The 57671-nt window shown below is 54.4% G+C and carries 49 protein-coding genes and 1 tRNA gene (1 of these 50 running past the window's edge); 24 read left to right on the top strand and 26 right to left on the bottom strand.

Annotation, left to right across the window (positions count from 1 at the left end; all coding sequences use genetic code 11):
* Positions 1–367 carry the 3' portion of a hypothetical protein gene (locus tag V2P20_RS18420; protein WP_331820900.1) on the top strand. Its footprint begins 59 nt before the window's first position, so 367 of the gene's 426 nt are visible here — the last part of the coding sequence; its start codon lies beyond the left edge, outside the window; its stop codon occupies positions 365–367.
* A gap of 860 nt (positions 368–1227) precedes the next feature.
* Here the strand turns inward: V2P20_RS18420 and ribA are convergent.
* Entirely contained in the window at positions 1228–1845 is a 618-nt protein-coding gene (ribA, locus tag V2P20_RS18415) for a GTP cyclohydrolase II (RefSeq protein ID WP_268119187.1), read from the bottom strand.
* Positions 1846–2129: 284 nt separating this feature from the next.
* Between ribA and V2P20_RS18410 the strand changes: the two genes are divergently transcribed.
* Positions 2130–2660 carry a gamma-glutamylcyclotransferase family protein gene (locus V2P20_RS18410; RefSeq protein WP_331820894.1) on the top strand — a complete coding sequence of 177 codons (531 nt, stop codon included), beginning with the start codon at positions 2130–2132 and terminating at the stop codon, positions 2658–2660.
* A gap of 18 nt (positions 2661–2678) precedes the next feature.
* Here V2P20_RS18410 and V2P20_RS18405 read toward each other — a convergent pair whose 3' ends face one another.
* The 10 genes from V2P20_RS18405 to can all read right to left on the bottom strand — a co-directional run bounded on the left by V2P20_RS18405 (position 2679) and on the right by can (position 17530).
* Positions 2679–3296, bottom strand: coding sequence for a methyltransferase domain-containing protein (locus V2P20_RS18405; protein WP_331820893.1), 618 nt, complete (start codon positions 3294–3296; stop codon positions 2679–2681).
* Between the two features lie 43 nt (positions 3297–3339).
* Complete coding sequence (locus tag V2P20_RS18400; RefSeq protein ID WP_331820891.1) at positions 3340–4917, bottom strand: NADH-quinone oxidoreductase subunit M; 1578 nt, start codon at positions 4915–4917, stop codon at positions 3340–3342.
* A gap of 1 nt (position 4918) precedes the next feature.
* A complete protein-coding gene (locus V2P20_RS18395; protein ID WP_331820889.1) occupies positions 4919–6505 on the bottom strand; it encodes an NADH-quinone oxidoreductase subunit M in 1587 nt (528 codons plus the stop codon).
* A 7-nt stretch (positions 6506–6512) separates the two neighbouring features.
* A complete protein-coding gene (locus V2P20_RS18390; RefSeq protein WP_331820887.1) occupies positions 6513–8075 on the bottom strand; it encodes a proton-conducting transporter membrane subunit in 1563 nt (520 codons plus the stop codon).
* 4 nt (positions 8076–8079) lie between these two features.
* The gene (locus tag V2P20_RS18385; protein ID WP_331820886.1) at positions 8080–11364 is read right to left on the bottom strand and encodes a DUF2309 domain-containing protein; all 3285 of its coding nucleotides are present in this window, start codon (positions 11362–11364) and stop codon (positions 8080–8082) included.
* 22 nt (positions 11365–11386) lie between these two features.
* Complete coding sequence (locus tag V2P20_RS18380) at positions 11387–12853, bottom strand: NADH-quinone oxidoreductase subunit M (RefSeq protein ID WP_331820885.1); 1467 nt, start codon at positions 12851–12853, stop codon at positions 11387–11389.
* 215 nt (positions 12854–13068) lie between these two features.
* Positions 13069–13470 carry a hypothetical protein gene (locus V2P20_RS18375; protein ID WP_331820884.1) on the bottom strand — a complete coding sequence of 134 codons (402 nt, stop codon included), beginning with the start codon at positions 13468–13470 and terminating at the stop codon, positions 13069–13071.
* A gap of 370 nt (positions 13471–13840) precedes the next feature.
* Complete coding sequence (locus V2P20_RS18370) at positions 13841–15529, bottom strand: SulP family inorganic anion transporter (protein ID WP_331820883.1); 1689 nt, start codon at positions 15527–15529, stop codon at positions 13841–13843.
* A 133-nt stretch (positions 15530–15662) separates the two neighbouring features.
* The gene (locus tag V2P20_RS18365; protein ID WP_331820882.1) at positions 15663–16532 is read right to left on the bottom strand and encodes a universal stress protein; all 870 of its coding nucleotides are present in this window, start codon (positions 16530–16532) and stop codon (positions 15663–15665) included.
* A gap of 311 nt (positions 16533–16843) precedes the next feature.
* Positions 16844–17530: a carbonate dehydratase gene (gene can / locus V2P20_RS18360; RefSeq protein ID WP_331820881.1), complete on the bottom strand. Its 687-nt coding sequence runs from the start codon at positions 17528–17530 to the stop codon at positions 16844–16846.
* A 155-nt stretch (positions 17531–17685) separates the two neighbouring features.
* Here can and V2P20_RS18355 point away from each other — a divergent pair, with 155 nt between their 5' ends.
* The 3 genes from V2P20_RS18355 to V2P20_RS18345 all read left to right on the top strand — a co-directional run bounded on the left by V2P20_RS18355 (position 17686) and on the right by V2P20_RS18345 (position 20261).
* Positions 17686–18357 (top strand): response regulator, encoded by a 672-nt coding sequence (locus V2P20_RS18355; protein WP_331820879.1) that lies wholly within the window; start codon positions 17686–17688, stop codon positions 18355–18357.
* The gene (locus tag V2P20_RS18350; RefSeq protein WP_331820878.1) at positions 18350–19723 is read left to right on the top strand and encodes a sensor histidine kinase N-terminal domain-containing protein; all 1374 of its coding nucleotides are present in this window, start codon (positions 18350–18352) and stop codon (positions 19721–19723) included. Before V2P20_RS18355 ends, V2P20_RS18350 begins: the two co-directional genes overlap by 8 nt.
* Before the next feature lie 133 nt (positions 19724–19856).
* Positions 19857–20261 carry a hypothetical protein gene (locus tag V2P20_RS18345; RefSeq protein WP_331820876.1) on the top strand — a complete coding sequence of 135 codons (405 nt, stop codon included), beginning with the start codon at positions 19857–19859 and terminating at the stop codon, positions 20259–20261.
* 22 nt (positions 20262–20283) lie between these two features.
* Here V2P20_RS18345 and V2P20_RS18340 read toward each other — a convergent pair whose 3' ends face one another.
* The 3 genes from V2P20_RS18340 to V2P20_RS18330 form a co-directional block, all read right to left on the bottom strand.
* Positions 20284–21570: an oligosaccharide flippase family protein gene (locus V2P20_RS18340; protein WP_331820874.1), complete on the bottom strand. Its 1287-nt coding sequence runs from the start codon at positions 21568–21570 to the stop codon at positions 20284–20286.
* A 97-nt stretch (positions 21571–21667) separates the two neighbouring features.
* Positions 21668–23191, bottom strand: a complete 1524-nt coding sequence (locus V2P20_RS18335) for a hypothetical protein (RefSeq protein ID WP_331820872.1) — start codon at positions 23189–23191, stop codon at positions 21668–21670.
* A gap of 199 nt (positions 23192–23390) precedes the next feature.
* On the bottom strand, positions 23391–24857 hold the full coding sequence (locus tag V2P20_RS18330; protein WP_331820870.1) for a porin: 1467 nt from the start codon (positions 24855–24857) through the stop codon (positions 23391–23393).
* Positions 24858–25232: 375 nt separating this feature from the next.
* Between V2P20_RS18330 and V2P20_RS18325 the strand changes: the two genes are divergently transcribed.
* From V2P20_RS18325 to zwf, 5 genes are all read left to right on the top strand, one after another.
* On the top strand, positions 25233–26615 hold the full coding sequence (locus tag V2P20_RS18325) for a hypothetical protein (protein ID WP_331820868.1): 1383 nt from the start codon (positions 25233–25235) through the stop codon (positions 26613–26615).
* Between the two features lie 118 nt (positions 26616–26733).
* Entirely contained in the window at positions 26734–27288 is a 555-nt protein-coding gene (locus V2P20_RS18320) for an FMN-binding protein (RefSeq protein ID WP_331820866.1), read from the top strand.
* Entirely contained in the window at positions 27288–27800 is a 513-nt protein-coding gene (locus V2P20_RS18315) for a hypothetical protein (protein WP_331820864.1), read from the top strand. The genes V2P20_RS18320 and V2P20_RS18315 overlap by 1 nt, the downstream gene beginning before the upstream one ends.
* Positions 27801–27916: 116 nt before the next feature.
* Positions 27917–29362, top strand: coding sequence for a decarboxylating NADP(+)-dependent phosphogluconate dehydrogenase (gene gnd, locus V2P20_RS18310; RefSeq protein WP_331820862.1), 1446 nt, complete (start codon positions 27917–27919; stop codon positions 29360–29362).
* Between the two features lie 8 nt (positions 29363–29370).
* Complete coding sequence (gene zwf / locus V2P20_RS18305) at positions 29371–30855, top strand: glucose-6-phosphate dehydrogenase (protein ID WP_331820860.1); 1485 nt, start codon at positions 29371–29373, stop codon at positions 30853–30855.
* Between the two features lie 129 nt (positions 30856–30984).
* On the opposite strand, the gene V2P20_RS18300 is transcribed toward zwf, so the two are convergent.
* The 4 genes from V2P20_RS18300 to V2P20_RS18285 form a co-directional block, all read right to left on the bottom strand.
* Positions 30985–31428: a DUF4383 domain-containing protein gene (locus V2P20_RS18300; RefSeq protein ID WP_228779042.1), complete on the bottom strand. Its 444-nt coding sequence runs from the start codon at positions 31426–31428 to the stop codon at positions 30985–30987.
* A gap of 252 nt (positions 31429–31680) precedes the next feature.
* On the bottom strand, positions 31681–32355 hold the full coding sequence (mtnC, locus tag V2P20_RS18295; protein ID WP_331820858.1) for an acireductone synthase: 675 nt from the start codon (positions 32353–32355) through the stop codon (positions 31681–31683).
* On the bottom strand, positions 32352–32909 hold the full coding sequence (locus tag V2P20_RS18290) for a cupin (RefSeq protein WP_331820856.1): 558 nt from the start codon (positions 32907–32909) through the stop codon (positions 32352–32354). The genes mtnC and V2P20_RS18290 overlap by 4 nt, the downstream gene beginning before the upstream one ends.
* A complete protein-coding gene (locus tag V2P20_RS18285; RefSeq protein ID WP_331820854.1) occupies positions 32906–33526 on the bottom strand; it encodes a methylthioribulose 1-phosphate dehydratase in 621 nt (206 codons plus the stop codon). Before V2P20_RS18285 ends, V2P20_RS18290 begins: the two co-directional genes overlap by 4 nt.
* A 271-nt stretch (positions 33527–33797) precedes the next feature.
* Between V2P20_RS18285 and V2P20_RS18280 the strand changes: the two genes are divergently transcribed.
* From V2P20_RS18280 to V2P20_RS18265, 4 genes are all read left to right on the top strand, one after another.
* Positions 33798–35027 (top strand): NADP-dependent isocitrate dehydrogenase, encoded by a 1230-nt coding sequence (locus tag V2P20_RS18280; RefSeq protein ID WP_331820852.1) that lies wholly within the window; start codon positions 33798–33800, stop codon positions 35025–35027.
* Between the two features lie 103 nt (positions 35028–35130).
* Positions 35131–36270: an efflux RND transporter periplasmic adaptor subunit gene (locus tag V2P20_RS18275; RefSeq protein WP_331820850.1), complete on the top strand. Its 1140-nt coding sequence runs from the start codon at positions 35131–35133 to the stop codon at positions 36268–36270.
* Positions 36267–36929 (top strand): ABC transporter ATP-binding protein, encoded by a 663-nt coding sequence (locus V2P20_RS18270; RefSeq protein WP_331820848.1) that lies wholly within the window; start codon positions 36267–36269, stop codon positions 36927–36929. The genes V2P20_RS18275 and V2P20_RS18270 overlap by 4 nt, the downstream gene beginning before the upstream one ends.
* A 347-nt stretch (positions 36930–37276) precedes the next feature.
* Entirely contained in the window at positions 37277–37594 is a 318-nt protein-coding gene (locus tag V2P20_RS18265) for a hypothetical protein (protein WP_331820846.1), read from the top strand.
* A 441-nt stretch (positions 37595–38035) separates the two neighbouring features.
* Here V2P20_RS18265 and V2P20_RS18260 read toward each other — a convergent pair whose 3' ends face one another.
* Genes V2P20_RS18260 through V2P20_RS18245 form a run of 4 tightly spaced genes read right to left on the bottom strand, consistent with a single transcriptional unit; the run spans position 38036 to position 42933 of the window.
* On the bottom strand, positions 38036–40243 hold the full coding sequence (locus V2P20_RS18260; RefSeq protein WP_331820844.1) for a hypothetical protein: 2208 nt from the start codon (positions 40241–40243) through the stop codon (positions 38036–38038).
* Positions 40244–40268: 25 nt separating this feature from the next.
* Positions 40269–41585: a hypothetical protein gene (locus tag V2P20_RS18255; RefSeq protein ID WP_331820842.1), complete on the bottom strand. Its 1317-nt coding sequence runs from the start codon at positions 41583–41585 to the stop codon at positions 40269–40271.
* An 18-nt stretch (positions 41586–41603) separates the two neighbouring features.
* Entirely contained in the window at positions 41604–42386 is a 783-nt protein-coding gene (locus V2P20_RS18250) for a prepilin-type N-terminal cleavage/methylation domain-containing protein (RefSeq protein ID WP_331820840.1), read from the bottom strand.
* A 16-nt stretch (positions 42387–42402) separates the two neighbouring features.
* Positions 42403–42933 (bottom strand): hypothetical protein, encoded by a 531-nt coding sequence (locus V2P20_RS18245; RefSeq protein ID WP_331821040.1) that lies wholly within the window; start codon positions 42931–42933, stop codon positions 42403–42405.
* On the opposite strand from V2P20_RS18245, the gene V2P20_RS18240 reads away from it, so the two are divergent.
* The 3 genes from V2P20_RS18240 to V2P20_RS18230 are packed head-to-tail and all read left to right on the top strand — an operon-like array spanning position 42914 to position 44072.
* Positions 42914–43138 (top strand): hypothetical protein, encoded by a 225-nt coding sequence (locus tag V2P20_RS18240; RefSeq protein WP_331821044.1) that lies wholly within the window; start codon positions 42914–42916, stop codon positions 43136–43138. The genes V2P20_RS18245 and V2P20_RS18240 overlap by 20 nt on opposite strands.
* A gap of 11 nt (positions 43139–43149) precedes the next feature.
* On the top strand, positions 43150–43560 hold the full coding sequence (locus V2P20_RS18235; protein ID WP_331820838.1) for a type IV pilin protein: 411 nt from the start codon (positions 43150–43152) through the stop codon (positions 43558–43560).
* 26 nt (positions 43561–43586) lie between these two features.
* Positions 43587–44072 (top strand): YchJ family protein, encoded by a 486-nt coding sequence (locus V2P20_RS18230; RefSeq protein ID WP_331820836.1) that lies wholly within the window; start codon positions 43587–43589, stop codon positions 44070–44072.
* Between the two features lie 214 nt (positions 44073–44286).
* On the opposite strand, the gene V2P20_RS18225 is transcribed toward V2P20_RS18230, so the two are convergent.
* On the bottom strand, positions 44287–45144 hold the full coding sequence (locus V2P20_RS18225; protein WP_331820834.1) for an NAD(P)-dependent oxidoreductase: 858 nt from the start codon (positions 45142–45144) through the stop codon (positions 44287–44289).
* A 236-nt stretch (positions 45145–45380) separates the two neighbouring features.
* On the bottom strand, positions 45381–47219 hold the full coding sequence (speA, locus tag V2P20_RS18220) for a biosynthetic arginine decarboxylase (protein WP_331821038.1): 1839 nt from the start codon (positions 47217–47219) through the stop codon (positions 45381–45383).
* 81 nt (positions 47220–47300) lie between these two features.
* Here speA and speE point away from each other — a divergent pair, with 81 nt between their 5' ends.
* The 7 genes from speE (at position 47301) to V2P20_RS18185 (ending at position 53546) form a co-directional block, all read left to right on the top strand.
* Positions 47301–48152 (top strand): polyamine aminopropyltransferase, encoded by an 852-nt coding sequence (gene speE / locus V2P20_RS18215; protein ID WP_331820832.1) that lies wholly within the window; start codon positions 47301–47303, stop codon positions 48150–48152.
* Between the two features lie 8 nt (positions 48153–48160).
* On the top strand, positions 48161–48754 hold the full coding sequence (locus tag V2P20_RS18210) for a helix-turn-helix domain-containing protein (RefSeq protein ID WP_331820830.1): 594 nt from the start codon (positions 48161–48163) through the stop codon (positions 48752–48754).
* 59 nt (positions 48755–48813) lie between these two features.
* Positions 48814–49074, top strand: a complete 261-nt coding sequence (locus tag V2P20_RS18205) for an accessory factor UbiK family protein (protein WP_331820828.1) — start codon at positions 48814–48816, stop codon at positions 49072–49074.
* 57 nt (positions 49075–49131) lie between these two features.
* Positions 49132–50640 (top strand): YifB family Mg chelatase-like AAA ATPase, encoded by a 1509-nt coding sequence (locus V2P20_RS18200; RefSeq protein ID WP_331820826.1) that lies wholly within the window; start codon positions 49132–49134, stop codon positions 50638–50640.
* 119 nt (positions 50641–50759) lie between these two features.
* Entirely contained in the window at positions 50760–51329 is a 570-nt protein-coding gene (locus tag V2P20_RS18195) for a TIGR02281 family clan AA aspartic protease (RefSeq protein ID WP_331820824.1), read from the top strand.
* Positions 51330–51384: 55 nt separating this feature from the next.
* Positions 51385–53436, top strand: coding sequence for a DNA helicase Rep (gene rep / locus V2P20_RS18190; RefSeq protein WP_331821036.1), 2052 nt, complete (start codon positions 51385–51387; stop codon positions 53434–53436).
* Positions 53437–53469: 33 nt separating this feature from the next.
* Positions 53470–53546, top strand: a tRNA-Arg gene (locus tag V2P20_RS18185).
* A gap of 145 nt (positions 53547–53691) precedes the next feature.
* On the opposite strand, the gene V2P20_RS18180 is transcribed toward V2P20_RS18185, so the two are convergent.
* Together V2P20_RS18180 and V2P20_RS18175 are read right to left on the bottom strand one after the other, a co-directional pair.
* Positions 53692–55650 carry a CHAT domain-containing protein gene (locus V2P20_RS18180; RefSeq protein WP_331820822.1) on the bottom strand — a complete coding sequence of 653 codons (1959 nt, stop codon included), beginning with the start codon at positions 55648–55650 and terminating at the stop codon, positions 53692–53694.
* A gap of 1 nt (position 55651) precedes the next feature.
* Positions 55652–57154 carry a metallophosphoesterase gene (locus V2P20_RS18175; RefSeq protein WP_331820820.1) on the bottom strand — a complete coding sequence of 501 codons (1503 nt, stop codon included), beginning with the start codon at positions 57152–57154 and terminating at the stop codon, positions 55652–55654.
* Positions 57155–57671: the final 517 nt, after the last annotated feature.

Here is a 57671-nt window from a genome sequence, read left to right as displayed (position 1 = left end):
GGTTTTGAATAAGGTTAATCCACTTGATGCACTTAATGTAATTGCCGGTCACGTTTCCGAATGGCAAAAAGTAAAAGAGCAAGAAAAAACCAAGCGCCATGCGATTTCCGCTCAACGAGATATTTTAGTTCAAAAGATCCAAGCCGACCGTGATCTGTTTCTCGAAGCCTTGAGGGAAAACTATAAGGAACGAGCTGTTGTTTATTCCAAATCGTTCGATATGCTGGATAAGGCTATAGAATCAGGGCAAATTGAAATAGCTCAATTAGCAATGACAGGAATCCTTGAACAGATTAAAAATAATCCGTTGCCGTCTTTTGGTGAATTTAAGCAATCATTTTTGAGTAATCAACCTTTGGACTTTTAGCATCTAGAGTAACGCCCCTTACAAAACTTTAACCTTACTCCGTGCTGCCAACAGTAAAAACTCGCATAATTTTCTGATAAATAAAGGATAATAAGTTTTTTTATTTTCACCCGAACCGATGAAGCCGCGCTTCAAACTGAAAAGCCCAAACAAAAACTGAAAAAAGACTAAAAAGTGCTGATTAATCAACCCGAGCAAGCTCTGCCTATTCTCTAACTCCATCTGACAAACGGGGTAAAGGAAAACTGATTCAACTTTCGATTTATGCAACACGATCTAATCGCCAAAATACACGGTTAACAGTACAGAAGGATCATCATGCCTATCAAACCTAAACCGTTTGTCTATATATGTCCTTCCTGTGGATGGAGAAAAATCGTTTCCCCAAAAAGTGATGCTCTGATACCGAGGGAACACTATGACTGTTGCCCAACGTGCGGTGACTTTTCTCTCAAAATGGAAGAACTTAATAGCTTTGCATCATTCGGAATCCAATTTTTTGGTAAATTGTTTAAATAGAGGCGGGGTTAAATCAGTTGTGTATTATGTGCTGGATTTCCTGGTCTAAATGAATCAGTGCCCAGGGTGGTTTAATTCGTTAGTTGGCTTGCCCTCTTGGCTCTCAACAACAGATATTTAGAACCCCTAAATTTCCTCAAAACATGGAGTTAAACAAGCAGATTCTGGAGTAAACCGGCCATTCATGAATGTACATCGATCGTCCATTATTGGCACATAGCAACTATTCATTTCTATTTTTAAATAACGCCAGTATAAGCCTGAAATTGATTTCACTTATGTCAGATCAAATCTCAGACTTTTTCAAATTGATTAACTAACATTAATATCCAGTAGATCATTTACTTCTTATCATCATGTTTCGACATAGACAGCATATGAGCCATTTTTTTGACCTTGGTTTTTAAATACTCCAGATTGTCATCATGCGCTGCGGCTTCAATCGGAATGCGGCCGGCAACGTTAATGCCAAGCTTCTTTAACTCGTTAATTTTTTTCGGGTTATTAGTGATCAGTTCAATCGACTTTACCTTCAGATCATTCAGCATGAGCGCTGCGATGCTGTATTCCCGCTCATCGGCAAGATGCCCCAGGTGTATATTGGCATCGACCGTATCCATGCCCTGATCCTGCAGGTTATAGGCTTGCAGTTTTTTCAGCAGGCCGATGCCTCGGCCTTCCTGCCGAAGATAAATCAGGATGCCGAAACCGGCTTCGTCGATCAGTTGCAGCGCCATATCGAGCTGTTCGCCGCAATCGCAGCGGCGTGAGCCCAAAACATCGCCGGTAAAGCACTCGGAATGAATGCGAACGGGCACGTTTTCCTTGTCGGCAACACTGCCTTTAACGAAGGCGACATGCTCTTTTTTATCGATATTATTGCTGTAATAATGCAGGATAAACTCGCCGTGTCGGGTCGGAATACGGGTTTGTACCAAGTTGTCTAGTTTTAATTTCACGTATATAGCTAATTTTGATAACAATTTATATTTTACCCAATTCAACTGCGATTGAGCTAAAAAGTTTTGCCGGCTATCATGTCTTGCCCTGTTTTTCAGCGCTTTAAAAAGCGTCTCTACCCGGCTTCATCTGCACAACCGAGGTTGCAGCCCTGCCTTAGCAATTAGAATATTATAAATCTCTAAAGTTTATTTTTTAATTTATCCGTACCACGCCAACACCCTTTTCCTGAGCTTATTTCTTTTACCAACCTTAATAATATCGATCTGATCAGCTTCGCAACATGTCCAAAATTTATAAAATATTTGCCTACGGCAGTTTAATCAACCAACAGTCATTGACCCGAACCGTGCCCGAGGCGCGCAATATCATGCCCATGAAGACGCGCGGCTTGAAGCGGGTTTTCAATCTGGCGTCGACTTACCGCTATGATGAGCAACATCAGGCCGCCGTTTGTGTTCTGAATGCCGAAGATGCCGAGCCGGAGCAGGTCATGAACGGCACGTGCTTCGAAATGGATGAACAATCACTGGATCGTTTGCTGGAGCGGGAAAAAGGCTATGATTTCTGCCGGATCACAGCCTGCCATTATTATGATGAGGCGGATATCTTTGATGCTTATTATTTCAAAGCCCGCGACTTCGAGCCTTACCGCTATTTATCGGCATCAAAGGCTCAGGCCCATTATCTGAACTTGTGCCTTAGCGGCTGCGCGGTTTTCGGTCAGCCCTTTGTCGACGACTTTATCGGCAGCACATCGTTCTGGGATATCGATGAGGAGGGGCAAAAGTCCATATGGCAGGGGCATTTCTGAAAGGCTTAGGCCCTGCCATCACTTTCGCGCTTCAATCAACTTGATAATATCGCTGCTGTGCTCATCGACACGCACAGAACTAAACGGGCAGGCTTGCACATTTTTCACAGTCTGCCTGTTGATATTGGCACCGACCAGAGTCACTACGATCGGGTTAAGCAGATTCATGGCGCCTGCGATCACGGGGTTTGAACTCAATACATGCTCCAGCAGCAACACCTGCCCGCCCGGCTTGCAGACACGGTAAAGTTCCTTCAAGCCCTTTATCGGCGCTGGCACCGAGCAAAAAACGAAGGAGGCGATAACGGTATCAAAGCTGTTATCGGCAAAGTACAAGGACTGGACGTCCATCAAGTCCAGTTCGACGCTGACCTGCTTCCTGCCGCGTTTACGCTTAGCCTCACTCAGCATTTTTTCGCTGAAATCGATGCCGGTTATGCGGGCGTCCTTCGGATAGTAATCAAAGTTCTTGCCCGTGCCGACGCCGACTTCCAGAATATGGTGTCCATCCATCCTATCCCATAGCCTTTTGCGCCAGCTTTTGAAAAACAGGCCTTCCATGACCGCCTCCATGCCGTCAAAAAATGGAGCAATCCGGTCATAGCGTTTTCTGATATCGGCACTGTTCGGCTTCATGATAAGCTCATTTAAAATAAATTAAAGATTGTAACCGATATTGCTATTTCACGGCCCCAGACAAAAGTGCGGTTTTATGCGGATCCTGGTCCTGCAGAACATAATCGTCGACGATCTCAAGCGACGAGCTGGTCAACCGGCTCAGCCAGGCCTCCGCAGTCAGCTTATTAGTGTTCAATATCAGATTGGGGAAGAAGCCGAACAGCAGCACCAACACGGCCGGCACACATAACAAGGCCAGTTCGCGCTTTCGCAGGTCCTGCAACTGCCTGACGCTGGTATGTACGACGGGGCCGTAAAACGCGCGGCGTATAAAGGACAACATATAGGATGCGCCCAGGACCGCGCCTATCAAGGCGGCAATGCCCAGGCTCGGATGCGCATTCAATGCTCCGATAATCAACAACAGTTCCGCCGGGAAACCGCTGGCGCCCGGCACGCCGATGCTGGCAATGGCAAACAAGAAGAAAAAGGCCGTCAACCGCGGCATGACTTTTGCCAGACCGCCCAGATGAATGACTTCAGTGCTGCCCAGGCGGTGCTGGATAAAACCCGCTATCAGCATCAGGCAACTGGCAATCAGGGTAAAATTGAGCAATTGAAAAACCGCGCCTTGAAGCCCCTGCATGTTCAGCGTTGCAATGCCGACGATCACGAGGCCGACATGGCTGATGCTGGCATAGGCCAGTAAACGGCGCAGGTTGGTTTGCTGCAAGGCGATCATGGCGCCGTAAACCAGCGTAATGGCGCCCAGAATACCCAGCACCCAGGTGTATTCAACCGCTGCGACAGGCGCCAGCGGCATGGTATAGCGCAACAGGCCGAAGGCGCCCAGTTTGAGCCCGGTCAGCAAGGCCGTCGTATGCGCGGGCGCCTCCATGGCTGTCGTCGGCAGCCAGGTATGAAAAGGCACTAACGGCGCCTTGACGGCAAAACCCGCCAACAATAACAGAAAAATGATCGTCTGCCATTTTCCCGGAATCGGGGTATCCAGCAGAACAGGCAAACTGAAAGTCAAATTCTCGGGCACGCTGCCGTGCATCTGAGTCGCATGGTTAACGGCCAGCATGATGATGGCGAATAACAGCGGCACGCCGCCGAAGAGCATGAACAGCGTGTATTTCATTGCCGCGCCGCGGCGCTGAGGCCCTATGCCCCATAAGCCGATCAGGAAGAAAATGGGCGGCAGCGTCAGTTCCCAGAACAAAAAGAACAGCACCATGTCCAGCGCCACAAAGACCCCCATGGTGATGCCTTCCAACGCCAGCAATAAGGCGAAATGGAACCGCGGCAGATATTGTACCGAATGCCACGATGCGACTATCGCCATCAGCGTCAGCAGCGCCGACATCGGTAAAAACAACACGGAAATACCATCGATGCCAACCAGGTACTCAATATTAAGTGTCGGGAGCCAGGCATGCCGCTCAATCAACTGAAAGCCGCCATCCTCCGCATTAAACAGAGAAACGACGATAAGCGTTGCGGCGAGTTCAAGCACTGCAGCCGTTAAGGCGATTTTCTTGGCCAGGTTGCTATCGCTGGCGGCACTGGTAGCCAGCGCGCCCACCAAAGGCAGCGCCATCACCAGACTTAATAAGGGAAAACCGGTTTCACTCATATTACTTACTCTTTAATATTGGCATGGCCGCTTTTTCGATCGGTTCAGCCGCCGCTTCAACCGTGCGATGTTGTTCATTATGCATGGGATAGGCCTGGCTTATAACAACCGCCTCATCGTCTATAAAATTCAGAATAGGCGTCGTATCAAAACCGGTGCCGATCAGCAATGCACAGATCGTGATGGTAATAACGCGCTCTTTCATGACCGGGTGATGGATACTGCGATAAGGCTGCACGGAGCGTTTGGTACTGGTCATGAACATGCGCTGGAACGTCCAGAGCAGGAAAGCCGCAGCCAGCACGTTACCGCTCAGGATGGCGACAGCCACCAGCCAGCCGCGTTCCTGAATCGTGCCTTCAATGAGCAGATGCGCCGCATCGAAGCCAGGCGTACCGGGCATGACCATCGTGCTCAAAGCGGCAATCAGAAACAGCAGCGCGATCGTGGCATTGGTATCGAATAACCCGCCTAAACGCGGAATAAAAGCCGTGCGCGTCCGCTCATAAATCAAACCGACGCTGAACAGCATGCCGGCCGTCGCCAGACCGTAAGCCAGCGACAACAGGATAGTGCCTTCCAGCCCCTGCTCGTTAAAGCAGAACATGCCGATCACCAGCATGCCGGTATGGCTGATAACGGCAAAAGCCAGCAAGCGGCGGATATTGATTTGCATGAGCGCCAGCAAGGCGCCGTAGAAAATGCTGATCAATCCCAGCGTAACGACAAAATCGGACCATTCTTCGGCAACGCCCGGGATGATCGGCAGGATAAAGCGGATGACCGCATAAATCCCCAGCTTTAACCCGACCAGGAAAATGGCGACGCTCGCCACGGTGCCCTGTTCGGCCAGTGCCGGCAGCCAACCGTGAAACGGAAACAGCGGCATGCGAATGGCAAAACCGTAGAACAGCAGAATAAAAATCAGGATCTCATCATGTAAATAGGCATTATTCTGCTTGATCGTGAGCCAGTCGAAAGTCAGCGGGTGTTCCGAATCGATCAGGCCAAAGCCCAGCAGCAAAAAGCCGGCCAGCGTCATCAGCAGGCCGCAGCCCCAATACTGCAACAGGCTGGCGACAACCCATGACCGTTTATGCCCGGTGCCGGCATGCATCGTCAATAACGACACCGGCAGCAGTTCCATCAGGCTCCACAGCCAGAACTGCATCGCATTCAGCGCCGAAAAGGCGCCTATCAACACGGTTTCATAACCGAGCAGATAGGCGATGAACTGCCGGTCAATAATATGGCGGTTAATGATGCAATAGATCAGCGTCAGCAGCGTCAAGACCGTCGTCATCGGAATGAACAACACGTTCATGCCGTCAATGCCGACACTATAGCTGAGGCCGAATAAGTGCGCCTGCTCAGCCAGTTGAACCCCGGCCCTGCCCGCATCATAAAGCGTCAGCAGATAAATGCTCAGCAGCAGATTCAGTGCTGTGCCGGCAAAGCCAAAGCGCAACGCGATAGTCGTCGAGCGCGAAAGCGCAGCCGCAGCCATGGCCGCCAGCGGCACGAAAGTCAGCGCGCTCAATACCGGGAATGCCGCCGATTCCGACCAGAAAGTTACATTGATATCCATCGGCTCCTCAAAATGCAATCAGCAAGGTTATAAAGATAAACAACGCCAGATAGCGCGGACTGAATAGCAGCAGCTCAACCTTATTGGCGGCAAAGCCCAGCTGGCGGCCATAACTGATCGCGTTTTTGCCGATACCGCGCAGCACAAAGCTGTCTTCGAACCAGTGGGTGACGGCGGCGGCCCACTCGGTGAGCTTGCCGGCCAGGCCGCTGCCCTGCGCAAACGTGTCGCCGTCATTATCGAGCCGGGCGCCGATTTTCTGCTCTTCCAGTTGCGCCAGTGCCGATATCACGCGGATGGCCGGCGCCGAGACGCCAAATGTACGGTCGACAATATGATCATCAAAATAGGTCAAATCGTGCGCCAGGCGGCGTATCGGCTTCACCAGCGTCCAGTCGGTAATCTGATCCAGCCAGAAGCGCTGCAATGAGGCGACATAAGCCCAGCGCAAGCCGGCAACGGCCGGCGCGACCGGCCTGATCGGATTGCCATGGACATGGTGCGGCAATGATGGCGACGTCAGGAACTGGTAGCCGCGCATCACGGCATGCGCGCACAAATGCCAGCCGGCCAGCTGCCACAAGCCCAGGCCGCATTCCAAAAACATCAGGCCCAACTGCCCTGTCGCGGCAAAAGCCAGCGAGCTCTTGACGTCGGTTTGCGTCAGGCCGACGACAAAACCATAAACCGCCGTCAGCAGTCCCACCAAAGCGAGCATCGCCATCGCCAGCGGCGCCTGTTCAAAGACCGGCTGCAGCAGAAGCAACAAATAGACGCCGGCATGTACCATGACGGCTCCGTAAAACACGGCGCTGGACGGCGTAGGCCCTTCCATCGCACGCGCCAGCCAGGGCGCAAACGGCAGCTGCGCCGACTTTGCAAAGGCGGCTGTCGCGAAGCACAGGGCAATCGAGGTGGCCTGCCCAGTTGATAGCTGGGCCGGCAAGGCCGTCAGCTTGGCCCAGTTGACGCTGTCAGTCCAGGCATAGCAAAGGCTGATGCCCAGTATGAAGGCGGCGTCGCCGATACGGTTGGTCACGAACACCCGCGTCGCATTATGGGCCGCAACGGGGCGCTCATAAAAATAGGCAATCAATAAATAAGAGCAGAGCCCGGCAATCTCCCAGCCGATAAACGTGCCGACCGCGTTGCCCGACAGAACCAGCAGCAGCATGGCGGAGGAAAACAGGCTCAGGGCAAAGAAAAACCGGTGGAAGCCCGCTTCCTTATGCATATAGTTGACGGAAAAGCGCGTGACGATAAACAACAGTACGGAAAACAGCGCCGCCAGCACGACGCTGAAGCCGGTAGTGATAAAATTGACGCGGATGTTCAGCGTATCGCTGCTCAGCCATTGGCCGACACTGAACGCGCCGGCGTTTTTGCCCAGCAGGTCGCCGGCCAGCAGCGCCAACGCCAGCAGGGTCGACAGGATAATGGCCCAGCTTGCGATATCGACCGTCGTCGTTTCGCCGTCCTCGCCGTCCAGCCAGCCGAACAGATGTCCGACGCCAATCACTGCCGCGGCAATAAACGGCAGCAAAGGAATCAAAATAACGATTACATCCACGCGCTTAAACTCCCCACAATTCAGGCTGTTTGATCAAAATGGGCGATACCGGTTCGGTCCGGCCCCGATAGCAGTCCGGCGAACTGGCGCAAACCGGCAGTTCCCGGGCTTCGGCCTGCCACGGCACAAACCCTTTGCCGCGCTCGAAAATGAAAATATCGCCGCTGTCCGGATCTTTCGCACTCAGATGTACCCAGCCGCCGCCTATCAGTTCGCGCAGACTGTCCTGACGCGCATAGATCTGCTCCAGGACCTTGGTCTTCGCTTCCACCACAATCTGCAGGCGCATCGGCTCGTGAATTTCCACCATCTGTTTCGGCAGGCCGGTGCGCAGGTCGCTGGCCGCGCCTTCCATGACTCCGAACATGCCCGTCACGTTATGCGGTATCTTCGTGCCGCAGCCGAAACGTTCGTTATCGATCGTGGAAAAATAATATTCCAGGTTGATGCCGGCGCCGACCGGGCCCGCGGTCAGCAGGATCGACTCGAGAATAGCGCCTTCCGGGTCCTGCGTCGGATCATAGGAAATCAGGAACACGCGCCGGTCCAGGAACAGTCCCTGGGTCAGGGCGCGCCGGCCTATCACGGCCGCCGCATTGGTAGCATGGCCGAACTCAGGGCGAACCTGGGTTAAATCCTGCGACCGCAGGGTCACATGCTGAAAAGCCTGCACAGGCGAAGCCGAACGATCTGCCGAGAAAAACCGCCGGCAACGCTCATGCGCAGACAACTCTTGTGCACGACTGATGCACGTTCTGAAACGTTCGAATTCTTTGCGCAGCGATGCCGGTATCGCATCCAGATCGAACCAGGTAATCGCATCGTTGCAGGTATCGTGCTGCATGCCGATGAACCAGCAGTCATCCGGAATGACAATATTTCGCTCTGCCAGCAGCGCACGCACTTCAGGCCGATTGGCCATGGCCGCGAACGCGCGCGCGTTCGGCCCGCCCTGCCGGCCGCCGCAGGCGCCGCAATCATGTGCGGCTTCGTGCGGATTGTTCTGGCTGGTCGAGCCATGCCCAGCCAGTGCGACGATCGGCGCAAAGCCGCCGGTCAGACCTAAAGCGCGCAGCAGCGCTGCGACACGCTCGGCCTGCTCGCTGTCCGTAAAGCCCAGCTTGGGCTGCTCGGCCGAGGCAGACGTCGCCGTATCGGTCGATGTGAGCAGCAGTTCGGTGGCCACAGGCGGCGCAATGTTCCGGCGCTGCCAGTCGATGATCGCCTTGTGATAGCCAGGCATCAGCGTTTTTCCGAGCATCCCGATCAAAGTGAACGGCGCCAGCAGATCAACGGCAACATGCGAAATCACCAGATTGCGGCGCAGGCACTGATACAGCAGATAACTTAAACGATGGTACAGGCGGAGCCCTTTCTGATGCGCCGACAGCGTCTCCTCGTGACCTGGCTTGACGACCTCGTTGACTTCGTGCGCCGGCGTCACGACGACTGGGCACAGCGGCGTCACATGCGTGGCGTCGAGCCCTTTGTAATTCATCGGAATGCCGAAAAAGCCGGCCACGCCCAAAGTCTCGATAGCCGGATTCAGCTCTTCCAAGTGACGGCGGAAGCTTTCCTCGCGCTCGTCCATGCACATGATGAACTGCGCTTCCGGCCGCATAGCGCGCCGGATCCAGCGGCCGCGATTATGGTTGGCGCGCAGGGACTGGAACAGTTCGTTGCGGTAATGGCGCTCATATGCATTCAGCCAGACCTTGCCGCGTGCCGCTGCATCAAACTCATCCAGCACGGAAAGCATCAGTTTCAGATCATTCTTTTTCAGCATCCGTATATCGGCCGCCTTGAGCCCCAGGTGCTGGCATAAACGGAACAAACGCCAGCCGCTGCAATAAATGGTATGGTTGCGCTCTGCCTGCTGCTCGGCCAGAGGGCTGCTGCGCCAGATCCCGATCATGTCGGCCAGCTGCTGCCAGTTGGCGCGCTCATGGCGTTCCGAGCCGGCCAGAAACATCAAAGACTCGGCCTGATCAGTCAGGTACTCCGGCAAGTCGCCCTGGTATAACTGGCTGCGCACGATAAATTCCGACAGATTCTTGCTGAAATAGGACTTGATGCTGCTCAGCTTGGCCTCGATCAGCCAGGTTTCACGGCATATCTGGTTCAGCCAGAGCCTGTCCAGCGTCAGCCGGATCGCCAGGTAGTCGGCCAGTTTAGGCTTGGCGTCATTCTCGGCATGGTAGTGCGGATGATGCTGGCGCCAGTTGATCAGCCCTGACCAGCCGGGAATTTCCAGCGCCAGCCGGCGCAGGTAACCCTCCCAGTCCGCTTGCGGAATTTCCAGATGCGTCAGCTGCAGGATGATCGCATCGACGGCATCCTCGGGCAATTCGGCCATAATCTGCTGCCAGTCGGGCAACTCATGCAGGAACGGATTGGCGTCATAGGCGGCCGTTGCGCGCCAGGCGCCATAAAGTCCCAGCTGGCTGCGTTCGGGAATAGGCCACGGCGCCAGCCCTTCATCCATGCCCGAAGCACAGATGCGGATCAGCTGCGGGCGCACGGAATCGAGGATGTCGATGCCGGTCAAGGTCAGAATAAAGCCGCGCAGGCTCATGCTGTCGCCCAGCTTTGCCAGCAGGTCATCGAGCGCCTGGCGGCCCAGCTGCTGCATGTGCTGATGCAGCGTTGCATGATTGCCGCCTTTACCTTTGCTGATATAGCGGGCCTGCGCCAGCCAATCCTCGGCCTGCTCCATGGACAATTCCAGCAAGTCCTCGGGATGCAGGCTGGCCTGTTCCATATCGAACTTGGCCAGAATGCTTTCCCACAACGGCCTGACATCGCTTGCCGACAGCCGGCTGCGTGCCGGCTCGGGCACATCGGCCTGAACGGCCTCCAAAGCGGCCATTTCCTCGATCTGCCAGTTCAGCTGGCTGACCGTAATGGACGGCAGATCAAACAGCAGCGCGATACGGTAGATATCCTTGCGCCTGATGGTATTATCATCCGTATGGCAGATGATCTGCTCGGCCTGCAGCTGGTAATCGGCATCCAGCGCCGCCATGATATCGCTGTCGTCTATGCGTCCTGCCCTGTAATGGGCCCGGCTGTGCGCTTCGGGCAGATAGCCGTGAGTGCCGGTCAGGGTTTCGAAGGCGGCCAGCGCCTCTTCAAACGGCAGGTGCTGAAAACCGTGCAGGGTGTTGTGATGCACGAAATCGAGAATAGGCGCCTGTCCGGGCAGCACATGATCCAGGTGATCCAGTGCCTTCGTGATTTGCGCGCGCAACTGGTCTATATCGCGGGATTTTAATGGTGAAATTTGCATGGTTTAAAACTCGCTCTGTACCCTAGTGGCTATGAATGATCTGGCTATTCATTTCAAAAAGGGTTGCCGACGACAGATTGATGAGCGGCTCCGGCATCAATCCGAAGGCCACGATACAGACTACCAGCAGGCCGGCGGCGACTAATTCTGTAGAACGCAGGTCTTCGATCTGCTGCATCTGGGGTCTCACCGGTCCGGTAAACAGCATGCCGATAGTGCGCATCGCATAAGCGGCGCTGATCAGTATGCTCAAACTGAAGAACACCATTAATGCGCCCCATTGCTGAAAGCCGCCGATTATAGCATGCAGTTCGGCGACAAAACCGACCGAGCCGGGCAACCCCATCGCCGCCAGCAAGGTCAAGGTCGTAAACAATGCAAAACGCGGCATGACCTGGACCAGAGAACTGTAGTCCTGAATGTTGCGGGTATGCGTGCGTTCATAGAGCAGACCCACCAGCAGAAACAGGGCTCCGGCGATCAGGCCGTGCGCGGTCATCTGCAGGACCGCGCCGAGAAACCCTGCTTCATTCAGCGTGGCAATGCCCAATAAAACGACCCCCATATGGCTGACCGATGAATAAGCGACCATCGCTTTCAGATCGCGTTGCCGCCAGGCCAGCAAGCCGCCGTACAGCATGCCGAACACGGCCAGGAAAACCAGCAGCGGTTGCAGGGTCTGCGTGGCTGTCGGCAGCATGACCGCCGCCCGCAGCAAGCCATAAGCGCCCATTTTCAGCAGAATGCCGGACAGCAGGATACTGACCGGGCTCGGCGCTTCGACGTGCGCCAGCGGCAGCCAGCCGTGCAGCGGAAAAATTGGCATCTTGACGCCGAAGCCGATCAGGAAGCCGAGCAGGACCCAAACCTGCTGATCTTTCGGCATATTTTCCGATACATGCACCATCGCGCTCATCAAGGAGACGTGCTCCGGCACATACTCATAAACCGCGATCAGGCTGATCAGCATGAAAATCGAACCGCCCATCGTGTACAGCACAAAATTCAGGCTGGCCGCATGGCGGCGCTTGCCGCCCCAGCGGTCGATCAGGAAAAACAGCGGGATCAGGGTCACTTCCCAGAAGATATAGAAGACCGCCCAGTCCTGAGCCAGAAACACGCCCAGCATGCCGAACTCAAGCAGCAGCATGCAGATGTAATAGCCTTTGACGCGGCGGGTAATGCTGAAAGAGGCCAGCAGAGCGATCGACGTCAGCAAGGTCGCCAGCACCAGCATCGGCATGGAGAGCCCATCCAGCCCCAGTGCATAGGCGCTGCCCAGCTTAGGATTGAGCGGAAAGTACTCGTAAAATTGCAGACCGGCATCATGCCCGTCATATTGGGCAGCCAGCCAGCAGCTCAGCAACAAAACGAAAGTTGCGAACAAATTACCGAGACCACGGATGATCTGAGTGTTCTGGCCCGGCGTTAATGCTAGCACTAACGCGCCCACGGCCGGTGTCCAGAGCAGTATGCTAAGAATCCCCATGTTTGCTATTTATCCTGTGGAGTGTCGGATACTCGATGTAGCCTGTGTTACAAATGGTCAGTTTTATCGTCAAGTCGTCTGTATCTGAAAATACTATGCCGTTTTCTTTGCCGAAGCCTGCGGACGGCTTGATGCAATAAAGCCTTCAGTGAAACTTATATCTGTATGATGAATATCGGATCGAAATACCATGGATACCATTATCTTCTTGCCCCTCAAGTAAACACCCAAAAGCATATGCCGGCAAAACCGGCCGAGCAGACTGTTATCAGTTTTGCTTTCTCAACGAGAGAACCTTCCTGCCAGTAACGGCTTATAGCCGCTATATAAGTCGCCTTCCTGCCCTGCAGATAGCTGAAGAACCGCGGCGCCGCGCGCCATAAGCGATAGAGTGCGAACGCGATCCCTGCCAGAATCAGATAGAACACGACAATCTGACTCTGCCGGCGCGTGGCATGAAAAACATGCTCGATCAACTCTTCGAGCCCAAGCTCGAACCATTCGAACGCGATATGGAGAAACACAAGCAACGAGTGCAACAGCACATCATAAGTACTGATCAAGACCCCGATCAGAGCCGCCTGCACGATAATTTTCTGATGAGCTTTCACCATCATGCCTCATCCTCAGGATTTCGTAAACATCGGAGTAACTCCGCATTTTTTCGGCCTCGAAGTCCTCCTGTCCAAAAGACCGGAAGCAGTCTGACAGAGGCTCGCGCCGCCTTTACCATCCTTCCTGAACCCTATTCGCAACCTGAATATCCCCTTCCGAAAAAGGTGGCTGGGTCTTTACGCATGACGCGTCCGAATATGAGTTCGATTGTATTTGCACGACCTTTCAGGGACCTTTCAGCGCTTAAGCCTTATTTAATCTCGCTTGCGGCAGGCCAGGGCCGGAAACAACCAATGGCCGTGCATCCCGTCCATAGAAGACAGCCTTTGCTTGACCTGCGGCAGGACTGGAAACAGCCTGCCGCAGAATCGGTCAACTTGCCGCTTTTGAATCGATCACGGCTTGCATGCGCCCTTTCTTCAAAACCGGGGCGGCTTTCAAGTCAGGCTTGGCCTGGCTTTTTCCTTTGCCTTTCGAATCCTTGCTCAGCACTGCATCCGGCTTAGGCTCGGCCTGAATTTTTCCCTTGCCTTCCAGATCCAAGGCCTCGACCTTGATGTTATTGTCCTGGGCACTGAGCATAAAGTCGTGAATGGTTTCGAGAATATCGTGATCGATAAACTGCGTTTTCGAGCCGTCAATCAGCACCGTACTGTTTTCCTCGATCTGATTGAAGTATTGTCTAAGCCGGGCACGATTTAAAAAAGTGACGTCTTTGTTCAGGCTGAGAACATAACGATCATCGATTTTAGTCAGCGAAATGGCGGCATGGTAATTGGCCCGAACCACATAGTAAAGGCCGACCGCAATACCCACTCCGATGCCTTTTAACAAGTCCGTCGCCAGAATCGCCACAATCGTTACCACGAACGGCACCAATTGGCTCCAGCCCTTATGGAAAAACTCGACGAAGATTTTCGGCTTGGCCAGTTTATAACCGGTTTGCAGCAATATCGCCGCCAGACAGGACAACGGAATATTGTTGAGAAAGCGCGCGAAAAACATCACGCTGAGCAGCAGAAACAAGCCATGCGTGAAGCTCGACACTTTGGTCTGTCCGCCGGCATTGATGTTGGCAGCACTACGCACGATGACAGCCGTGATAGGTATACCGCCAATCAAGCCGCTGACCATATTGCCGATGCCCTGAGCCTTCAATTCCCGATTGGTCGGCGCCACGCGTTTGAGCGGGTCCATTTTATCGGCCGCTTCGAGGCTCAGCAGGGTTTCAAGACTGGCGATGATCGCAATCGTCAAAGCCACCGTATAAACTTCGGGCTTAGCCAGAAAACTGAAATCGGGGAAGGTGAACAGATTAAGAAAATCTTCCGGTCTTTCCGTGACGGGCAGCGAGACCAGATGCTTGCTGGCGATCGCCCATTCCGGCGCCATGCGCAAGGCCATCATATTGTAAATGATGCCCCAGGCAACGACCAGCAGCGCACCGGGGATCAGCCGGAATAAGGCCACCCGCTTGACAAAGCTGCTCTCCCATATCGCCAGGATCAGCAGCGACACGAAGCTGACGACGGCGGCGCCGGGCGAAATCGCCTTTAACGCGCCCATCATGGATTGGGCAGTCTCCCGGACAGTTTCGCCGATATACACTTCGTCGAGTTCAAAACTGGCGTCATAACCTATGGCGTGGGGAATCTGCTTCATGATCAGAATCAAACCGATCGCCGCCAGCATGCCTTCGATGACTGCCGAGGGAAAATAAGCGCCGATCGCGCCGGCCCGAAGAAAGCCCAGTATGAGCTGAAGCAAGCCCGCCAGCACGACGGCGACCAGAAAGCCCTGAAAACTGCCCAAATGATCGATGGCATTGAACACGATCACGGTCAGGCCCGCGGCCGGTCCGGAAACGCTGAGTTGGGAACCGCTCGCCCAGGCGATGACCAGCCCGCCGACCATGCCCGCGATCAGCCCGGAAAACAATGGCGCGCCGGATGCCAGCGCCACGCCCAGACAAAGCGGCAAGGCGACCAGAAACACGACCAGCCCGGCCGGTATATCGTGATGCAGATGCTTTAAATAATAACTGAGATGCTTGTGAATCATATGCCCGCTCCTATGCTGGAGTTGTATTTAGTTTTATATCGAACCTGGTCTGCACTTTATATTGAATCCTGGCCTGAACCCGCTGGACTTATCCAAATCAGCCGTCCGCTGTAATTGTCAATCTTGTAGATCATCAAGGCTTTATCACCATGAAGGTCGTGTGGACAGCCCGGATCAGGGTTGCCGTTGTGCTGCCGATGGGCTGATGGTCAAGACCGGTCCGCCCTATCGCCGCCATAACGACCAGGTTGTAATGCTGCCCGATGATATGTTCGCGAATCGCGTTGTGAGCCGAGTCGGCGCCATGGGCGACAAAGCATTTCGAATTGCCGGCAAGATCCGGCAGATGCCGTTCGGCGATTTCATGCAATTTTTCCAACCGCTCCTGTTTCTGCTGCTCGAATTGTTCAGGACTGTGCAAGTCGCCGCACAAGGCATGGAACAAATGCACTTCGGCGCCGGAAGCCTGCGCGATATCCTGCGCGTAAGGCAGCGCCGCCAGGGAATTCGAAGAAAAATCGGTAGGGACAAGAATTTTACGGAAGGGCGTAAAGCCGGATTCGTCCTCTACGATGACAATGGGCCGGTGGCCGAAACGGAGCACTTTTTCGGCGACCGAGCCCATTAACATGCGCATGAAGCCGGTTCTGCCGTGGCTGCTCATGACGATCATGTCAAACCGGCCGGATGCCTCGACGATAGCCTGAGCCGGTTTGCGGTCCTGTGCGGCGACACTGTCATCCAGAATGCCGTTGTCCACCGACTCCAAGGCAAACTGCCGGAGTTTGGCCTTTATGGCCTGCTCGATAGTAGCCGGATCGCCATCGGCGTGAAAACTGTCGACGTCATAGTGAAAACCGTCCATGTTCGAATACAGATCATAGGCATGAAATGGTGAGATCCGGCCTTTATAGATACGCGCCAATTCCTGAGCGACGGGCAGCGCTTTACGGCTAAAATCTGAAAAATCGACGGGGACAAGAATTTTTAGTCCTTTGTTCATGTATGAACTCCAAAACTATGGTTGGAAAATTAAAAAATCGGCTTCAGCAGTCTCGCGCCTGCAGATAAATTTTTTCTCTCGCATATATCACTCGCCCACAAGCAAAAAAAGTGCTGCCAACGCCTTATGATTCATCAGCATATCGGCCAGACCAATATTCCTGGGCCGCTTGTGCAGAGTAAGCGGCCGTTGGCAGCATGAGGGGGCAATGATCGAGGAGAACGATTTTTCTATAGCGCAAATAATGCTGCCGCTTAAGCGGGTCGCTGGCAGTATATCCAGGTTCAGACTTGCAAAGCCCAAGCCGTCAATCATCTTCGGCTGGAAACAAATTTCATTGCCGGTAACGCCATGTCCGCCTCGTGATAATCGTATTTAAAAATCGGATCAATTTCGGTATCGGGATAAAGCGTAACCAGCGGCTTCAGCAAGCCATCGTCCAGGCCATAGACCCATCCGTGCAAGGTGGGCCGGTTTTCTTCATGCCAGGCTTGCTGGATGATCGAGGTATGGGCCAGCGTCTGCACCTGTTCCTGAATATTCAGCTCAACCAACCGGTTCACTCGCGCTTCTTCGGTCGGCAATGCATCGATTTCAGCCCTGTTGAGGCGATAAACATCCTTGATATGCATGAGCCATTTATTGGTAAGGACCAGTTGAGAACTTTGTCTGCCCAGGGCGGCCTTGATGCCGCCGCAGCCATAATGCCCGCAAACGATGATATGTTTGACTTTCAGCACGGTGACCGCATATTGCAGCACGCTCAGGCAGTTGAAATCGGTTGAAATCATCTGGTTGGCGATGTTGCGATGAATAAACATCTCGCCAGGCTGCGCATTGACGATAATTTCCGCCGGCACCCGACTATCGGAACAGCCGATCCAGAGAAACTCCGGTTTCTGCGTTTTAGCCAACTGGGCAAAGAACTCCGGGTCATGCGCTTTCTTTTCTTGAGCCCAGGCTTTATTTTCGCTTAATAATTTTTCAAATGATTTCATAGCGATTCCCTTAAATATTGACCATGAGAGCGTAATCAATAATTAATGTTATGCTTTCAGCTTTATAGGAAAGGCAATCAGCGCCTTAACAATTTCGATTCGAAATTATTTTATGCGCATAACCTTTCAAGAACCTTTCACATAAATTTGAATGTATGAAAATTTTATTGATTGAAGATGATGCAGTTTTGGCGGATGGATTAATGCATACGTTAAGCGCCAATGGCTATTCGGTCACCTGCGCCACTACAGGTGGCTACGCCGAGCAACTGTTATTGTCGCAAGGCTTCGATTTAATCGTACTGGATCTGGGGCTGCCGGATGTGGATGGGCTGCAATTGCTGCGCAGATTCAGATTGCGCAAGATACCTTTACCGATTTTGATCCTGACCGCTCGAGACGGCATCAATGACAGAATCGAAGGCATCGAACAGGGCGCTGACGACTACATGACCAAACCGTTTGAACTGCGGGAATTTGAAGCGCGCGTTCGCGCTCTGATACGGCGCTGCTATGGCGGCTTTCGCAACGATATTGTTATCGGCAGGCTGGCGCTGGACACGCAAAACCACCAGGTACTGGCCGACGGCCAATCGATGCAACTGTCGGCTCGTGAATACGGCGTCCTGGAAATATTGCTGATACAGGCCGGCAAAGTCGTCAGTAAAGACCGTATCGCCCAGCGCCTGTCGGCTGACGGGGAGGCGCTCGCCGACAATGCCATCGAAGTCTATATCCATCGCGTCAGAAAACGCATAGAGCCGTACGATGCCGTGATCCGGACAGTGCGCGGGCTGGGCTACTTGCTGGAGACGGCCGATGACTAAAGTCAGAAGCCTCAAAACTGAAATTCTATTCCGGCTGATCATCCCGCTCATTTGCTTTGTCGCGCTCGAGAGCGTGCTTTCCTACTTTGTTACGCTGCACTATGTCAATGAAACCTACGACCGCTGGCTGCTGGACTCGGCCCGGTCATTGACTCAGGAAATCAAGGTCAAAGACGGCAAAATAAGGGTGGAACTGCCGCCCGCCGCGCTGGAAATTTTCAAATGGGACGAGTTCGATAAAACCTTTTTCAAGATCATATCCTCCGAACAAGGCATGATCGTCGGGGACAGTTTCGTGCCGGAATCGTTCGATCCCAACACGGACTGGTCGCATCCGGTCTTTTTTGAGGACGAAGTTCGCGGAGAGCCGGTGCGGGTCGTATCCATGCTGATCATTCGCGATGAGACGCCGGAGAAAATTTTTGTCCATGTCGCCGAAACGGTGAATAAGCGGCGGTACATGATGATCGATATTTTGCTCGCCGACCTGGTTCCGCAGCTTATCCTGACATTGTTTACCGGCATTTATCTGCTGAGAGGATTAAAGCGAGGCCTGAAGCCTTTGCATACGCTGGCCGATGAAATCGCCCAACGCTCGCCGCGTGATCTGAGCCCTATCGCTGAAACGCACGTTTTTCTCGAAGTCCGCACCCTGACCGATACCATCAATGACTTGCTGGCCCGCTTGTCGGCAGCTATCGCCGCCCAGCAGCGGTTCGTCGCCAATGCCGCCCACCAATTGCGCACGCCGTTGGCCGGCCTGAAGCTGCAGGCTGAGCGCGCACTGCGCGAACAGGATCTACCGGCCATGAAGCCGGCGCTGCAGCAAATGCAAAATTCCGCCGACCGCGCATCTCATACGATTACGCAATTGCTGGTGCTGGCGAAATCGGGCCCCATCGACGGCATGAATGAACTAAAACCGGTCAATCTGGATGCTCTGGTCAAGGAAACCTGCATGGACTGGGCGCCCAAAGCGCTGCAGCGAGAGATAGAACTCAGCTTCGAAGGCCCGAAACAGCCCGTATACGTGCGCGGCGATGAGATATTGCTGCGGGAATTGCTGGGCAATCTGCTCGATAATGCTATTGTGTATGGCAAAGAACACGGCAATATTATCGTCAAGCTGAAACGCTTTCCCACGCCCAGCCTGATTGTCGAGGATGATGGCCCCGGTATTCCCGACCTTGAGCGGGATAAAATTTTCGAACGCTTTTACCGCATACCGGGCAGTTCAGGCAACGGCTGCGGATTGGGTTTAGCGATCGTCAAGGAAATTGCCGATCTGCACAAAGCCCGGCTCGAGCTTAGCCGTATCAGCGCCGCAGGGGGTACGCGCGTTACTGTTTCATTTGGCAATCTTTAATACGAACCCAAAACGATGAAGTCAGAACAGTCGGCTTGACGTATAATATCGAGGCCAAACTAAAAGCAGTTTCCATTACCCATTTATTTTTCTATAGAACAATAACTTGATGTGACAAGCACAGGGATTACAGATGATTTCATACCATAAACTAAAAATCATCTTACTTTGGATCATACTGGGCACTGTTGTTTTAATCCCCGACACAGTGTTCGGCTTACTGCTTGAAGGCTCCCATGCCTTCTTCGAGGTGCTTGAAGAGGGGTTCGATCTGGTGGTCGAGCATATCTTTCATACCAGCACCCATGAAACACAGATCATCGTATTTTATTTGCTGTTTTCGCTGATCTGCTATGGCCTTTACAAGCTGTGGCGTCTCACACAACGTTGGTACAACGCATTCAGGATCACCTGGTCGCAGCAAAAAGCCAATGCCTGGCTTTATTGGCAAGAATCCTCTCTGCTGAAAAAGATCGAAATAGTGGCGATTGGCCTGGCCGCCGTCAGCTTTCTGATCTTCTGGCACACGATGATGTAAACCTGTCCGGGCCGCAAGAAGCTTATCCGTTCAGCCGGCGGAAATGCAGCTTTGCCACGATGCGCAAACTGACGAATAACAGCATGACCGCAGCCATATAGGCCGCTGCCACACCGAGGGAGCCAAGTTGAGCTCCCAGCACGAAGCTCAATGTCACCATTACTATCATTGCAACCAGAGTCAGGCTTAATACAATACGATGCAAGCCCATAAACTGCAGATAATAAGGCACATCGGCAAACAGGGCGCTGAAGCAGGCGCCGGAAGCAATAAGCAGCATAGGATGATAACCGGCGCTGAACTGCTCGCCGAACAAATCCAGTATTGATCGTCCTGCGAAGATCAGAATGGCCAGCAAGGCGAGAATCAGGCTGCCGACCGCTAAAGTTCTCTGCTTCATGAGAGCCTGTATCGTCCGTTTGTCGCCCCGGCCTATCAGCACGACCATCATGGGCAGATAATAACGATTGGTTGAAGTCCCTATCAGGGAAATAAAACCGCCGGTCTGGGCGGCCACGGCATAGATGCCAACCTCCAGGCCGGAAGGAAAGAGTATTTCCAGAATGATGACGCCGCCGCTGGTCATAACGGTCAGCATCAGACTGCTCATAACCAGCGGCAAAGAGCCCCTAAGCCATTTTCTGCCTTGCATGAGCGGCACTATTTTCTTAATGCCTGCCGGCATCAACAGCTTGGCTATGGTCCACATAACAGCCAGTGTCATGGTCCAGGCACCGCCGAAACAAAGCACGGCAGCTAAAGCGGATACGTTGACAGGGCTGATTGACAAGCCAATCAGCAGCACAAGATAAATCGCCGGCAGAAACAGCCTGTAGACCGCGACGCTGAGCAACTGCGCGCCATGCGCGGCAATGACTTCAACCAGAAACAGCGTCACGGCAATGACCGGCAGAAACGCCGCGAAGCTGGCAATAACGATGCGTGTTGCGTCCTGGTTCAGCGCCCAGAAAGCGTCAAGGCTGACGCCCAGCATCGCCGCCAACAGCAGGCTGAAAGCGCCGATGCCGCGCAAAGCAAACAACCAGAAACCGCGAAACCTCTGCCAGTCCTCACGGTCGCGCAGCAGAGCGACTGCGCGCAAGGCATATTTCTCTAAGCCCAAAGTCGCCAGAGTCGACAGCAGCGTTACCACCGACACGGCCACGTTGTAACCGTCAAACTCGCCGACACTGAGCCATCGCGCCAGCAACATATTAGCCAGATACATCAGGCCGTAATTGGCTAGTGCCAGTACAAACAATTCCAGTGAGCGAAAACTATTCGCGTGCAGGTCTAAGTGGTAATCCATTAACGCTAATTTTCAAGTAGTGCCATGCCTGGCAAGGCCAGCGGCGGTTTAAGCCGCTGTTCAACCTGCACCGATGGCTGAACAGCGGCCGTGATTATCAGGGGCGGGCGTCTGGCGCTGTCCTGACTATTTTAAAAGCGGCAACGGTGCCGTTCATTTCATTGGCTGTAAGTAAATAATGATCCTCACCGAGCATGAAATGCGCGATGCCTTCGGGCGACTTGATGTCTTCGCCCGGAATCTTGCCTAATGCCTCGACTTTCGGATGTTCGGGATCGGCTAAGGAAATCAGCATGACCGCTCCCCCTCTCTCCATGCCGACCGCAACCCAGGGCGTACCCTCAATATCAAAGGAAACCAGCATTTCCGGCTCGGCGCCTTTCCGGCCGCTTTGACTGTCGAGATAGAGATGGTGGGCAAAAGCCACTTCGTCTAGCTGACTGCCCGTATCGCCGACAAACTTGCCCGTCTTCGTATTGAAGACGCTGATGGTCCGGCCGCCGCTCAATGTCTGGCCGCCGGCATTAACGGGCGTTTCCGTATCGCCTTCATCGGCGGTCACAAAAAAGCGCCCGTCTGAAGTCAGGGCGATGCCGTCTGGCTCCCGCAAGGCGGTAATGGACTGCTCGAACCGCACCCAGCCATCATTCTTTAAGTCGGCCTTATGTTCCGTGATGCCCATGTTGTAATAGCCCATGACCTTCTCGTTGACCAAATTGATGACGGCGACCTCGTTGTTTTCCTGCAGCGTTACAAAAGCCCAGCTTGCATCGGGTGAAATGGCAATATATTCGGGCTCCAGCAAAATAGATGAGCGTTTGGTTATCGGGATCAATATTTTGCGCTCGCCTTTGGTTTCGTTGCCGAGAACTTCGGCCTCTTCAAAAGAGCCCAGACTGACTTTTTTGTCCTCGATCAGGCCATTGCCGTCGAAATCCATTTGCTTGCTGATTTTTCCGTCGCCATTCCAGTCGACTTCCACCTCCAGATAATGGCCTTGCGCTTCGATGACGAACCCTTCACGCGCAGTCACATCGGCCAGCTTCAGGTTATTGTTGGCTTCGATCTGGCCGTTCTGGTCCAGGTGAATGACAGAAACGCTGCCTCTGGCTTTGAAAAACTGTCTCTTTGGCTGATCAAACCAGAAGTCCTCGCCTTCGTTGGCAACCATGATCAGCCGGCCGTCCGATGAAATAACCACGGCGTCCGAACCGAAGCCGGTCTCAACCTTGTCAATCAACTCACCCGTTGAAGCTGAGCGGATTTCCAGCCGGCCGCGCTTGATGCCTGCATCAACGACTGCCGCGAACAGATCGAGCGATGGATGGAAAGCTACGGATGTAAGTTCCTCGCCCTGGTCAAGCCCCAATGAAAAACGGGCTATCCTACGCAACTTCTCCGGCTTGCTGAGGTCGAGCACATCGACTTCACCGGTGCCGAAGTTGCTGAGCACTGCACGCAACGTAGACTGTTGAACACTGACGATCTCCGTACCCTTCTCATAGCCTGAATAATAAAGCGAGACGGATTCCAGATCCCATTTGGCTGGTGCGACTGGCGTTGATACACAAGCGGATAATAAAAAAGTAGAAGCCAAGGTAATAATGCTAAAAACTTTCAACGATAACCTCATGGAAAACCACTAAAACAGCGGATATTTTAACCGCTAGCCGGACTTGTTCCTAAACGGATGAAATTTTATATAAAAAAAAAGCCGCCCTCATAAAAGGGCAGCTTCGTAAGGAGCCTAATTTTACAACAATTTAGAAGGAAACTGACTTTACAGTAATTTAGAACGATCCTGATACTCTGACCTATTTTTAATACGCCAACTGGGCACGTAGGGTAAATGTATCATTATTATCCGGATCGGCGCCTGTAGGTGTAACAACAGCAGTATCAGTTGCGTTAAATGCTCTGATCCAATCAGCCATTAAGCGCACATTGCTGTTAAAGTACCAGTTCAAAGCAACAGTAACATTAGACAACTCACCACCATGGAAACTTCCATCGTTTAAGTCAACAGTAGAGTAACGTGTCGCAAGTTCCCATGCACCCCAAGTGCCGTTTTTAAAACTGAAAGGTTTAGCGGGGTCCACTTTATAAAATTTGCCGGCTTTGTACTTGCGTGATTCGCCTGTTATTGTCCAGGCTGCATCTACATACCAGCCATCAAGTTCCAGATTGCTGCCCTTATCTTTGCGATCAAGCCAGGTACGTGTGTATTCCGCACCCATTGAGAACGGCCCATAAAGTCCAGAAGCTTCCAATCCCAACATTTTGATGTTATTAACATTTTTAACGGGCGCTTCTAGCAAGAACAGATTAGACATATGGTCAGTTTCATATTCATACACTAATCCTTTATCCATAACCTGATCAGCAGCATTAGGTGCTCTGTAGTTACCCGCAACACCTAAATGCACTACTTTCGTTTTCTCTTCAATCGGCGCGTAAGTGGCTCGTCCGGAAACGCTCCAGCCCTCATCGGCTTTACCATTGTTTTTATTGGCGGCAATCGTATCACCAAATATACCGAGTTGAGCCGACCAATTCTTTTGGTTGTCTGGCGTTTGGAGATTCAAACCGATCGCACGATCAACAACCGGACCGTTTAATACGTTCATTAAGGAACGTTCGGTGAACATCAAGTCATTGGAACTTTCCAACAATTCACGGCTGAAGTTTTGTTTCTGTTGACCGCCGGTGACTGTCATGAAATTTAAACCGGTATATTGCAAAAACAAGTCCTTCATGGAGACATTGTTATCAGCAAAGTCCGCTACGGTCTTAAAGTTCCAATCCTTGAAGAAAGTACCATTGAAATCTATACGGGCTCGACGAAACTCTGTGCCATCATTGGCTTCGACATGCTCGCCTGCCTTCTCTCCTCCAGCAAAAACATAGTTGTCATCGTCGGTGTAATTCGCATCGGCCTGAATACGACCGCCCAATTTGAATTTGAAATCTTTATCCGCTGTTTCGAAGTGCAAGCCTTTGTTATCCAGTTTGACTTTAACTTTCTCAGCTTCCTTCATATGCTCATCCAGAGCCTTGAGTTCATTGTTCTTTAATGCCAGATCATTGCGAATCTCTTCAAGCTCGGCCTTTTGCTTGGAAGCCTCTTCCACTTTTTCGAAAGTCCCTAACTTGACACGATTAGGACCAGGTTGAGCGAAAATCTGTTGTGTATCTTGATCGACATACAGATCAATAGCAAAAGCGGCAGAAGACATGCCCGCCCCCAGAACGGCCGTCACTGCCAAGGTAAGTTTAGAGAATTTCATTATTGCTCTCATTGTTATAAGAAATTGAAGGCGCAAGAATAGGGTAGCGACGTGACAGCTTCATGACAGCTTTATTACAGTTTTGTTACAACGTGACTGTACGGTTTTCCTGACACTCACTTGATAACCGTACATGCTGATATTCAACCGTTATTTGATATTTTCGGATCAGCTTACGCATCTTCATATCTATTATCACTGCCCGCCTACTCCCCGAAAATCAATCCGAGAGACGTCCAATTAGAGGTCATCAAATGCTTACAAATAGAAGCCGAACACGAAAAATCTTCATCTAAATAAGAATGATTTGCAATAGCATAAATATTTACCCTATACTTCACTCATCAATAATTGAGCGATGGGATGGATATGACAATGAACAATAAATCGTTTTTAAAAGGGAGCGCCCTGACCACACTGATTGCATTAAGCGCACCGGCCAACGCGCTAGAAAAACCGCAAACCATGGAAGACATGTGGAAGATCATTCAAGAACAGCAGAAACAGATCGATTCGATGAAAGCGCAGATGGCCGCCGCGCCGCAACCGGCCAAGACTGCGACCGCGGACGGTAATGTCAAGAGCCTGGAACGTAAAACCGATGTGCTGAGCAAAGAAGTCGAGAAACTGCGCACCGAACTGGTGATTCCGGAGGAACCGAAATATAAGAGCGCCTATGGCCTGGGCCCTGCGGCATCCAAGGTCTATCAGGTCGGCAAGGGCTTGTCGATCGGCGGTTACGGCGAAGCCAACTATCAAGCCATCGTCGGCGATGAAAAAGGCAAGAATGATAATGCCGATTTTGAACGTCTCGTGTTATATGCCGGTTACAAGTTTACCGACAGCATCCTGTTCAACAGTGAGATCGAATTTGAGCATGGTTCAACTGACAATAATGGTTCGGTCTCAGTAGAATTCGCGTCACTGGATTTCTTCATCGATCCGATGGCCAATATCCGGGCCGGTATGGTGCTCCTGCCGATGGGCTTCCTCAACACGATACACGAGCCGCCCTTTTACTTCGGCAATAACCGGCCTGAAGTTGAAAGACGAATCATTCCCAGCACCTGGCGTGAAATCGGCGCCGGCCTGTTCGGTGAAATACTACCTAACCTGACCTATACCGCTTATGTCGTCAATGGCCTGAATGCGGCCGACTTCAACTCGGACGGCATCCGCTCCGGCCGTCAAAGCGGCAGCGAAGCCAAGGCCGAGGATCTGGCGTTTGTCGGACGCGTGGACTATGCGCCCGAAGCCTTGCCGGGACTGTCAGTCGGCGGCTCGGCCTACGCCGGCAACTCCGGCCAGAACCAGGATTTTGGCGGCCAGCAGGTCGACGCCTTCACGCAACTGTATGAAGCGCACGTGCAATGGAAATACCGCGGCCTGGAATTCCGCACACTCGGCTCATGGGGTCATATCGACGATGCGGACGTGCTCAGCGCCGCCAAAGGCCAGACGATCGGCTCATCGAACTACGGCTGGTACACTGAAGTCGGCTACGACGTCCTGCCGCTCCTGGTCAAGGATACGACCCAGTATCTGGCGCCGTTCTTCCGTTATGAGCAATTCGATACGATTGCCGGCACGCCGACCGGATTCCTTGACGACGAAACCAAAGACCGTCAGATCTATCAGTTCGGCCTGAACTACAAGCCGATTCCGAACGTCGTGATCAAGGCCGATTACCGCAATTTCACGGCCAAAAAAGGCAATCTGCCTGATGATTTCAACTTAGGTCTGGGCTTCATTTTCTAAAGAGGAATCACTGGCGGGGCGATCGGATTCGCCTCGTCATGCCGCTTGGCCGGAATTTTGTTAAGATACCCGTCCTTTAACGTATTCAACGACTTTCGGCCCGGTACTGGAGAACTCAATGAAAGTAATCAGAAAAGGCGTGTGGTGTCTGCTCCTGCTCATGCTGGTAGCAGTTGCCACACCAGGTTTCGCCAAGATTTTCTACAGCAAGAACGAAGCCATGGAACTGGCATTCGGCAAGAACGCGCAAGTGGAACAGTTATCGCTGTTTCCCGACGAGCAGGAAGCGGCCAAAATCGAGCAGCTTTCACGCAGCAAGCTGGAGTCCGGTTTGTATACGTTTTATGTCGGTAAGGAGCAGGACAAGTTACTGGGCTATGCGGCGATTGAAACGGGCACGGTCAGAACCAAGCCTGAAACTTTAATGATCGTGCTGACGCCGGACGGCGCCGTCAGCAATGTCGTTACCCTGGCCTTCCACGAACCCCCCGAATACCAGCCGCCCGAACGCTGGTACGAGCAATTGAAAAACCGCCCGCTGCCCGAGCAGGATTTCAATAAAGGCGTGCAGGGCATTTCCGGCGCCACACTGAGCACAAGAGCCGCGCTGGATAAGGTCCGCCGCGTGCTGGCGGTTTATGAGGTCATGATCAAAAACAAGAGTAAAGACTGATGCGATATTTCGTCACCGGCGAACAACAGCGCAAAGCCCTGCTGAATGCGCTGGTCCTGATGTTTCTGGCCTATATCGTCCTGCTGTGGGTGAGCAACGGGCTGATGTACTTTCACCGCATGGGCCTGACGCCCGATTCGGTGATCGCCTATTACCTGGGCTCGGAGGAGCAGTTTACGCAGCCGAGAAGCTATGAAGGCATGCTGGAAGTGTCGCATTTCCACCTGTTTTCGATGGGCATGCTGGCCGTAACGCTGACGCACCTGATGCTGATGACCGAGTTTTCGGTACGGCTGAAAATCTGGCTCAGCGGCTTGGTTTACGCATCGGCGATAGCCGATGAGGCCGGCGGCTGGCTGGTCCGATTCGGCCATCCCTTGTTCGCCTATTTCAAGATCGGCGCCTTTGTGCTGCTCGAATGTTCCCTGGCGGCGCTGCTGTTTGTCGTCATTACGGCCATGATACGCGCCCGGGCCCGCATCAAGCAAAGCGGTTCCGAACAGGCGGGCTAGCGCCCGCCTCCATGATTAAAACCGGTGAACCCTTGCCGCCTTCTTAAGTCACAGAACAAAATAGAGCGTTAAGCTCACAGATTACTCCTCAAGTACTGATGCTTAACGGAGGCGGTATGAAAGCAAATATCGGTTTAGTCGGCCTGGCGGTCATGGGACAGAATCTGGTCCTCAACATGAACGACCACGGCTTCAAAGTTGCGGTCTACAACCGCACGACCAGCAAGGTGGACGAGTTTCTGGAAGGGCCGGCCAAGGCTACCGCCGTTATCGGCGCGCACTCGCTCGAAGAACTGGTCAACAGCCTCGAGTCGCCGCATATCATCATGCTGATGGTCAAAGCCGGCAGCGTAGTCGATCAGTACATCAACGACCTGTTGCCGCTATTGTCTCATGACGACATCATCATCGACGGCGGCAACTCGCTGTTCACGGACACCCATCGCCGCACGCAAGCCCTGAAAGAAAAAGGCATCCTCTATATCGGCACAGGCGTATCGGGCGGCGAGGAAGGCGCGCGGCACGGCCCGTCCATCATGCCCGGCGGCAACAGGGCGGCCTGGCCCAAAGTCAAACCCATCCTGCAGGCCATCAGCGCGCAAGTGGAAGGCCAGCCCTGCTGCGAGTGGGTCGGCGACAACGGCGCCGGCCACTACGTCAAAATGGTGCACAATGGCATTGAATACGGCGACATGCAGTTGATCGGCGAAGCCTATCAGCTATTGTCCGAAGGATTGGGCATGACGGCCGACGAACTGCATACGCTGTTCTCCGTATGGAATCAGGGCGAGCTCAGTTCCTATCTGATCGAGATCACAGCCGACATTTTTGCCTACAAGGATGAAGACGGCCAGCCGCTGGTCAACAACATTCTCGATGCGGCCGGCCAGAAAGGCACCGGCAAATGGACCGGCATCAATGCCCTCGAACTTGGCATTCCATTGACGCTGATCGTCGAATCGGTATTCGCGCGCTCGCTGTCGGCGCAAAAGGAGGAACGCGTCCAGGCCGCACGGCTGCTGCCCAAGCACGCCCATACCTTCAGCGGCGACCGGCACGCCATGGTCAACGCCATCCGCCAGGCGCTGTACGCCTCCAAGATCATTTCCTACGCACAAGGCTTTCGTCTGATGCGCGAAGCCTCGCGCGAATACCAGATGGCGCTGAACTATGGTGAAATCGCCCTGATGTGGCGCGGCGGCTGCATCATTCGCAGCCGCTTTCTGAATGACATCAAGCACGCCTTCGATACCGACCCTGACCTGGTCAGCCTGCTGCTGGATGATTTCTTCATCGATGCCATCAAGCAAGCCGACCAGGGCTGGCGCCAGGCCATCATGCTGGGCATCGAACTGGGCATCCCGACGCCGGCGTTTTCGGCCGCGCTGTCCTACTACGACGGCTATCGCACGGAAAGACTGCCGGCCAATCTGCTGCAAGCGCAGCGCGATTATTTCGGCGCGCATACCTATGAGCGCGTAGACCAGTCCCGTGGGCAGTTCTTTCATACCGACTGGACCGGGCGCGGCGGCAAGACCTCGGCGTCAACCTATACTGTTTAACAGGCATCATGAGCACCGAACCCTGCACCTACGTCATTTTCGGAGCGACCGGCAATCTGTCGCGGATCAAGCTGATGCCGGCCCTGTATCATCTCGATGCCGAAAAGCGCCTGCCCGAAGGCACGCGCATTCTGGGCATCGGGCGCCGGGATTGGGATCAAGCCCGATGGCAAGCCGAAGTTAAAGCGATGATTCAGGCCAAGGCTAGCGAAGGCATTGACGAAGCCGTTTTTCAGCGCTTCAGCGCCCGCCTTTATTTTCATAAAGGCGATATCCGACAGGAAGCCTGTTATGCGGAACTGGCTGAACGGCTCGACTCCGGCCAGTTTCCGCGCAATGTGGCGTTCTATCTGGCCGTCAGCCCGGCCGACTTCGGCATCGTGATGGAACAGCTGAGTCATCACCGCCTGTTCGACGAGGAAGACGGTTGGCGGCGCGCGATCATCGAAAAACCGTTCGGTTACGACCTGGACAGCGCCCAATCGCTGCAAAGACGCATCAGCCATTATCTGCATGAAGAGCAGATTTACCGCATCGACCACTATCTGGGCAAAGGCACCGTGCAGAACGTGCTCGTGTTCCGGTTCGCCAATGTGTTGCTGGAACCGCTGTGGAACCGCAACTATATCGACCATGTCCAGATCACGCACGCCGAGGATATCGGCATCAACGGCCGCGGCGACTATTACAACGCCGCCGGTGCTCTGCGCGACATGATCCAGAGCCATCTGCTGCAATTGCTGACGCTGGTCGCGATGGAGCCGCCCGCGTCCATGGAAGCCGAAGCCCTGCGCGATGAGAAAGTCAAAGTGCTGAAGTCGATCCGGCCGATACCGAAAGAGGCCGTGCACGCGCATGCGTTCCGCGCCCAGTACGCCAAAGGCAGCATCAACGGTGAAAAGGTCGCAGCTTACCTGCAGGAAGAACATATCCCGCCCGACAGCGTTACCGAAACCTATGCTGCAATGAAGCTATACATCGACAACTGGCGCTGGCGCGGCGTGCCGTTTTACCTGCGCACCGGCAAGCGCATGGCCAAGGCGCAATCGGTCATTTCGATCTGCTTTCGCCATCCGCCGTTACAGTTTTTTCGCGGCACCGAGGTGAGCTGCAAGAATCCGAACTGGATATTGCTGGGGATACAACCGGAGGAACGCATCCGCATCGAGATGGCGATCAAGGAACCGGGGCTGGAAATGCGCACACGCATGAGCTCGCTTGATGCCGGCTTTCGGCAGGAATACGAAACAAACCATGACGCTTATGAAGACCTGTTGCTGGATGTGCTAATCGGCGACCGGTCATTGTTCCTGCGTTTTGATGAAGTCGAATACGCCTGGCGCATCATCGACCCGATCCTGCAAACCTGGGCCATCGAGCGTGACTATATCGCCACTTACCCGGCCGGCTCCTGGGGGCCGCCGGAGAGCCGCCGCCTGTTCGATAAAGAAGGGCAATTCTGGCGCAGTTCACTGACGCCTGAATGCAACTAGGCCGCTTCGAAGCTAGGCTCCGAAGCGGCCTGATTATATCAATGTTGTAGGGTACGCATCGCGTACCATTTTAAAAAACATCATTCATAACTCAAACTCCGAGAAAGGTACGCATTGCGTACCTTACACTCAGTGTTGAAGTGTTGGATGATAGACGTGAGCGGGCGGACCATAGCCAAAATAGGCGGCCACCAGTGCTGATAAGGCGTGCAGCCATACGTCATGACCGAAAATCGGCGCCAGACCAAACAAGGTGCTGGTGGCCGGGATCATGCCGAGAATGGTGAGCAGACCATAAATAATGGTCACGCCGCGCGCAAATATCAGTGATTGATGGCTATCTTTTGCACTCATAATGCCCCAAGCGCCAATAGCCAAGTGCACGAGATTATGCGCCACGTTAACGGCAAACAATCCTAGAAACCAGCCATACCCGGTATCGATGGCAACCTTAGGCGCATTGATCGGCGGCGCCACCACAAGGCCCGGTATAAAGCCGAGTATGCCGACAATAACGAAAAGAATACCGTAATACAATGCAAATTTGTCCAGCCTCAGATCTCGCATGTTCATTTTTCACCTCCTGATTTAGTTGGGTTAAAAATATACAAGCGTCAGAGTCACTTCTCGCTTTAGTTGATAGAAAACTCACCGCCTATAAAATGCAACGATGAGCTAACATACCGATTAGACAGGACATCAGGGCAATCATTCAGTAAAAACATATATTTTTATTAAAAAAATCAGCCAGATAGGATGATCTTGAGCTTGGCATAAACCCGGCATCAGAAATTTTGAAATACCGGGTTTATCAGCCTGACTTGCTCAGAAATCGATCTGATCGAAGTTGGCAACCTGCCGATGCTCGGCCTGCGCATTGGGTGCGCTGTCGCGCGTCAGCCAAATCGTTTTGAAACCGGCCGCGCGCGCGGCATCGAGCTCTTCCTTGATATCGGACAGAAACAAAATAGTGTCGGCCGGCAGACCCGATTGCACAGCAATCTTCTCATAAGCGGCCTGTTCGCGCTTGCCGCCGATATGCGTATCGAAATAGCCGGAAAACAACGGCGTCATATCGCCGAAATCGCTATAGCCGAACAGCAGCTTCTGCGCATAGACCGAACCGGATGAATAAACATATAAAGGAATACCCTCATTATGCCATTTCGTCAGGTTTTGGACTGCATCGCTGTAAACATGGCCGGTAAAGTCGCCCTGCCTGTAGCCGGCCTCCCAGATCAGGCCCTGCAGCGATTTCAACGGCGTGATTTTCCTGTCCTCGTCTATCCATTGGATAAACTGCTTGATCAACTGCTCGGTATCGAGGTCGGCGCCGGCCTCGGCGCGCGCATCATCCAGCAGCGCCTTAACGTCGGCCTCATCGGCATGGCTGCGCACAAACTCGGCCAGGTGCGCGCGCGCATAGGGAAACAGCACGTCCTTGACGAAAGACAGCGATGAAGTCGTGCCCTCGATATCGGTAACAATGGCTTTAATCATAGCACCGCCACATACTGGTCATAGGTTGGAAAGTTTTTGGCGATATCGCTGCCGGTGAATTCGGCTACCCAGCCTTCAGGCGTCGTGAACAGACGGATGCATTTGAAATTCGGGTTTTCGCCCATGTCGAACCAGTGCGTGGTATTGGCCGGCACGCTGATCAAATCACCCTGCCCGCACAGGACAGCATAGACTTTATCGCCGACATGCAGATAAAAAAGCCCGCTGCCTTCAATAAAGAAGCGCACCTCGAAATCGCTGTGCGTGTGCTCGGCAAGGAACTTTTGCCGGAGTATGCCTTTTTCGGGATAATCCGGCCTTAAGCTGATCACATCGACGGACTGAAAACCGTACTGCTGCTTCAGGCGCTCGATCGAATCCTGATAGGCGGCTATTATAGCTTCGTTGCTGGCGTCGGCCGGCAGCTCGCCGTTGGCGCTCCAGCGCTCGAACTGCACGCCTATGGCATCGAGCTGGTCTTTGATGTCTGAAAAATCGGTATAGAGCCAGCCCTGCTCAGGGGCATTGTCGGCATAGATAGTTAATGCGCTCATGGTTTTCTAACTCCTTGCATGCGTAGTTCACACTCAAATAAAAATTCCAGGGCTTCCAGATGGCGCAGCGCCTCGGCGACGCTGCCGCCCCAGGTATAAAAGCCATGCCCGGCGATGACATAGGCCTGGATGGCGCCGTGCATATCGAGATACTGCTCCACTTTGCCGGCCAGGCGCGCGATATTCTGGTCGTTGGCGAACACCGGGATCACAATCCGGGTCTCATGCGTATCGATGCCGCTGAAAGCTTTCAGCAGCTCATAATCTTCCAGCACGATTTCCTGGCCGAAAATGCGCGATGCCAGTGTTGCGTTGACCGAATGCGGATGCAGCACGGCCCGGACTTCGGGGAAGCGCCGATAGATGGAGGTGTGCAGCAGGGTTTCGGCCGACGGTTTCTTGCCGTCCAGCGCCTGGCCTTCGGCGTCGACCAGCATGATGTCATCGAGCTGCAAATGGCCCTTGTGCTTGCCGGAAACCGTCACAGCGATCGTGCCGTCGGACAGGCACGCGGAAAAGTTGCCGCTGGTGGCCGGCACCCAGCCCTTGTTGTCGATAAAGTGCCCGGCGTCGATCAGCTCTTTGGCCCTGGCGAAAAATTCTTCGGTATAAGTCATCGGTCAGTAAAAGACAGGATAATGAAAGCGGAAAGTTCAGATTTTAACATTTTTGCACGGCAATAATCTTATAGATACAAATTCATCAAGCGGGATAGAGTTTTGCAGCCCTGCCCGTTTGTGAAGCATGTGCAGGCTGGGTTGGTAAACCCAGCAAAGGCAATTTCGAAATGCTGGGTTTACCAACCCAGCCTGCCATCCTTATAGATACAAATTACTGGGGATGGATTATATTGATCAGGCCATTACTTCCCAGCGCGAGGACAGTCCGATGAAAAAAATCACCGTAGACCATGCGATAGTAGAACTGGACGGCGATGAAATGACACGCATCATCTGGCATTTCATCAAAGAGCAGCTGATTTTGCCTTATCTGGAGGTGCCGATCGAGTATTACGATCTCAGCATCGAAAATCGCGACAAGACCGATGATCAGGTCACGATCGAGGCCGCGCAGGCGATCAAAAAGCACGGCGTCGGCGTCAAGTGCGCGACCATCACGCCCGACGAGGCGCGCGTCAAGGAATTCAGCCTCAAGAAAATGTACAAATCGCCGAACGGCACGATCCGCAACATCCTGAACGGCACCGTTTTCCGCGAGCCGATCATCTGCAAAAATGTGCCGCGCCTGGTGCCGAACTGGACGCAGCCCATCTGCATCGGCCGCCATGCCTTCGGCGACCAGTACCGCGCCACCGACTTCATCACGCAAGGCCCCGGCAAACTGACCATCACCTTCACGCCCGATGACGGCAGCGCCGGGCAGACGCATGACGTCTACCATTTTGAGGGCGACGGCGTGGCGCTGGCCATGTTCAATACCGACGAGTCGATTGCCGGCTTCGCGCGCAGCTGCTTCAACGTCGCGCTCGACCGCGGCTGGCCGCTTTACCTGTCGACCAAGAACACGATCCTGAAAAAATACGACGGCCGCTTCAAGGATATCTTCGAGGCCATCTACAAGACCGAATACCGGGACCGCTTCGCCGCACAGGGCATTACCTACGAGCATAAACTGATCGACGACATGGTCGCCTCGGCCTTGAAATGGAACGGCGCTTTCGTCTGGGCCTGCAAGAATTACGACGGCGACGTGCAATCCGACACCGTGGCTCAAGGCTTCGGATCATTAGGCCTGATGACCTCGACGCTGGTCACGCCGGACGGCAGAACCATGGAAGCCGAAGCCGCGCACGGCACCGTCACGCGCCATTATCGCCTGCACCAGCAGGGGTTGCCGACCTCGACCAATCCCATCGCGTCGATTTATGCCTGGACGCGCGGCCTGGCGTTCCGAGGCAAGCTCGACGGCAACCAGGCCTTGATCGATTTTTGCCGGACGCTGGAAAAGGTCTGCGTGGAAACGGTCGAGTCGGGGCAGATGACCAAGGATCTGGCGCTGTGCATTCATGGCGATCAGCTTAATGAATCGCATTATCTGAACACCGGGGACTTTCTCGACACCTTGCGGCGCAATCTGGAGAGCAGCCTGGCGCAATGAATACAGCTATACCCTATATGGGGGCGACTTTTGTAGGGGCGACTTTAGTCGCCCATGGGCGAATGAATTCGCCCCCACATTCTTACTATATATTATTTGGTTAATGAATAAGAAAACCCTCATTTTCATCCTGATCGCCATCGCCATTGCCGGTGCTTATTTTGCCTTGCGGAAGACCGAACCCGTTGCGGTCGAAACGGCGGTAGTCGCGCGGGGCGAAGTCAGCGCCACAGTCTCCAATACGCGCGTCGGCACGATCAAGGCCTGCCGGCGCGCCTATCTGGCGCCTGCGACCGGCGGCCAGGTTGCGGAACTGCATGTCAAGGAAGGCGATAAAGTCAAGCAAGGCCAATTGCTGATGGAAGTCTGGAACAAGGATCTGAAAGAGCAAGTGAAATTGCAGGAAGCCCAGATCAAGGAGAACCAGGCGACGGCCAAGCAGACCTGCCTGATGGCGGCCAGCGCCCAGCGCGAGGCCGATCGTTTGATCCGCCTGCAGCAAAAAAATCAGTTTGTGTCCGAAGAGCAGGTCGATATCAAGTCCACTGAAGCCAAAGCCAAGCACTCCGCCTGTGCCGCTGCCCATGAAGCCATCACCGTCAGCCGGGCCAATCTTGATTTCACACGCGCCTCCATTGACCGCACGCTCGTGCTGGCGCCTTTTGACGGCACCGTCGCCGAAATCAATGTCGAGCTGGGCGAATACGTCACGCCTTCCCCGCCCGGCATTCCGACCCTGCCGGCCATCGATCTGCTCGACGTCAGCTGTCTTTATGTCTCGGCGCCGATCGATGAAGTCGATGCGCCGAAAATCAAAACCGGCATGAAAGCCTGCGTATCGCTCGACGCCTTCGGCAGCGAGAAGCGCTGCTCGGGCACCGTCAGCCGCATCGCGCCGTATGTACAGGAGAAGGAAAAGCAGGCGCGCACGGTCGAAGTCGAAGTGAAGCTGACCGACCCGAAAGACCTTAACGATCTGCTGCCCGGCTACAGCGCCGACATCGAGGTGCTGCTGTCCGATAAACGCCAAGCACTCAGGGTGCCGGCCGAAGCGGTGCTGGACGGAAACCGCGTCCTGATTGTCAGAGACGACGGCGTGCTTGAGGAACACACCTTCGAGCCCGGCCTGTCCAACTGGAACTATGTCGAAGTGCTGTCGGGCCTCAAGGCCGGAGACAAAGTCGTGCTGTCGGTAGGCCAGGAGGGCGTCAAGGCCGGCGCGCATGTGCGCGAACAGCCATGATCGAGCTGGAAAACATCCACCGCTACTTTCAGGTCGGCGAGCAGACCGTCCATGCCCTCAACGACATCAATCTCACCATCGACAAGGGCGAATACGTGTCGGTCATGGGCCCGTCGGGCTCCGGCAAATCGACGCTGCTGAACGTCATCGCGCTGCTCGACCAGCCGTCATCGGGCCGCTACCGCCTGAACGGCCGCGACGTGACCCAGCTCAGCGACGACGAGCTGGCCAAGGTCCGGCGCGAGAACATCGGCTTCGTATTCCAGTTTTTCCACCTGATCCCGCGCCTGACGGCCGCCGAGAATGTCGAAATGCCGATGATCCTGGCCGGCGTCCCTCCCAAAGAGCGCAAACGGCGCGTAGCCGAGGCGCTGGCGGACGTCAGTCTTCAAAACAGGGCCGACCACCGGCCGGACCAGCTCTCGGGCGGACAGCTCCAGCGCATCGCCATCGCCCGCGCCATGATCATGCGCCCGGAAATCCTGCTCGCCGACGAGCCCACCGGCAATCTCGACAGCAAATCCGGCAGCGAAATCATCGAACTGCTGGAAAGCCTGAACCGGCAAGGCGTGACGCTGATGATCATCACGCATGACCAGCATATAGGCGACCGGGCGCGCCGGAAAATCCGCATTGTCGACGGCCAGATCAGGCCATGATTCAAGCTGTGCAGGCCGTCTTGATCTGTGTAGGCTGGGTTGGAGCTTTAGCGGAAACCCGGCATCGGCGGCTCCGAATGCAGGGTTTATCAACCCTGCCTAACCGGCTAACAGGCCAAGTGAGTCCTGTCTGATTGATATTACGCACAAATCGATCCCTGTGCTGTTTTAGCGTTACTGCGCAGCATCAGTTATATAGCCGGCTTAACGCATTGAGTCATATGCCATATCGAGTGCGCCATATAACACAGTTTTATTGGTCAAACCCGGAACCGACAATAAAAAATCAAACAATTCAGATAGCTATGTATTGGCATATTAATTGCCATGTTTATCAGTGACTGTGTTTGGAAGCAGCAGGCCGGCAATTGCCCGATCTCGGGCTAACTGCGGCGCCTGCCAACGACAACAACAATCCGGCTTTGGCCGACTTTCCATCTGTCACGAGAGTATTTATGCAGCGCTACTATTATTTTTTCGCTTATTTACTGAGCCTGATCGTGGCGTTAAGCATCCATGATGCGCATACCGCCCCAGAAGATACAGCATCCGAGACCTTCGGCTTCACCGAGCAAACCGGCGCTAAAACGCCGGCATCAGACAGCATCAGCGGCGGCGTTGGTGGAATCGACTCCCGGATCGTCGGCCTGAAGTCCAACAATTAAATGCTGTCCGAGCTTATCCGCCAACCGCATGCTTGCGCTTTCGCCCGGAATTTATCTGGCGAACCCAGGGGGTAAAATCAGAACTTCCAGAACAATGCTCCAGGCTTCCAACGCAAAATCCACCACGATCACCACACACTCTCTCAGCGTGGCGCGTTAGGCAAGCTCCAGGCGCCAGGATGCGTCTTCCTTCCTTCTTACCGGAATACGTTAAGGATAGCGTGTTCCGGTTTTCCAAAAGTCTCAAAAAATTCCTGCAAGGCCGAATTCACTTGTGCCCTTTGAGGGTATTCGACCCGAAGCGCTTTCCATGCCTTACAGAACAGTTAGCCAGCCTGGCGAACCCTTCCGAAACGTCAGGCGTTGATTAACGGCTCCACTTAACTCAAGCATCACAGAAACGAAAAGGACGGGATTGCAAATCCCGTCCCGCCTGAGGGATTAACAATTAGTGCTTGATTTTGCGATTGTAATGTTTTTAGTTGCGTTTCCACTCACATTGCCTAGATCAATATACAAACTTCCGTTTAGCGATGTAGTTGCGCCATCGGACAGTTGGTGTTTCTTGCCTCCATTGCCCGCTGAGCAGTGAGGACTGATGGCAACGGTGAGATGGTTATCGCCGCCGGGAACAATGCAGCTATAGCTCGGAGTCATGCCTGCGCTATGCCCGCCTGTCAGCGTGCAAGCCCCCATGTTGGCATCGACCGCAACCGTGACTGTGGTTAAATCAACAACTTTATCCTCAATTTTTATAGAACCGCTAATAGTATAAGTCGGAACGTCATTCGCAACAAAAGGGCCCGGAACCGTGATCGTCGTGCCGGATGCGCCCGTCAGGGTCACTGTTTGCGTGGCCGGCTCTACCGCTGCGCTTATTACTGACGCCGTTGCTGTCAGCGTGGCAGTAGTGGGGTCTGCCGCAGTAACGCTACAGCTATAGGTGTAATTGCCGTCGCCATTAGGCGTTGTGGGACACTGAATGTCAGACGGATCAAGCGAGACTGAAACTGAGCCTGCCGCTGCACCCATAATGATGCCTGTAACGGTATAAGTCGGATTGTTCGATGGCGTAAACGATAAGGTACAGCCATCTGCCGCGGCCAGCGAGAAGGTGCAGTTTTGTGTTTCACCGTTATAACTGCCGCTGACAGTGGCCGATGTTTCTCCTGTGGCGATATTGCAGGTGTAATCGGTTGTCGTGGCCGTGCAATTACCGCCGATCATGGTAATTTTCGGCGCGCTGTTGGCGTTCTCTATTTTGCCGTTAACCGTATAGCTCGAGATAGGGTCTCCCACGCAATAACTCGTATCGACAGCAGGATCAAAAACATTATTTCCTGTTATATCGCGCTGTATATTTTTGGTCGCCAGTTTAAACCCGCCGATAGCCGCCGCTTGTGCGCTGCATTCATCGTGCATACCTTTTGCATTTTGCTGACCATTGATGATTAAAAAGTCATGGCAACCATATGGCTTGTTTATGCCCTCATTCAGGCCATTATTACGCGTATAGTAATTTCTTGCCGTATCAAGCGTTGTAGCGGTTCCCGCCAGTTCTTCCGCAAAGCAGACATTTTTGTCGGTAGCCGCAACGCCCAGCAAGCCTACTTTGCCACGCCAGCCGCCTGGGCCGACTTTAGCTGCAGCGAAAGCGGGGTTAGGGCATTCCGTAACAGGAACATTGCCGCTTACCGGAGTGCCGGCCGGACCGAATTTACAATTGCCCCCGACATAACAGACATAAGGCGCGCTTACAGCCCCGGCTACCGGTTCAAAAATGCAATAGGTGCCGCTTTCCGTCGTGTTGAAAGTAAACAGGCTGATATCCAGCAATGGCGCATTTTTGCCATTGCCGTCCGTCGCCTTAGAATGCACGATGCCGGTTATGGGAATAATAACGCCGCCATTGAAACGCACTTTCGGAATACAGTAATTGGTGTCAACCGTAGACTTTTCAAACAACTCAATCGATTCGTCGCCAACCACGCCGTCTCTGTTGACGCGGCGGGTGTATAAGCCGTGTTCAAAAGGCTGTAAAGTACCGCAACTATATACCCGGGCAGCCTGCTTACCGCTGGCAGTAACCATATAGGTCTTGCCGTCAACGGTATAGATGCTGTTTGGCGTTTGGGCTTGAGGAAGATCTATGATTTCCGGCTTGATTTCTTCTGAAGATTCGGCGTTCGTGCTGGGATCGTTAGTATCAACGCCGCTGTTTTGCCCTTGAGCGCCAACCCCTGATGCCCACACATCTTCAAATACCACGACGCTTTGCACGACCACCTGCCCTTTGGGCCAGCTGCAGGTTGCGCTGATCTGTTTCCGGGCGGGACCGGTCAGGTCCGTCACGACCCAGCCTCTGCTGAAGGTTTCGTTCGTACCTGTTATAGTCTCGTTTGCGGCCGAAGATGCAATCGCATCATAGCCCGATGCGCCTGTTTTTTCGATCCTGTCCCTGAGTTCCTCGATCTTGGTGTCGCAGAGCGCTTTGGCTTCCGCGCGGGTTTTATTCAAACCGCTGCCATTCATCAGGTCGCCTTGCAAGGACGCGATCGCCAGCAAGCCCACGGCAACGACCACGGTGGTAATCAACACTTCTATCAGGCCGATACCGGTGCTGTTTTTTATCGGGTTAATTAATTTCATTGCTGTATCCTGTTTTAATTATTGATCACCAATCTTTCCATGAACCTGGGACAATCATGCCGGTACCGACAATAAACGGCGGTGCCTGATCGTCTCCCACTATCGGCACATACACCAATTTCAAAGTACCGCCCCCGCCGCTGGTTGTGTTGCTCTCGCCTATCACGGTACCTTTTATGACCGGATTGCCTGTTATATGTAAGGTTCCTGTTACGTAAATCACGCCGTAAACAGTCGCGCCCCCGCTTAATGAAAAATCGCCATTGACAACCAGAACGGCGGGCGTGGCCGGACTTCCCACTACATCGGTGGCATTAAGCGTAAGATTTCCTTCCACCCAGATAACCCCGCTCATGCCGTTGGGGCTTGTTACTCCCGCCGCATTGGGCAGTTTTTGATTTGCGTTTTCCGCGACCTTCATGAACTGGGCTTTGGTCACAGCAAAAAACATATCAAAAAATTGATCCGCAGTTTTACTGGATAAGGTCGCGTCGTCGGTAATGATATCGATACCTGCGCCAGTCTTCTTGTTGGATACCAATTGCGTATTCGGCCCGGGGTTATTGGGGTCGCCGCATGGCGAAACCTCGCAATCACTGTTTAGCTCTGTCTTGATGTAATCGCTGGTTGCAGTATTCGCCGGCCTTAAATAAGTGGCAAAAGCCGCACCGCTGATGTCATTGGCGCCCCCCGTCCAGATGCTGCTGTTGGTGTAGCGGTTAATGATTGTCGCATTACCGAATACGCCCACCGAAGCCTTGCTGACGAACGGCTGTTTGGGGCCGTCGCCGTTATCAAAAATATCAAAAGTGCCCATGCATTGGGTTACCGTGCGAACGGCGGTGCCATCGTCGCTCCAGCCTTTGGCGGTCACCAGGGCGCGAGTCATGTTTTTTCCTAACGTTCCAAAGCAGTCGCCATCCCCATCACTGTCTATCGTCTTGGAAGCATCGGCCTGGCAGTCGCAGGCATTGTCATCGCTGTTGTCGAAATAAAACTGTGCGGAGGTGGTTTGCGTGCCGGCGGTCAGATCATCAGGATCAAGAGAAAATGGCGAGGCGCTGGTGTAATCAACTAACCCATCAGCCCCGGCGGCGCCTGTATCGTTATCTATTTGATCCAGCCCGCCGGTCATAAAATAAGCCTCTGCCTGATTCATGGCCGCACTGGCCGCCGCCGTCGCCTGACTGGTACGGTAATTGTCGGCGGTGACTTTGGTTTCTACGAGCACTTCTTTGGAAGTGAGCAAAATGACAAGGGTGATACTGATCAACAACACGAGGGCCGTTAATAAACTTGCGGCGCCCTGCTGGCTCTTGAATCTGTGCGTTATCGTTTTCATGAAGGTTCCCTTGATTCTCTATGGCTGTCTGAAGATATGATCGTTTCTGACTTTAACCGTACTGCTCAGGGTCTTGGTAACAGTCGGATCAGCATCCAGCGCGCCCGTTAAGTGAATATCAACCACGCGTTTTACGGAAATGTAATCGCCTGCATTGGCTACGGTGCAGGTTACGCCGGTATTGGGCGCAGCTGCCGTGGTAATGTTCAAGCAGCGGGAAGTGCCGGCCAGAGCCGGCAAAGCGGGGTGAACATTCGCGACGGCCGCCTGCGCCGCCAGTGCCACGAAACTGAATTGAAGATCAGTGATGTTCAGCTGATTGCCTTCCATAAATCCATCCCAGTTGTCATCGGGATTGGCGCAATCGGTAGTGTTAGCGCCCCCCGAGCGCATTTGGATGGAATTGTTGGTGAATCTGAATCCATAAAATTCGCTGGCATCGACCGCGCCATTATTGTTTGCATCGTAACTATACAGAATGCAATTGCCACCGATTATGTTTAATCGGGTTGCAGCGGCGGTAAAAGGATTGGGATCATTGACGGGAGCGCCGCCATTGGCCACATACGCTATATGCCAGTTGTTGAGTACAGCGCCGCGCCAGTAGCCCGCGCGCTTGATGTCGTTGACCATGATCGTCATGACCGATTCCAGATCATGATTCAGGCGTACCGACCTGACAGTATCGGTGCTGCTTCTGACCGTGGTGATGTAAATGGCGATGGTTGCTCCCACAATGATCAGCCCCAACAACAAGGCAATCATTATCTCGATAAGCGTGAAACCGGATTGTTTTTTCATGTCGGCTTTCTCCTGGTCAGCAATTCGGGTATCCGGTCGAACCTTCTTCATTACAGATTCTTACGCGCCCAACGGAAGCTACCATCACCTTCACTTTATAATTGGATGAAATCATCTCCACGCTTCCATGGCTTAAGCTGTTATTGCTTCTTCTCGCTTCACCGCGTCTAAAATCGAATTCCGCTACGGTTTCAGGAGCGCTAAAAAAATCAGGATCATCCATTGTGGTTCCGGCATACTGTGTGCTGCTTACGGTTTTTATATTGCAATTGGCAGTGGCTGCGGCGGGGCACCCATGGCTGACATGCTGAAGAGCGCATGCGCTGCCGGCAGCAGCAGGCGGTATGTAGATCTGGTAAGACCAGTTGGCGCCTTCGGTAAAAGAAGCCCGAAGATTGCAGCTTTGCTTTATGGATTCGGCGCGCATCCATTGCAAGTCGGATTTCAACCCTTCAGCCGCTTGTTTCAGCCGGTTCCGTGCAAGCATGTCTCGGTAAGAAGGCACAGCCAGCGCCGCAATAATGCCCATGATGGCAATAACTATCATCAGTTCAATCAGCGAGAAGCCTGAACTCCCTAATTTTTTCATATCTGATCCCCTTTTTTTGTTTGTGGTAAGTATAGATGGGTATCGGTTTTTGAAAGGTGCGCCGGATGCCGCTTATCGGCTGAATTGGAACGCTAATCGGCTGGCCTTCATGACGCGGGCAAATATGGCCGGTTATGCTATTCTTAATGAAATAAAAATTTAAAAGGAGAATCAATGAAGACGTTTAAACGATTTGACGGATTTACTCTGATAGAATTGATGATAGTGGTGGCTATTATCGGTATTCTTGCGGCAATTGCTTATCCTTCCTATACCGAATACGTGACACGCGCCAAGCGCTCAGACGGGAAGGCTGGATTGTTGCAAGTGCAATTGGCTGAAGAGAAATGGCGGGCCAATCATGCAGCTTACACGACCGATTTGACCAATGCCGGATTAAACCTCGGCACTTCTTCGCCCGACGGCAAATATACGATCAGCATCACCGCTGCCGATGCCAATGGCTATACCGCTGCGGCCACGCCTACCTTCACCGATGCAAAATGCAACGTCCTCGGCATCAATCAAGCCGACGTCAAAACCGTGTCAGGCACCGACTCTGTTGCAAATTGCTGGGGTAAATAATTCTTTCCTGTACCGATTGACTTGACATGACTGATCAACAACATTGTCTTTGCGGCTCCGGCCTCGACTATTCTGAATGCTGCGGCCAGTATCACCGCGGAGAAAAAACCGCGCCCACCGCCGAAGCGCTGATGCGTTCGCGTTTTACCGCTTATGCCCGCCAGGATGAAGCTTATTTGCTGGCAACCTGGGATGCGAGCACGCGGCCTGCCGCTATCGACTTTTCCAGGGAAAAAGCCGAGTGGCAAAAGCTGGAGATCACCGGCACTAAAAAGGGCGGCCTTAAGGACAGCAAGGGACTCGTGGAATTTAAGGCGTATTTTCTGCAGGATGGCGAGGAGCATGTGATGAACGAGGCCAGCCGCTTTACCCGGACCAACGGCCGCTGGTTTTACCTGGACGGCATCGTCAAATCGATAGGCAAGGTCGGGCTGCAGACCAACCAGGGCAAGAATGCGCCATGCCCCTGCGGCAGCGGCAAGAAGTTCAAGCGCTGCTGCGGGGCTGACTGATCCGGCCGATTTCGTAGGGGACGCATCGCGTACCATTTTCAAAACGTCGCAAGTGGATCAAATTCAGAAAAGGTACGCGATGCGTACGAGACTGTGAAAGTATTCGTTTTTTGAAATTTTTACCACAATATATTGTGCATTTGATATTTGTATACAACAACATATAGAAATTAAAGAGAAAAATTCTGAATACTTTCACAGTCTCGTACCCTACTCAAGACTTGTTTTTTAGCCGGTACAGTGCCGAAATATCCTCATCCCCAAGCCCCGCCGCCATCAATTGCTCGTAGTCGGCCAGCGTCATGTCGATCATCGTAGTCGATGCGCCGATCTGCCGGGCCATGGCCTGGCAGATTTTCAGATCCTTGTGATGCAGCGCCAGCTTGAAGCCCGGCGCGAAAGTGCCGCGCGTCATGGTCGGGCCGCGGTGTTCCAGAAACCAATTGCCGGCCGCGCCGCCGGAGATGACTTCGATGACCTTGTCCATCGGCAGGCCCTGCGTCTGCCCGAAGGCCAGCGCCTCGGTCACGGCCTGATTGATGCCGGCGGCCATGATCTGGTTGACGGCCTTCGTATTCTGGCCCGCGCCGGTCGGCCCCATATGCATGATACGGTTCGCCATGGCCGCCAGCACCGGACGGACTTTTTCCAGGGCATCGGCGTCGCCGCCTATCATCATGGCCAACGTGCCTTTGCTGGCGCCTTCGACGCCGCCCGATACCGGCGCATCGAGAAAAGCGGCCTGTTTTGCGGCCAGTATCGCGGCGGCTTTTCTGGCCGTCTCGCTGCTGACCGTAGACATGTCGACGACGACCGATCCGGGCTTGATGGCGGCGGCGACGGCATTAACGACATCCAGCACATCCTGATCGGCGGAAACGCAGATCAGCACGGCATCGACTTCAGCCGCCAACGCCTGGGGCGTTTCATAAGCGGTTACGCCCAGACCTTCGGCGAGACTTTGCGCCGTTGCCGCCGTGCGATTGTAAACGGCCGTCAGATAGCCCGCCTTGGCGAGATTTCCGGCCATGCCGACGCCCATCGCGCCGAGTCCGATCATGCCTGCTTTCATGTTACCGCTCCAGTTGTACGCATCGCGTACCATTTTCAAAACGTTGTCAGTGCATCAAATCCAGGGAAGGTACGCGATGCGTACCCTACTGCCGGGCGTGGCATGTTGCCGCGCCCGAAACGTTTGCATTGATTAAATGTCATTGCCTGGCTCAGACAGCTCTGAAATGTTAGGAAGGGGGTTACAAACCCCGTCCCGCTTGAGGATAAGGTACGCAATGCGTACCCTACGTTCAGCTAGCGCTCCAGATAGGTATAAGCCGTCAGGCCCGCGACCAGTTCTTTTTCGTAGTCCCGCCGCTCCTGTTCGCTGACAGGGCTTCTTGCCAGCTTCTCGCGGTAGGCGGCTTTCAGTTCCTCAGGACAGATATGGACGTAATCCAGCAGATCGCCGACATGCTCGCCTTCGAGCAGATCGTAAAAATGATACCCGCTGTCGTCGAGCTCGATATTGATCGAGTGCGTATCGCCGAACAGGTTGTGCATGTCGCCGAGAATTTCCTGGTAGGCGCCCAGCATGAAAAAGCCGATCAGGTACGGTTCCCTGCTGTCGATTTCATGCAGCGCCAGCGTCGTTTCGATGTTCTGGCCGTCGATATACTGGTCGATGCGGCCGTCCGAATCGCAGGTCAGGTCCTGGAGCACGGCGCGCCGCGAAGGCCGCTCGTCCAGCCGGTGTATGGGCATGATCGGAAAGATCTGCTCGATGCCCCAGATGTCGGGCATGGACTGGAACAGCGAGAAATTGCAGAACACCTTGTCGGCCAGCTTCTCGCTCAGCTCCTGCAATATCGTGGCTTCGTTCTGGCTTTTCGGATTCAGGCTGTTTTTGATCTGCTGGCAGATGACCGCATAGTCGTTCTCAGCCTGGGCCAGTTCTACGATGCTCAGCTTGTCCTGATTGAACTGCGCGCGGGCTTCCGACAGAGCGAATTGCGCATCATGGTAACGCTCGACGATGTTCTGCCCGTTGGCCAGAGGCTGTTTGGCCGAGTCATTGGTATAGACCGATTCGATATCGGTCACGTTGGTGATCAATACGGCATGATGGGCCGTGATCGCGCGGCCCGACTCGGTGATGATATCGGGCTGCGGCACCTGCTTTTCGGCGCAGATTTCGGCGAAGCTGCGCACGATGTTCTGCGCGTATTCGTCCATGCTGTAATTGATCGATGACTCGCGCCGCGACCGGCTGCCGTCGTAATCGACGCCGAGGCCGCCGCCGGCATCGATGATTTTTACGGGAGCGCCCTGGCGGTGCAGTTCGACGTAGAATTGCCCGGCTTCTTTCAGCGCGACCTTGATGTCGTGGATGTTGGCGATCTGCGAACCCATGTGAAAATGCATGAGCTTGAGGGTATCGAGCAGTTCCGCTTGTTTGAGGCGCTCGACCAATCCCAGCACTTCATTGGCGTGAAAGCCGAATTTGGATTTCTCGCCGCCGCTGTTCTGCCATTTGCCGGCGCTGATGCTGGCCAGCCGGATACGCACGCCCAGCTGCGGCCTGACGTTCAACCGCGCAGCTTCCTCTATGATCAGTTCCAGTTCGGAAGGTTTTTCAATGACCAGAAACAGGTTCAGCCCCATCTTCAGGCCGATCAGCGCCAGGCGGATATAAGCCCGGTCCTTGTAGCCGTTGCAGATCACGACCGACTGCGTCGATAGCGCCATGATCGCCAGCAGCTCCGGCTTGCTGCCCGCTTCCAGCCCGACATTGTCGGAAGCCAGAATGCCCTCGACGACTTTGCGCTGCTGGTTGACCTTGATCGGGTAGACGGGCGTGTAGCGGCCCTGATAGTCATTATTGACGCAGGCTTTCTCGAAGGCGGCCTGCAGGCGCCGGACGCGGTCTTTGAGGATGTCGGTAAAGCGCACCAGGACCGGCAGGGACAGATTCTTGTCCTTGAGCGAACCGGCGATTTCGTACAGATCGATTTCGACGGCTTTGTCGGAGCTCGGCCTTACGCAGACGTGCCCTTCGGCATTGATCGCAAAGTAACCGTCGCCCCAGTTTTGTATGCCGTAGGTTTGCGCCGAATCCTCGATAGTCCACGTCTTTGAATCACTTAAATACAACTTTTTCACTCCATTCCGCCTAAATACGACAGAATTCTAATATAATATTGATTTGTTTATTCGTTTTTAGGAACACAGATAATGAATCCGTCTCAGTGGTTTACCGAGCAAGCTCCAGGTGCAGAATCCGCCTTTTCGTTAAAATTTAAACAAAAGTTGCACGAGGAGCAATCGGAATATCAATTTATTGAAATTTATGAAACCGAGGATTTCGGCAATTTGATGGTCATCGACGGCTGCACGATGGTATCGACGCGCGATAACTTCCTCTATCATGAGATGATGAGTCATCCGGTCTTATTCACGCACCCCGATCCGAAACGCGTCTGGATCATCGGCGGCGGCGACTGCGGCACCTTGAGGGAAATTTTGAAGCACCAGTCCGTCGAACAGGCCGTACAGATCGATATCGACGAGCGCGTCACGCGTCTGGCCGAAATCTACTTTCCCGAATTGTGCGAATCCAATAACGATCCGCGCGCCGATCTGAAATTCATCGACGGCATCAAGTGGGTCAAAGATGCCGAGCCCAATTCCGTGGACATTATCATCGTCGACAGCACCGATCCGGCCGGCCCGGCCGAAGGCCTGTTCAGCAAGGAATTCTACCGCGACTGCTTCAACTGCCTGTCCGAGCACGGCATGGTCGTGCAGCAAAGCGAATCGCCGCTGTATCACATGAAGCTGATCGGCGAGATGCGCGATGCCATGGGTTCGGCCGGTTTCGAACACCTGCAAACGCTGTTCTTCCCGCAAGCCATCTATCCGTCCGGCTGGTGGAGCGCCACGATCGCCAGCAAGGCCAGCCTGGCGAAATTCAGGGAACTGGACTCCGCCAACAAAAACTTCGACACGACTTACTACAATGTCGATATCCACAAGGCTTCATTGGCCCAGCCTGAGTTTTTCAAGAAAGCCCTCGGTTTGAAGTAGTCAGTTGAATGCAGGAATTAAAAGACACTTTTAAATTGATCGAGCGCATCAGCACCCTGGTGCGTTCAGAAGAACGGAAAAAGTATGCCGCGGTTGGCTTGCAGCCGATCCACATCCAGGTGCTGGACTATCTGTCCCGCTGCAACTGGTGCAGCGACACGCCCGCGGCCGTGACCGACTATCTGGGGCTGACTAAAGGCACTGTTTCGCAGACGATACAGGTCCTTGAGCGCAAAGGCTATATCGAGCGCAGCAGCGACTCCGAAGACGGGCGCGTCGTGCATCTTTCCCTGTCCAAATCCGGCGTGCGCCTGCTGGACGAACTGGAAGCGCTCGATGTGTTCGCGCAGGCCGAGAACGCCCTGGCGATCAAGCAATACACGACCCTCGGCGATGCCTTGAATTCCATGCTGCGGACGTTACAGATAACCAACAATGTCCGGACATTTGGCGTCTGCAACTCCTGCAGCCATTTCGACGAGATCGACAATCATTACCAGTGCGATCTGGCCCAGGTGCCGTTAAGCCGCCCGGATACCGAAAAAATATGCCGGGAACATAAGCCAGCCGCCGACAGGCCGGTGGAAACAGAGAACGATTAATCACAACAGGCCGGCATGGTTTGCCGCCTTTTACCTTTAAGTAAAGAGAGAGATATCCTATGTTTGATCCCAAAGCCCTTGATGATCTTGCCAGCCGCCTGGCCGGCGCCATTCCGCCGGGTCTGAGCAACCTGAAAGAAGACCTGGAAAAAAGCTTCCACGCCATTTTGCAGGGCGCCTTAGGCAAACTGGACCTGGTCACACGTGAAGAGTTTGAAGTGCAGAAAGCGGTTTTAGCCAAAACCCGCTCCAAGCTTGAAGACCTGGAAAAACGCGTCGCGGCCATGGAGGCACAAATCCTTGACAAAGCCGACCTGTAAAATATCACACTGCTGTGGGCGCGGCTTTAGTCGCCCTCCTGAAATAAACATCAGCCCATGGCTTTAGCCGTCATCTACAGCCGGGGCCGCGCCGGCATCAATGCGCCCTTGGTCACGGTCGAAGTACACGTGGCCAACGGCCTGCCGGCGCTGTCCATCGTCGGCTTGCCGGAGGCGGCCGTCAAGGAGAGCAAGGACCGCGTGCGCGGCGCGATCCTGAACTCACGCTTTGAGTTTCCGGCCCAGCGCATCACGATCAACCTGGCCCCTGCCGATCTGCCCAAGGAAGGCGGCCGTTTCGACCTGGCCATCGCGCTGGGCATCCTGGCGGCATCCAGCCAGATTCCGACCGCAGGCCTCGACCAGTACGAATGCATCGGCGAGTTGTCCCTGGGCGGCGAGCTGCGGCCGATCAGCGGCGTGCTGCCGATCGCGATACAGGCCCGCAACAACGGCAGGAAACTGCTGCTACCGCGCGAGAATATCGCCGAAGCCGCCTTAGTCAAAGGCATAGAGATCCTGCCGGCCGGCCATCTGCTGGAAGTCTGCGCGCATCTGAGCGGACAAAGCCTGATACAGCCGGAATTCCAGCAACCCGCGCCAGATACGCAGACCGACGGCATCGACTTTGCCGATGTGCACGGCCAGTATCATGTCAAACGCGCCTTTGAAATCGCCGCGGCCGGTTCTCACAACCTGCTGATGCTGGGCCCGCCCGGCACCGGCAAATCGATGCTGGCTTCGCGCCTGCCGACCATTCTGCCGCTGTTGTCCGAACAACAGGCCCAGGAAAGCGCCGCCATCGCTTCGATCAGCGACCAGGGGCTCGATGTGGCCAACTGGCTGAAACCGCCCTATCGCGCGCCGCACCATACGGCGTCGGCGGCGGCGCTGGTCGGCGGCGGCTCCAATCCCCGGCCCGGCGAAATCTCGCTGGCGCACAACGGCGCCCTGTTCCTTGATGAGCTGCCCGAATTCGACCGGAAGGTGCTCGAAGTGCTGCGCGAGCCGCTGGAGACCGGCCATATCACGATTTCACGCGCCAGCCGGCAAGCTGATTTTCCGGCCCGCTTCCAGTTGATCGCGGCTATGAATCCGTGCCCGTGTGGTTATCTGGGCGATGTCTCGGGCCGCTGCCACTGTACTTCGGAGCAGGTCATGCGTTACCGGGCTCGCGTGTCAGGCCCGCTGCTCGACCGCATCGACATGCATCTGGAAGTGCCGAGGGTTCCGCATGAGGTCTTGCGCAAAGGCTCGCCAGACGGCGAGGAAAACAGCGCGACAATCCGGGCACGAGTCGAGGCGGCGCGCAACATTGCCGTCGCGCGCAGCGGCAAGGCCAACGCGGTGCTGACGGCCAAGGAAGTCAAACAGTTCTGCCCGTTATCCGAGCAGGGCCATCAGCTGCTGGAGCAGGCCATGGACAAATTCGGCCTGTCGCATCGCGCCTATCATCGCATCCTCAAGCTCGCCCGCACCATTGCCGATCTGGCTCATTCAGAGCAGATAGAAATCGCGCATTTAAGCGAGGCGATTGGTTATCGCAAACTGGACAGAAGCATTTAATGGAGCATACAGCCGAATTCATTCGCTTCGAAACGCCTGTGCTATTCTTTTAAATAGCTTGCTGGGTTTACCAACCCAGCCTACCAGCGACAAGCTGCACCAATCACCAGAGGGGAATCATGAAAAAAAATAGTTTATTGTTGTTGTCCGTAGGGCTGGCATCGTTCAGCACGAACACCTGGAGCAATGACACGATCTTCAAATGCAGGAATCAGCAAGGCAACATCATTTACCAGAAATCGGCCTGCTCGGAGAATGTCAAAACCGTGTCTTCATGGACATCCGTGATTAAGGAAAAGCCGCCCGAAAAAGATCCGGAGAAAAAGGCTCACCGTGAGCTTGTCGTCAAGCAAGGTGCTAATGGGCATTATTTTCTGGAAGGCTCCGTTAACAACAAATCCCTGATGTTCGTGATCGATACCGGCGCATCCGTTGTCTCCTTGCCAGCTTCACTCGCTTCCGATGCCGGAATGGCCTGTAAGGAAAAAGTCATTGTGGATACCGCCAATGGTCAGACCGACGCCTGCACGGTCGTCATTTCGGAGCTCAAATTCGGGCATTTCGTAGTCAAAAATGCGCCGGCCCGGGTCGTGCCGAACTTAAGCCAGCCCTTGCTCGGCATGAATGTCCTGCAGCAATTCAACATGAAGCAGGAAAATGGCGAGATGCGTATCTCGGCGCGTGATTGATGCCCGGCAAAATGTATATAATAGGCCGGTTTCAGCCTAAGTTTTTATCGTAGTGATGGCCAAACTGAATCCACAGCAGCAAGCCGCTGTTAAAACCATCGATCATCCTTTATTAGTGCTGGCCGGCGCCGGCAGCGGCAAGACGCGCGTGATCACCGAAAAAATCGCCTATCTGATCACCCAGGGCGGCATACCGGCGCGCAATATCGCCGCCGTGACTTTCACCAACAAGGCTGCGCGCGAAATGAAAAGCCGCGTTTCCAAACTGCTGGACGACAAGCAGCTGCGCGGCCTCAGGGTCTCGACGTTTCACTCGCTGGGCCTGGAAATCCTGCGCGCCGAGCATAAAACGCTGGGCTACAAGGCCGGCCTGACGCTGTTCGACGAGCAGGACAAGCTCACCCTGCTGCGCAACCTGATCAGCCATGACAGCAAGAACTGCGATATCGACAAGGTCGACCATTATTCCTGGCAGATCGGCCAATGGAAAAACGCCTTCGTCACGCCGGAACTGGCCGTATCGACGGCGACGGCGGAGCAATACCCGGCGGCCGTGCTTTACAGCGACTATATCCGCAGCCTGAAAGCCTACAACGCCGTCGATTTCGATGACCTGATCCTGCTGCCCGTGCTGCTGTTTCAGGAACAGCCGGCCGTGCTGGAAAAATGGCAGAACAAGATCCGCTATCTGCTTGTCGACGAATACCAGGACACCAACATCACGCAGTACCAGCTCGTCAAGCTGATTGCCGGCAATCTGGGCCGGTTCACCGTAGTCGGCGACGATGACCAGTCCATCTACGCCTGGCGCGGCGCCCAGCCCGAAAACCTGGCGCAGCTGCAAAAAGACTACACGCGGCTGAAAGTCATCAAGCTGGAGCAGAATTACCGCTCGACCGGCCGCATTCTGAAAGTCGCCAACCATCTGATTGCGAACAATCCGCACGCGTTCGAGAAAAAGCTCTGGAGCGAGCTGGGCTACGGAGATCCATTGCGCGTGCTGAGCCACAGGGACGAAACGATCGAAGCCCAGCAGATCGTGTCCGAAATCATCCACCATAAATTCAGGACCGGCAGCAGCTATCAGGATTACGCGATTTTATACCGCGGCAATCACCAGTCGCGGCTGTTCGAGCGCAGCCTGCGCGAGAACAACATCCCGTATTTCATCAGCGGCAGCACGTCGTTTTTCGCCTATTCCGAAATCAAGGACGTGCTCAGCTACCTGCGCCTGTTCGTCAACCAGGACGACGATGCCGCCTTCCTGCGCATCATCAACACGCCGCGCCGCGAGATCGGCCCGACCACGCTGGAAAAGCTCGGCGCCTACGCCAACGAGCGCCATATCAGCCTGTTCGCGGCCAGCTCCGAACTGGGCCTGACCCAGAAACTGCCCGAAAAAGCCATGCAGCGGCTGAGCAAATTCCGCGACTGGGTCATCGATACGGCCGACCGCATCGAGCGCGGAGATACCTTTGCCGTGATCGAAGCCATGCTGAGCCAGATCGGCTATGAACAGTGGCTGCGCGAAAACAGCAAGACGCCAGCCTCGGCCGAGCGCAAAATGAAGAACGTCCAGGAACTGATCGACTGGCTCAAGCGCATAGCAGACGACTACAGGGATGTAGGAGGTAGAGCAACGCAGGGAGCAGTTGCCGACAAGGACAGCAGCGAAAAATCGCTGTCCGAGATCGTCTCCAAGATCATGCTGATGGACATCATGGAGCGCAATCAGGAAGAAGAAGCCAGCGACCAGGTCAGCCTGATGACCCTGCATGCCGCCAAAGGCCTGGAGTTTCCGCATGTGTTCCTGATCGGCATGGAAGAAAACCTGCTGCCGCATCAGAACAGCATCGAAACCGACAACATCGAGGAAGAACGCCGCCTGGCCTATGTCGGCATCACGCGCGCCCAGCGCACCCTGACGTTCAGCTATTGCACGCACCGGAAGCGCTACGGCGAGATCAGCGAATGCGAACCCAGCCGTTTCCTGAACGAACTGCCTCCCGACGACCTGGAGTGGGCCAACAAGAAACAACTGGCGCCGGAAGTCATCAAGGAGCGCGGCAAAGCCAGTCTTGCACATTTAAAAACAATGCTATCGTAATTTTGCGCGCAATCGGTTAAAATATGCGCCAACGCGCCCGTAGCTCAGCTGGATAGAGCGCAGCCCTCCGGAGGCTGAGGCCAGAGGTTCGAATCCTCTCGGGCGCGCCATTCTTAATAACCCTCCCAAAAGACTTTTATCCCGGCCATCATCCGGCAATCCGGCGCAACCTCGCCTCAATCCAACTGGACCGAATCTGTCGCACTGAATCGGGGCATCCTTTTCCCGTTATATCCTGCATCACAGACTCAACGCTTAATACTCATCCCCCAGCGCGCCCAATGCTGCCTGCGCCAGGCTGGCCCATAGCGGGGTGCTCCAATCCTTCAGATAGCGCCTGAACTGCCGCCGCGTTGAAAAAATGGGAAACGCATCGGAGCATAATTCGTTCAGCATCTCTCGGCAGTGCTGCTTAATCTCGGTTTCCAGCGATTTAGGATCGATATCTTGTCCGCCGTATACCACTCCCAACAAGCTGAGTTCCGCCAGCGTGCTCAACGCATAAGCCCGCTCCTCGCCTGACGATTTGCGGATCTGCCATTGCACGATCTGTCTGGCCGCGTTCCACAATATGCCGTATTTATGCGCCAGTTCCTTGAGCACCGGGCCGTCGTCTTCCCGGTTCAGGATGGCGATAATCGACAGATACTGCGTGATCACCCAGGAATTGCAAGGGTCGATTTCCCAGGCATCACGATAAAAATCGCGGCAGGCTTCGTAGGCTTTCTGGGACAATGGCAGATTTTCCGCCAAGGCATAGGCGATGCCGATGCGTTTCTCGCTGGCGGCGCTGATGCCCAGGCGCTGCGCCTTATCCTTGGCCGAGACGATGGCATGCGATTCCTCGCGCCAGTTTTTCAGATCTTCGCGCACCGAGGCACACAGCGCGGTCAATTCCACATTTTGGGCATCACTGAGCAGCTGCGCGGCACTTTGATCCCGGTCCAGATTCGCTCCCACCAGTTCGTCGATCCGGTCAAACTTCACTTCGATTTTGCGCTGCGTCTGCTGGTCGCGGAACAGGTTGACCTGACGTTCAAAATTCCACGGCACCGTGGCGTAGGCGACGATGCTGGCCCAGTCGTGCGTTTCCGGCGAATCCGTACGCAGCCGCTGGCGCAGTTCGTAAAGCACCCAGCGCGGGTCGCCGCCGTTCAGCAAGCCGCGGTAGAGCACTTTGGCCGCGATGGCCGATGCCTTCATCCACAGCGGAAACTGGGACGCGATGACCCACGGAATGCCGGCCGCATTCAGCTCGTGGGCGATGCTGCCGCCGGGCGTCAACACCGATTCGATATTGCCGGAATCGCAGGTCGCCAGCGTCACGAGCGTCGGGCGGAAGCGCGTGTTGCCGGCCGAATCGCTCGAGGTCAGGGCGATAGCTAGGCGCTCGCCGTCGACGATGTCGGCGCTGTCGCCGGTCTCGCTGCACAAAGCCAGGCCGTAGCGCTCATCGCCGGAATACCTGAACGGCGCGCCATGGGCCAGGATGTGGACATGGGTGAACTCGGTCGAGGCGCAAAGCGAGCAGATTTGCTCCAGCGTGGCATTGGGCAGCACGGTCAGCAGCTTTTTGACTTCCTCGATGCGGTTCTCGTCCTTGATCTTGACCCAGGGCTCGATGGCTTCGCGCAGGGCCTGCAAATGGGCCTGCGCGGGCACGTAAAGCCCATCCGGCGCCGCGAACGCGAACAGAATACGGGGCGGACGCGTCCAGTCGACCGGCAGCGGACGACCCCGGCGGATTTCCCGCGTGATCGTGATCGGCGTGCGCATTTGCAGGAACAGCGGCGAGCCCGATCCGGGGAAACCGTCCGGCGCTACGGCCGCTTCGAAGGGCATCAGGCCCAGTTCGAATGCAGACATGGCCAATCTCAAATGCACGAGTTTGCCGCTCTCGGCGCCGGCATTGCCGAGCTCGGAAAGCAAGGCCGGCACCTGGCCGAGCACGCGGCCGATGGCCTCGCCTATGTCGCGGATTTCCGATTGCCGCTGGTCGTCAGTGGCGGGGTCCTTATCCTGGGGGTATCTGAGCCGCCGCAGGCGCATCAGCAACTGGCGATGCTCGAACGGCATTTGCAGCGTCACCGGCCCGTCGGAGCCGCACAGGGCAATGTAGTTGGTCAGCGGCGACAACAGTTGATTGTGGGCGGGCCCGGATCTTAACAGTTCGAGCTTGACGTTGCGGATTTCCGAAGTGTACTTTTCGATCATGTCACTTCCTCGCGAATTGCTGGACGACCTGGGGCGCGCCGGTGCCGTCGCCGACGACATGGCTCAGGCAGCCCACGACGCCGCCTTTCTCCGCCTTGATGGACACGGCGCTGGTCTGGTTCATCACGAAGCTTTGCCCGCCGAATTTCGCCTCGTCGATCAGTTCCATGCGGCCGTCCATCAGGACGTCGTAAACCGGCTTGAACGACTTCTGGTCCTTCAGCATGGCGTCGGTGAAACGCAGCAGCCGGATCCAGGTGCCGCAATTGAAGTAGAAGCGCCCGCCGCCCATGTCGATGGCCCGCTCCAGATGGGTGTGGCCGGTGACGATGAAATCGATCGAAGCCCCTACCGCCGCCGTGACATCCTTGAAGGTGTCATCACGGTCGGTACGGTCGAAGGTCTTGTCGTCGGCCAGCCAGTCTTTCAGCGCCCGGCGCAACGCCTCGTCCTTGGGCACATCCCTGAGCCAGCCCGTCAACCGGTCGAAAATCAGCTGCCAGGTGCCCAGCGGCGCCGCCGGCTCGACGATCTGGGCATTCGGCTTGCCGAGATTGGCCTCGGCCAGCGCCAGCATCGCGTCCACATCCTGCGAATCCTGCCGCGAATGCGTGTTGATACCCTCTCTGAGATTGGGGCCCAGCAATTGCTTGACCGTCACCGCCGAGGCATCCGTCACCTGTTCGCGCGGCTGAAACCCTTCAGCGGACAGGCGTTGGTTGACTTCCCTGCCGCCGCTGACTCTCTCGCCGACGATGGAGACCAGGTCGGTGATCTTTTTCGCCTGGGACGGATCGAGCACGATCAGCGCGCCGACCGCGGCCTGGGTTTCCGGCTTCAGCAAATCGATCCATTTGTATTTTTCCTTGACCTCGTTCATGACCTCCTTGACCATGCGCGTGCCGGCGTTCGGATACCATTCCTTGGCATCGAGCGAGCGGCCGGCATTCAAGCGCCGCCCGACCTTGGCCAGATCCTCGTAGCGGTTGTAGTTCCAGGCATCCACCTCGTTGCCGTGCGTGCAGTAGATACGCGCATTACCGACCGTACAGGTATAGCCGGCGCCGGTGGTCGAGAACTCGATCCGGGCGCGCTTGACCAGGTCATCGCCTGCCAATCGTTTCATGATCAGACGCTGCACCGTCGGGAAAGCTATTTCGATATCGTGATTGCCGATGATAAAAACCAGCGTGCGCCGTTCGCCCGCTACGAAAGCCGCGAGCGCATCCCAGATGCAGGAGAAGGACGCGTCTTTCATGATCCGCTCAACCACAGAGACGGCCTGCTCGACCGCCACATAGCCCGGCAGTTCCTCGGCCAGCGTGTCGAAGACATCCCCATTCAGCACCAGCGCTACATGGCCTGCCGGGCACTGTTGGGCCACCCACCCAATGTAACCCGCCAGCCTCCTGGTCTCCTTCAGGATCTGAAAATTGGGTCTGTTGCCGCCCATGTGAATATCCGAGATCACATGAATCTCATCGTAAGCGGGAAAATCGCTCATAGGTCTATCTCCAGTAACAAATAAAATCGCCGACAAATACTGACAGCCAGCCGGAAGCGCGGGTCAGGCCTGGCATTCATGGTCTTTGCGCATGCCTGAGCATGAAAAGTGTAAACTCATAACATGATGCTCCTCTTCTGCTACTTCGAGCCCTGGCGATCCCGCTCCACAGATCCCCAGTGCGGCATTACTCTTGCCGGCCCTAACTGGAAACATCGGTTGCTAAGCTATACACGCGCTAGAAAAAGCCAAAGTAATGCAATTTTTGTAATTACTGGAAATATATGGATCAGTATTAGCTAGAGGTATGATTATAGATGATATAGACAGTGTGGCAAGAAATAGCAGAAGGCCGGCGTCCCCGCCGTTATGCTAACCGTGGATGCCAGTAAAAACAGGGGTAATGGGTCAAATATGTGATTTGCTCATATAATATGGAGCATGACCTGTTATCAAGAAATTACCTGCCCGGATTGTGGCAGCAACCAAATTATGAAGTCCGGCCGTAGTGCATCGG

Source organism: Methylobacter sp. Wu1, from assembly GCF_036553575.1.
Taxonomy (GTDB): domain Bacteria; phylum Pseudomonadota; class Gammaproteobacteria; order Methylococcales; family Methylomonadaceae; genus Methylobacter.
This window is presented reverse-complemented; position numbering and strand designations above follow the sequence as displayed.

Coding starts and splice junctions, on each gene's coding strand:
- V2P20_RS18375 (WP_331820884.1), bottom strand. CDS start 13,470: ATGATGGTGAAAGCTCATCAGAAAATTATCGTGCAGGCGGCTCTGATC.
- V2P20_RS18315 (WP_331820864.1), top strand. CDS start 27,288: ATGCGATATTTCGTCACCGGCGAACAACAGCGCAAAGCCCTGCTGAAT.
- V2P20_RS18230 (WP_331820836.1), top strand. CDS start 43,587: ATGACTGATCAACAACATTGTCTTTGCGGCTCCGGCCTCGACTATTCT.
- V2P20_RS18340 (WP_331820874.1), bottom strand. CDS start 21,570: ATGGATTACCACTTAGACCTGCACGCGAATAGTTTTCGCTCACTGGAA.
- V2P20_RS18350 (WP_331820878.1), top strand. CDS start 18,350: ATGACTAAAGTCAGAAGCCTCAAAACTGAAATTCTATTCCGGCTGATC.
- gnd (WP_331820862.1), top strand. CDS start 27,917: ATGAAAGCAAATATCGGTTTAGTCGGCCTGGCGGTCATGGGACAGAAT.
- can (WP_331820881.1), bottom strand. CDS start 17,530: ATGAAATCATTTGAAAAATTATTAAGCGAAAATAAAGCCTGGGCTCAA.
- V2P20_RS18275 (WP_331820850.1), top strand. CDS start 35,131: ATGAATAAGAAAACCCTCATTTTCATCCTGATCGCCATCGCCATTGCC.
- V2P20_RS18330 (WP_331820870.1), bottom strand. CDS start 24,857: ATGAAATTCTCTAAACTTACCTTGGCAGTGACGGCCGTTCTGGGGGCG.
- V2P20_RS18300 (WP_228779042.1), bottom strand. CDS start 31,428: ATGAACATGCGAGATCTGAGGCTGGACAAATTTGCATTGTATTACGGT.
- rep (WP_331821036.1), top strand. CDS start 51,385: ATGGCCAAACTGAATCCACAGCAGCAAGCCGCTGTTAAAACCATCGAT.
- V2P20_RS18200 (WP_331820826.1), top strand. CDS start 49,132: ATGGCTTTAGCCGTCATCTACAGCCGGGGCCGCGCCGGCATCAATGCG.
- zwf (WP_331820860.1), top strand. CDS start 29,371: ATGAGCACCGAACCCTGCACCTACGTCATTTTCGGAGCGACCGGCAAT.
- V2P20_RS18225 (WP_331820834.1), bottom strand. CDS start 45,144: ATGAAAGCAGGCATGATCGGACTCGGCGCGATGGGCGTCGGCATGGCC.
- V2P20_RS18240 (WP_331821044.1), top strand. CDS start 42,914: ATGATGGCAATAACTATCATCAGTTCAATCAGCGAGAAGCCTGAACTC.
- V2P20_RS18235 (WP_331820838.1), top strand. CDS start 43,150: ATGAAGACGTTTAAACGATTTGACGGATTTACTCTGATAGAATTGATG.
- speE (WP_331820832.1), top strand. CDS start 47,301: ATGAATCCGTCTCAGTGGTTTACCGAGCAAGCTCCAGGTGCAGAATCC.
- V2P20_RS18180 (WP_331820822.1), bottom strand. CDS start 55,650: ATGATCGAAAAGTACACTTCGGAAATCCGCAACGTCAAGCTCGAACTG.
- V2P20_RS18290 (WP_331820856.1), bottom strand. CDS start 32,909: ATGAGCGCATTAACTATCTATGCCGACAATGCCCCTGAGCAGGGCTGG.
- V2P20_RS18250 (WP_331820840.1), bottom strand. CDS start 42,386: ATGAAAAAACAATCCGGTTTCACGCTTATCGAGATAATGATTGCCTTG.
- V2P20_RS18175 (WP_331820820.1), bottom strand. CDS start 57,154: ATGAGCGATTTTCCCGCTTACGATGAGATTCATGTGATCTCGGATATT.
- V2P20_RS18205 (WP_331820828.1), top strand. CDS start 48,814: ATGTTTGATCCCAAAGCCCTTGATGATCTTGCCAGCCGCCTGGCCGGC.
- V2P20_RS18385 (WP_331820886.1), bottom strand. CDS start 11,364: ATGCAAATTTCACCATTAAAATCCCGCGATATAGACCAGTTGCGCGCG.
- V2P20_RS18320 (WP_331820866.1), top strand. CDS start 26,734: ATGAAAGTAATCAGAAAAGGCGTGTGGTGTCTGCTCCTGCTCATGCTG.
- V2P20_RS18405 (WP_331820893.1), bottom strand. CDS start 3,296: ATGAAGCCGAACAGTGCCGATATCAGAAAACGCTATGACCGGATTGCT.
- V2P20_RS18270 (WP_331820848.1), top strand. CDS start 36,267: ATGATCGAGCTGGAAAACATCCACCGCTACTTTCAGGTCGGCGAGCAG.
- V2P20_RS18280 (WP_331820852.1), top strand. CDS start 33,798: ATGAAAAAAATCACCGTAGACCATGCGATAGTAGAACTGGACGGCGAT.
- V2P20_RS18255 (WP_331820842.1), bottom strand. CDS start 41,585: ATGAAAACGATAACGCACAGATTCAAGAGCCAGCAGGGCGCCGCAAGT.
- V2P20_RS18260 (WP_331820844.1), bottom strand. CDS start 40,243: ATGAAATTAATTAACCCGATAAAAAACAGCACCGGTATCGGCCTGATA.
- V2P20_RS18370 (WP_331820883.1), bottom strand. CDS start 15,529: ATGATTCACAAGCATCTCAGTTATTATTTAAAGCATCTGCATCACGAT.
- V2P20_RS18380 (WP_331820885.1), bottom strand. CDS start 12,853: ATGGGGATTCTTAGCATACTGCTCTGGACACCGGCCGTGGGCGCGTTA.
- V2P20_RS18325 (WP_331820868.1), top strand. CDS start 25,233: ATGAACAATAAATCGTTTTTAAAAGGGAGCGCCCTGACCACACTGATT.
- V2P20_RS18245 (WP_331821040.1), bottom strand. CDS start 42,933: ATGATAGTTATTGCCATCATGGGCATTATTGCGGCGCTGGCTGTGCCT.
- V2P20_RS18365 (WP_331820882.1), bottom strand. CDS start 16,532: ATGAACAAAGGACTAAAAATTCTTGTCCCCGTCGATTTTTCAGATTTT.
- V2P20_RS18210 (WP_331820830.1), top strand. CDS start 48,161: ATGCAGGAATTAAAAGACACTTTTAAATTGATCGAGCGCATCAGCACC.
- V2P20_RS18345 (WP_331820876.1), top strand. CDS start 19,857: ATGATTTCATACCATAAACTAAAAATCATCTTACTTTGGATCATACTG.
- mtnC (WP_331820858.1), bottom strand. CDS start 32,355: ATGATTAAAGCCATTGTTACCGATATCGAGGGCACGACTTCATCGCTG.
- V2P20_RS18355 (WP_331820879.1), top strand. CDS start 17,686: ATGAAAATTTTATTGATTGAAGATGATGCAGTTTTGGCGGATGGATTA.
- V2P20_RS18410 (WP_331820894.1), top strand. CDS start 2,130: ATGTCCAAAATTTATAAAATATTTGCCTACGGCAGTTTAATCAACCAA.
- V2P20_RS18395 (WP_331820889.1), bottom strand. CDS start 6,505: ATGGATATCAATGTAACTTTCTGGTCGGAATCGGCGGCATTCCCGGTA.
- V2P20_RS18195 (WP_331820824.1), top strand. CDS start 50,760: ATGAAAAAAAATAGTTTATTGTTGTTGTCCGTAGGGCTGGCATCGTTC.
- V2P20_RS18285 (WP_331820854.1), bottom strand. CDS start 33,526: ATGACTTATACCGAAGAATTTTTCGCCAGGGCCAAAGAGCTGATCGAC.
- V2P20_RS18400 (WP_331820891.1), bottom strand. CDS start 4,917: ATGAGTGAAACCGGTTTTCCCTTATTAAGTCTGGTGATGGCGCTGCCT.